Here is a 57,671-nt window from a genome sequence, read left to right on the forward strand (position 1 = left end):
CAGCTTAACTTCAACGCCTAAATGCTCAAGCTCATTAATATAATAGCGAATGGTTTCAAAGAACTCTTCTTTACCAGGGATAACTTTGGCGTAGTTAAACTGTCCACCTAAGATATCTTTGGCTTCAAACAAAGTCACTTTATGACCACGTAGCGCTGCGACATGTGCCGCTGACATACCCGCTACGCCGCCACCAATAACCGCAACTTTTTTAGGCTTCTTAGTCTTCTTATAAACCAATTCAGTCTCATAACAAGCCTGCGGATTGACCAAACAAGTTGAGCGTTTATTTTCAAAGGTATGATCTAGGCAAGCTTGGTTACAAGCAATACAAGTATTAATTCGAGCGGCTTCACCGTTTTTAGCTTTATTAACCCAGTTTGGATCGGCCAAGAACGGACGCGCCATTTGAATCATATCTGCCTGACCACTGGCAACAATTTCTTCAGCAGTATCGGGCATATTGATACGGTTGGCTGCCATCATCGGAATGCTGATGTGTTTTTTAATCTCAGCGCTAAAGTCCACAAAGGCGGCGCGCGGGACACTGGTGACGATAGTTGGCACGCGGGCTTCATGCCAGCCAATACCGGTATTCATTATGGTCACGCCAGCTTCCTCTAGCGCTTTAGCAACGATAATGACTTCATCCATGACGTTGCCGCCTTTGACCAAATCAATGACTGATAAGCGAAATAAGATAATAAAATCTTCGCCAACCGCAGCGCGAACGGCCTTAACCGCATTTACTGCCAGCTTCATACGACCATGAATATCACCGCCATAAATATCTTTACGCTTATTGACGTGGCTGGATAAAAACTGATTGAGCAAATAACCCTCAGAGCCCATAACCTCAACGCCATCATAACCCGCTTGCTTAGCAAGGCGTGCAGCACGAGCAAAGTCTTCGATCGTCTGCTCAATATTTTTGATGCTCATTTTACGCGGTTTAAAGGGGGAAATTGGCGACTTGATTGGGCTTGATGACACCACAAACGGATGATAACCGTAGCGACCACTGTGCAAGATTTGCATGATGATCTTGCTGTCGTGTTTATGCACAGCGCGGGTCACGCGTTGATGGTTGATGACATCCATCTTGCTGTTCATGGTACCGCCTGCCGGTAATAGCCAGCCTTCACGGTTGGGCGAGATACCACCGGTAATCATCATCGCTACGCCGCCTTTAGCACGCTCAGCGAAATACGCGGCAAGCTTGCCATAATTATAAAAGCGATCCTCAAGTCCAGTATGCATCGAGCCCATGACCACACGGTTCTTTAAGGTGGTGAAGCCTAAATCTAACGGTGTGAATAAATGCGGGTAATACTCTGAGGCATTCGAGGCCTCTTGAGTCGCAATACGGTCAGTTTTTTTGGCACTTATGTTTTTTTTGCTTGCTTTTTTTTGGCTAGATTTTGTGGGGCTGGGAGTTTTTTGGCTGGCGGTATCGAGGCGGGCACTCATATCATTATCCTTATGAAACAATGGGAATTATACTGAAAATTATGCTAAAAATAGGGCAATATTTAATAGTCGTTCTATCGTAACACAACGACTTTATCCTCAGCTACGCACACACACGACTGATGAGTGAATACTATTTTAATCTTTTCTCTTGATAACTGCTGCAAAATAATTCGTACGGGCGGTTTGCTATGGTATCGTTTGTACGCTGTAAATATTAAATGTGTGCCACTTATAGTTAATTCAAGTTAGAAACGGCACAGTGCTACTGGGATGAATTTTTTGCAGCATCGAAACACGCTTGTGAACAGCACGCCAGAAAAATTTGTACCAGTGGCACGTCAATAACCCGTTTACCACCCTTGATTAAAAAACTCACGCTGTAAGTAACAACTGTTAAAAAGCTCGCACTTAGACATGATTGCGAGTAACGTATATAGTAGCCATTCAAATAAGCAAACACTGCAAAACAGGCTCGCTTCTTACGCGCTATTGTTTATAATAAACGGTCTCATTTTTAGAATGCAGAACGTCATACAAAGACATGATAAAGGACTATCAACATGACTGACTTTCATACGGGTCTCAATAAAAACCCTGCCAACTATCAACCGCTTACCCCTATTGATTTTATTATTCGTAGTGCGCAGGTTTATCCCGATAAAACCGCCATTGTTTATGATGACCTCAATGTTAATAATCTGACTCAAACCTGGCAGCAAACCTTTATTCGTTGCCGACAACTGGCTGATGGTCTGCGTAAACTGGGTATTGATAAAAACGATACGGTCGCAGTCATGTTGCCCAATATCCCAGCAATGATAGAATGCGCATTTGGCGCACCGATGTCGGGCGGGGTTCTTTGCACCTTAAATACCCGTTTGGATATCAATGTGCTGACCTTTTGTCTGCAACATGCCGAAGCCAAAGTTCTAATCTTAGACAGTGAGTTTGCTGAGCACGCCGAAATTATCACTGAGACCTTTCCCGATTTAATGATCATTCATGTCACCGATGACGCGATAGAGGTGGAACGTTTCGGGCAAATGACCTATGAAGAATTAATTGCTAGCTCAGACCGTTTAGATAATTGGGAGCGACCAGCAGACGAGTGGGATGCGATTGCGCTCAATTATACCTCTGGCACCACCGGTACTCCAAAAGGCGTGGTTTACCATCATCGCGGCGCCGCATTAAACGCGGTTTCAAATATATTAGACTGGGATATGCCCAAGCATCCAATATATCTGTGGACGCTGCCATTATTTCACTGCAATGGCTGGTGCTTTCCGTGGTCTATCGCTGAGCGCGCTGGGGTCAATGTCTGCCTACGTAAGATTGATGCCGATTTGATTTTGCAAATGATTGCTAAATATCAAGTGACTCATTATTGCGCTGCGCCTGTGGTACATAATATGATAGCTGGCGGTAAGCCAGAATATAAAGAGGCGATTAGCCATAAAGTCAAAGGTTGGGTTGCAGGCGCACCGCCATCTGAAACTATGCTCGCACAAATGGAAGAGATGGACTTCGCTATCACCCACACTTACGGCCTTACCGAAGTATATGGACCGGTGACGATTTGCGCGGAACAAGAGGAGTGGGGCCAGCTTACCATTGCCGAACGTGCGCAAAAGAAATCGCGCCAAGGCGTAACCTCGCATTTAATGACCGGTTTTGAGGTCTTTAAACAAGGGACCACTGAACCGGTAAAAGACGATGGTGAAGAGATGGGTGAGCTGGCCCTGCGCGGTAATATGGTAATGAAAGGTTACCTAAAAAGCCGCAAAGCCACTGAAGCCGCCTTTGCTAATGGTTGGTTCCGTACTGGAGATTTAGGGGTCAAATATCCCGATGGTTATATCAAAATCATGGATCGGCTTAAAGATATCATCATCTCCGGTGGTGAAAATATCTCCAGTATTGAAGTCGAAAACGTCTTATATAAAATGGCGGCTATTCAAAGTTGCGCGGTCGTTGCCGCACCGCACGATAAATGGGGTGAAGTACCGATTGCGTTTATCGAAATTCATGAGGGCAGTACCTTACAGCGTGATACGGTGATTGAGCATTGCCGCCAACACCTGCCAAGATTTAAAGTGCCCAAGCATATTATCTTTGCTGAAATTCCAAAAACCAGTACCGGTAAAGTGCAAAAGTTTGAATTGCGCCAAGCAGCAAAATCGTTAGCGCACGAAACCTCTAAAGTGACGCAAAAATCGAACTAAGCAGGATTTAAAGACAAAAAAAGACCCACAAAGGAGATACTGTGGGCTGAGGAAAGCTGATTATGTAGCTGACTACCAATGCAGTGGTTGTTGATTGTTATTATTAGTTTTTCTTTACTAACATCTATAAAACTAAGTGGTTATAAAATCAATTACTTATAAAACTAAGGGTAACAATTGATAATTTAACTGTTCCTGATCTCTACTTACGAATTTCAGTGTACAAGTGTGTTGTTCATATGTCTATCATAGCCGAAGTCATACTGGTTGCGCTATTTTGGTTACATGACATTACGATTATGTGGGTTGTACTACATTGTCACATTTTTAAAGTTTAGTGCAGAGGTTCTTGAAATAGGCTGATTTTTTCTTCTAAATACTGATTTAGATAGCTAGTAGATTTTTATATAGTCGATTCAATTTAAAAACGATATAGTGCTGCTGGTATGAATTTTTTGCAGGCTCGAAGCACGCTTGTGAACAGCACGCAAGAAAAATTTATACCAGTAGCACGTTGATATGAACGACTCTCTTTTATTTTGAACTGACTCTATAGCTTATAAAATAAGGATTGAAATAAATATTATTTTTAATAATATGGTTTGAAATGACTGGCACATTTTTGAAAGCAACCATGGTTTTGAAGGGCTGGCATGGTTCCAAAAGGGATAGGTATTTTATAACATTTCTTTGCTATCAATGAGCATACATAGAACGCATGACGAGAGACGTGAAAAATGCTAAGCTAGCGGCCATTCTTACGTTTACACTAAACTAGGTTTGCCATGACCGAAAGCACGCACTTGCAAGCACAGAATACGAAAAGTATTTTTAATTTGCCTAATAACTTAACCATCGCGCGCATCTTAATGATTCCGCTGTTTGTCGCGATTGCTTATTGGCCACCGGCAATGGGTATTGGGATGCCTGCGATTTCAGATAACGTCATCGCACGAGTAGGGATGAGCGAATTTAGCGATAGTTTACTGCGACATTTATTGTTGACTGCCGTATTTATTATTGCGGCGATTACCGATTGGCTTGATGGTTATTTTGCCCGTAAGCTTAATGTCGTGTCAGCCTTTGGGCGATTTTTGGATCCAGTCGCTGATAAGCTGATGGTAGCAGCGGCACTTATTATTTTGGTCCAGTGGCATCCCAATATTATTATGGCAATTGCTGCGATTGTCATTATCTCGCGTGAAATTGCAGTCTCCGCTCTACGTGAATGGATGGCAGAGCTGGGCAAAAGCACTAGTGTGGCGGTCTCTTATGTCGGTAAACTTAAGACCACCTTTCAGATGATTGCCATCACCGTGCTACTGCTGAACTGGGAGTCGCTTGAGATGATCGGCTATATCTTAATGGTAGCAGCAGTCATCTTAACCTTATGGTCGATGTTCATCTACCTCAGAGCAGCATGGCCTTATTTAAAGCAAAGTGGCTAGCTTTAGAAGGTTAAGAGTAGAATTTTATGGAACTTTAATTTATAGTTAAGATATTATTCTGTCTATTATCAAATACTATTATTGCGCATTTCTATCAAATTCTATCAGAATTTTTACTACGAAACTCTATTCTAAAACGCTATTTCCAAATTGAAGTTATAGCGTTATCAAAAAGTTCTCACCTAAGCTTTTCTCAATAGCACTGTCTGTTACCGCAGCGGCAGTAATTTTGAACACATTAGCAAACGAATTACCGTTGGCCCAATACTCTGCGCCATGTGGCACTACTTTTATCAACTGAACTTTTGGATCTTCTTTACCCTGTTCAAAATAAGCGTTATACATCACTGACCATAGCTCATCCAGCTTTTCTTTGTCTTCGACCAGTTCTGCTTTGCCAGTTATAGACAAGTAGTCTTTATCATCTTGAGTGGTCTAAAGTATTTATGGTTTGAGAATAACTGGTTTATTGACTATAAACTGACTTTATAATGAACAAGTTTTATTGTATGCTCAATCATAATCAGCTATTAATATAGCGAGATAGGTCGATCTAACAATAGAGGCAGTCTGTAATACGCTGTGAAAGTTTGTAAGCTCACTTCTATCGAGCTTATACCTAAAATCTAGCTCATAAAAAGCGCCAATAAGAAATACTCTTACTGACGCTTCAGATTAATATCTTATAATGTCACTTTATAATACTATAGAGAGATATTGAACTGCTCGCCTACATCTTCAGCCGTCTTACCGTCTTGTACCGCTGCTGCTGCCATCTTAAACATATTTACAGTAGAGCTACCGCTAATCCAGCACTCAACTCCATGAGGTACGACTTTAATTAATTGAACATTTTCATCTTCTTTACCGTGTTCAAAAAAAGCACTAGCAATGGGTGACCACAGCTCATCTAGTTTGTCTTTGTCATCTGACAACTCTGCATTACCACTCACAGAAACATAATTCTTCGCATCTTGGGTTGCATAAGACAGACCTACTCTTGGGTTATCTTGAATATCTTTAACGACGTCTGAGGTTTTGTCACCAATAAACCAGATTTCTTTAGCACCGATGCTAGTTTCAGTAGTAGTCATTGGCCAAGCATGTAGATCACCTTTCTTATTTATAGTGGTCATCATGGCAAAATTAACGTCTTTGATAACTTCTTGGATTTTGTCAATTTTTTCTTGGTTGCTCATAATAGGTTCCTATTGGATTAAATTAGCGGATTAAATTAATTTTAGTATGCGTTTTTTAGTAATGGTTTCTTTTATTAGCGTTTTATAGAATAACGACAGATACCCATGCAGTTATATAGGCTGCCAGTAATAGGATGTGAGCGTTTGTAAGGATTACAACAGTTGAGTAAAAAGCGTATTCATTGATATATGAGCTGCTTTAATAAAATCAAAATTTAAGAAAAATAGAATACGAAAGTATTGATTTAACCTCTTCGCTCTATCTGACTACTACTAACTAAGATGAATTTATCGCGCTTTGACCCTGCTTATTTCAGGTCTTCTTGTTATAATACCTCGACCTTTTACTTTGTATGGCAGTGATGCCTATCTTTGCCCATCCTATGGAATATGCCTTTATGATGACCATCGCCGGACAACCGTTCTTAACCGACTTTCAGACGCAGCAACTCATCAGTCAGTTTCAGCAAAAAACCAATCTAAGCATCACCCAAATCAGCACTCAACAAGTCTATGTGCTATCACGGGAATTAGACGGTGATGAGCATAAAAAGGCGTTGGATTTGCTTGGTGTTAATAAAAGAGCTGATGGCAATATTGAAATTACTGCGCCACAAGATAACCAGTTACAAGTGATAGTCAGTCCGCGCTTCGGTACGATATCGCCATGGGCAAGCAAAGCGACCGATATTTTTAATAATTGTGAAATTAAGATCAATCGTGTTGAGCGAGTTATCGTCTATACGCTCACGCTTGCAGACAATACATCTGATAAGACCTTACCGAAAGTGGCCGAGCAGTTATTATTTGACCGTATGACCCAAAGCTTGGTTTATGATTTAAGCGACACCAGCAAATTATTTGATGATCAGCAGCCCGCATCATTGAATCATATCGACGTGATGGGGGAAGGGCGCGAAGCATTAGAATCAGCCAATACAGAATTTGGTTTTGCATTATCTAGCGAAGATATCGACTATTTAATGAATGCCTACGTCAATGAGCTCAAGCGCAATCCGACGGACGTTGAACTGATGATGTTCGCGCAAGCCAACTCTGAGCATTGCCGTCATAAGATATTTAATTCTGAATGGACGATTGATGGCGAAGTCCAAGCTAAGTCATTATTCCAAATGATTAAGAATACTTATAAAGCCAATCCACAAGGTATTTTGTCTGCTTATAAAGACAATGCGGCAGTGATGGCAGGCTCTGAAGGCTGGCGTTTTTATCCGGTTCCTGAAAATGCAACTGACGGTACTGTTAATAATAACCCCGCTCATCCATATAGCTTCCATCAAGAAAACATCGATATCTTAATGAAAGTTGAAACTCACAATCACCCAACGGCGATTGCTCCTTATGCTGGCGCGGCGACTGGTGTGGGTGGCGAGATTCGTGATGAAGGTGCAACCGGTCGTGGCGGTAAGCCAAAAGCTGGCTTGACTGGCTTTCATGTGTCACATCTTCATATTCCTGAGCTAGCAGAAAAATGGGAACAGTCCGGTCAAGTGAGCACGCAAGATTATGGTACGCCAGATCGTATGGCCACCAGCCTTGAGATTATGACCGAGGCTCCTTTAGGCAGTGCCAACTTCTCTAATGAGTTTGGGCGTCCGAACTTGTGCGGTTATTTCCGTAGCTTCCAACTTGACATGTCAGCCGCCAAAGATGGCAGCCAAATGCGCGGTTATCACAAGCCAATCATGCTGGCAGGGGGTTACGGTAATATCAAACGCAACTTAATCGAAAAAAACAGCATTCAGCAAGGTGATCTATTAATCGTCCTTGGTGGCCCTGCCATGCAAATTGGTTTGGGTGGCGGCGCAGCATCATCCGTTGATAGTGGCTCACTAGATGAAGGCTTGGACTTTGCCTCGGTGCAACGTGATAACGCTGAGATGGAACGTCGCTGCCAAGAAGTAATGGATCGCTGCTGGGCCTTAGCTGGTAATGAAGAGCTGGGTAATGAAGAGCCGGGTAATGATGTCGATGTTAGTAACAATGTTAATAAGAAGGGCAAAGATGGCAACCCAATCGTTTCTCTGCATGATGTAGGCGCAGGCGGCTTATCCAATGCTATGCCGGAATTGGTCAATGACCATGAAATGGGTGCGCATCTCAATCTACGTCGCATTCCATCGTTAGAAGCTGGCATGTCGCCAATGGCGATTTGGTCGAATGAAGCGCAAGAGCGTTATGTGTTGGCGATTCACCCAGAAAGTGAAGCGCAGTTCGATGCTATTTGCGCCCGTGAGCGCTGCCCGTATGCCATCTTAGGTACGGCGACTGATGTGCGTCAGCTTATCGTTGATGATGAATTATTAGCGGAACAACCCGTCGATATGCCCATGCAAGTCTTGCTTGGCGGCACGCCGCAGATGAAGCGTCACTTTAGCCGTCAAGAAAGCGTCTTGCCAGCATTAGAGCTGGACGATGTTAATATAGCCGAATCTATCACTGATGTATTACGCCATCCTACCGTTGCTAGTAAGTCATTCTTAATTAGCATTGGTGACCGTTCTATCTCTGGTATGGTAGTGCGTGATCAGTATGTCGGTCGCTATCAAGTGCCGGTTGCTGACTGTGCAATAACCGCTTCTGGTTTGCTTAATCTTGATGGGCAACCGATGAGCGGTGAAGCGATGAGTGTCGGTGAACGTACGCCGGTCGCCTTGATTAGTCCAACCGCCTCTGCGCGATTGGCAGTGGGTGAAGCGATTACCAACATCGCTGGTGCTCGCATTGACCAGTTGTCTGATATCACTATGTCGGCAAACTGGATGGCTGCTTGTGGTGACGATGCAGAAGATGCCGCCTTATTTGATGCGGTTCATGCGATTGGTGAAGAGCTATGCCCTGCGTTAGGTATTGCTATTCCAGTCGGTAAAGACTCGCTATCTATGCGTGCCAACTGGACGGATAGCGATGCCAACAATTCTGAGCATGGTAGTCAGGATAAATCAGTAGTCTCACCAATGAGCCTCGTTATTACTGCTTTTGCGCCAGTGATTGATGTCGCACAAACCCTAACGCCTGAACTCATTAATGGCGATAGCGCGTTTTATCGTATTGATTTATCTAAAGGAAAATTGCGTTTAGGCGGCTCTATCTTGGCGCAAACGCTTAGCCAATTGGGTAATGAATGCCCAGATTTAGCCCAACCTAGCGACTTGGTCGATTTCTTTAACTTTATCCAAGCGGGTAACGCGCAAGACATTATCAGTGCTTATCACGATATCGGTGATGGTGGCTTATTAGCAACTATTGCTGAGATGCAATTTACCAGTCGTCAAGGTATCAAGCTGTCATTGACCGATGATAATCTGCTTGGTCAGTTATTCAGTGAAGAACTAGGCGCGGTCATTCAAGTCATGCCGGAAGACGTGCCAGCATTGATGCAATTGGCAGAAGAATTTAACGTCAGTGATATGCTGAGCTTAGTCGGTCAAAGCTCTGAAGAAGAAAGTTTGCTTATCCAAACCCCGACGCTCATGGGCGATAAGACTCTAAGCTTTAGCCGTGGTAAGTTACAACAAGAATGGAGTCAGGTTAGCTATCAAATCGCCCGCCGCCGTGATAACCCTGCTTGCGTGCAACAAGAATATGACTTGATTACCGATAGCAGCTATCAAGGTCTGATTGCCACGCCAAACTTTGATTTGAGCCAAGCGATTGAAGCACCTTACCTTAATAGCCGTGCCAATAAACCAAAAGTCGCTATCTTACGGGAACAAGGCGTCAATGGTCAGTTAGAAATGGCAGCAGGCTTTACCCAAGCCGGCTTTGAAGCAGTAGACGTCCATATGAGCGACTTGCTAAAAGGCCGTATTAATCTACGCGACTTCGAAGGGTTAGTGACTTGTGGCGGCTTTAGCTACGGTGACGTATTGGGTGCAGGCTCAGGCTGGGCGAACTCTATCTTATTCCATGACGACTTACGCATGCAGTTTGTCCGCTTCTTTGCCCGTCCGGAAACCTTTACCTTGGGTGTCTGTAACGGTTGCCAGATGATGGCGCAGTTGAAAGACTTGATCCCTGGTGCAGAAAACTTCCCACGCTTTATCGCGAATAAATCGGCTCGCTTTGAAGCGCGTACGGTCAACGTCAAAGTTGAGCGCACTAAGTCGGTATTATTCAAAGGTATGCAAGACAGTATCTTACCGATCGCGGTTGCTCACGGTGAAGGCTTTGCCACCCTCAATGCCACAGAAATTGACGGTATGGCCAAACATGGTCAACTCGCCATGCGTTATGTAGACAGTCAAGGTCAGCCAACCGAGACTTATCCGCTCAATCCAAACGGTTCGGTCGGCGGGGTCACGGGTCTATGTAGCACCGATGGTCGGGTCACAATTATGATGCCGCACCCTGAGCGTACGCTACGCGCGTACAATCACAGCTGGAAACCAGCTGTTTGGGACGAAGATGGCGCGTGGATGCGAATGTTCCGTAATGCGCGGGCTTGGGTTCGTTAAAAAATAATTGTTTTAGATAATAAAAAAGGTGGGCTTCGGCTCACCTTTTTTTGTTTGAAGTTTGGGTGTTTTTTAAAAGTAGGGGAGCTAGTCCTGCTTTTCGCTACTATCCTGATTGCTCGCTAGAACGGTGACTATTAGCTAGTAGCGTTCCTGTTATCTCGATAACACTTCTAGCTAAGTCACCGCAATCTAGTGATCAACCAAGTATATCCGCTTCAATCAGGGCTAAACTGCGCCTCCGAATAACTGCTGTGGTTAAAAATTAATGAGATACAAACATTTTTAAGTCTACATCATGACTCGATAGAGTGCTCAACCACGTCTCAACGAGCTGATAAGCTTGCTTGCTTTCGTCTTCAGCATTAGAGATGTTTTTCATTTGTTTAGTGAAATGACTATTTGAGAATGCATTTCCAATGACAAGCCAAACTTCTTTTTTTACCAATACATCTTTACGTCGTTTGTTTATTTCCTCAAAAACCTTATTTAGTGTATCGGGTTGTTGAAATAAGTTTAAATCATATTTTCCATTGTACAATCTAATGCGGCTATCTAGTTCTACTTGATTAGATTTATTAGACGATACCTTCCAGTTGTTTCTTAAATTAGTATCGTTAGCATAACGCTCAAATTTTTGACTAACTAGAGTATGCAGGTTTTTAACAGCTTGGCTGCCAACTTCATATATTGCTCCAGCTGATGATTTTGGGCTTTGCGAAGCTTTTCCACATTTCACATGAACCATAATCAACCTATCTTCTGATGATAAGATAAAATCTGCCGGCTCTGTACCCATGTCTGTACACAAGATAAGGTCTACATTTGGTAAATAACGATAAAAATCACCTAAGCTTTCTAGTGATGGGTTGTTATTCTTGATATTTGATAATTTATCTATTTGATAGAATATTGAGTCTGCTCCAAAATTGCTTGGAGCTGTATTTCTCTCATCTTTTTCTGATAACCCGACTTCTAAAAGGCAATCTAATGAGATAATTTTCGAAATGAGATTCCTATTGAGTACTCCACTATCAGTAGGCATTTGCAGCTCAAAAAACTCTCCTCCTAAGAAAGTTATACCGTTGTTATATAAGAGTTTAATAGTATCTTTATTAAAAGCTTGCTCAGGTTCTAACGACTTATTATTGATATAAAATTTTAACTTATCACTAGTATCTATACAGAGTTTGTTCTCATCATCAAAAGAAAGCCGAACTTTAGTACGTTCAGTATGGGACTTATCTACACAAAGAGTAAAGGTTGATGAAGGAAGAAATTTAGGTGAATATTTACGCACGAAACTTAAGTCACAAATATCTAAAAGACAAAAACCTTGGTCATAAATTTTATAAATGTAATCATTAGCGAGAGGATGTTCTATATTATTATAATAAAAAGATAAATCCTCAAAAATTGTGAAATCTAACATACATGCTGAAGGTTCTTCTTCTGGAGCAGAGTCAGCAGACTTAGCAAACGAGCGTACAAAATTACTTTGTAATGTATTATCTGTCTTAAATTTATTAGATATGTCATCTAGCCAAGCCATAAATTCATGATAGCTAAATCTACGTTTTTTTTGATCAGAAACTCTTCCGGAACCCACACCTAAATAAAATGAATTATCAATCGTATTTTTTACGGTATTAATACTATTAAATACTCCAGTTCTAATCGCATAATTTGAATTAGTTGCCGGATGATTGATAGCCTCTAAATTGCCTATGTACGAAATGCCTTCAGGTCGATGATCACTTTTCTGTAAGGCTCTAGTATTTGCTTGCTTCGTATGAGTTGTATTGTTAGCTTCGGAAATCACCTTAAATAGTGTATCCATGTCTACTGCTCTTCCAATTCCTAGATCCTTATTATCACTAAACTTTCTTCCTTGGCTGTCGAAAATAGCTATATATTCTTGACCTAGCTCTTTTACTACCATTATTTCTAACGATGGTTCAAAAAATAGACTATCTTTTAGAAATCTTGAATTACTAAAAACTATTGAAGTTACTACACCAAATTCAGCGTCATATTTTGATAGAGCACCTTGACGGTTAAATTCCCAATATAATTTATCCAAACAATCGGCTAAATCAAACTCTGGATTTTTCTTGTAAAAGCAAACTGATGCCAATGGGATTTCAAGAGATTCAACAGGGTCAAATCCTTTGAAATCAAATTTTTTCTTAAAGCCAGAGTTATAATAACTATGTTCAGGAAACTCATCGATATAGCTCTCAATTAAAACAGCCGTATCTAGCGTTTTAATAAACTTCTTAGCAGTTTTTTCATTAGATAGATATTCGTCAAACTCTTTAAAATTACTCCATAAATCCAAATTGTTATTATTATCCAGTCCTATAACATAAGGTTGATATTGTTTGTATGTTCTTACCACTCTGCCCACTGTTTGAACTAATTCTCTACCACTACCTACAGGATAAGTGAGGATAAGTATTTTAGCCTGAGGCAAATCAACGCCTTCATCTAATTTCCTTTGATGAATTATTACTTCGTAGTCTTTTTCATGGATATTTGCAGGAACACTCTGTAATGTATTTTCATCATCTGATTTTGCATAACTATCATGGATTGCTACAGTATTGAATTCAGTTTTTAACCATTCGAAATACTGTTGGACATCTGAAAACTTTTTACACTTTACTATGCATACTGATTCAGGTTGTGAGCCTTTTATCTCTCTAATTCTCTCAATTAACCTATCTTCATTAACTACTTCAAAATTCGGCTCTACAATATCGTGCTTCTCAACCGCCTTTTTAAACGTATATATATAATGATGTTTCACATCAATATCGAAACTAAACAAATCGTTTCTATAGGGTGTAGCTGTAATGATTAACTTCTTACATTCAAATTTTCTAACAGCTTTACTCCATTTCGAAGCTGGCTCAGCATGACCTTCATCAAATATTACTAAATCAACCTTATCTTTTATAGAGTCTAATTCAGATTCAGAAAGCTTTGTAATCATTTGGACTGTAGTACAATAAATGCCTTCTTTTTCAAAGTTATCAATATCTTTGAATAATGGCTTAAGGTTTGATATATCAGCTTCGTCACCTAGGATTTTTTTGTAAAAGTCACCTTTTAGTTGTTTTGCAAGCTGGTCGCAGACAGGTCTTCTATGGGTGAGAATTAATACTCGTTTAGATTTAGAGCTATGACTAGCTATACAAATAACGCCACTTTTACCAGCGCCAGTTGGCAAGCTTATTAGACAAGACTTCTTACTTCGTGAACTAAGATATGTAGATACAGTTTTTATGCTTTCCTTTTGACAGTCTCTTAACCTTTCAATAACTTCTTCACTTATATTCATAATAGCCCTTTTAAACTAATGCAATTACATACATTATTCGAATATTTTATTATGAGTAAGTTTACTATAAAAAAAGAGTTAATCTACAAGAAGACTGACTCTTTTGAATGGCTAGGAAAAGTAACTCACTATGTAAGTATAAAATTATCAGATAAATGGCGGGTTACGTCATGCTTTCATTCTCTACGAGAATTTGATAAAGCTAACCCATCCAATGCAACTTGTTGATAAGCCGTGGGGCAGTTGCTCAACTTAAAGAAAATTGATGCGGAACCCTTGTTTCATGTATGTTTTTATACAACTATTCATCTTCTAACGAACGTTCTTTAGCCTCTCTTTGCGATTCAGCTATTAACTCATGTATCTTAGCACTTTCAGCTAAAATACACGTTTCATACGCAGATTTTGGTTTAGGTTGCTGCTCGCTCTCTTGAGCTTGTTTGGCCTTTTCGCTCAAATAGTTTTCAAGATTTTCTTTTTGAGAGTTACTCATAGTTGATTCCTCTTACTATTTAGTTTTAGCTGTCTTTTGCTATGCGATTTAGCATGGCTGCTAACCTTGCGTTGTTGTCTTCAATATACTTATTACCAGCCTCTATTATCTCATCAGCTGATTGTACGGTTTTGGGATAGTTGATAAGTCCACTCTGTATAGCATCATGTCCATTCGCTACCATCTTGACGATACTTTCTTTGGTCACTTCAAAGTGACACTGCCAGCACATAACCCAAGTTCCAAGCTCTTTATGTAGCGGTGTTTGATAAATGAATCCTTGATTGACCTGTAATGGTCAACTAATTTAGGACAGCTGATAAGAGGTTTTTGTTGAAGTAGCGTTTTTCTTTCTCTAGCGGTGTTAAATAATCATTGAAGCTGTGCGGTCTGACGGATTGATAATAGCCCCAGATATAATCACAAATGGCTTGTTTGGCATCAGCGATATCCTCGTAACCACCCTTTGGCATCCATTCGGTTTTAAAACTTCTAAAGAATCTTTCAGTAGGAGCGTTATCCCAACAATTACCTTTTCGGCTCATGCTTTGTATCATACCGTCACAACTCGCCACGGATTCAGCGAATTTCTTACTGGTGTAATGCGTGCCTTGATCTGAATGAAACAGTACGCCGATTGGTTTAAGTCTCGTGTGATACGCCATCTGTAGCGCTTTACTGGTAAGCACGCTATCAGGAGAGTCTGAGACGCTAAAGCCCACCACACGACGGGCATATAGGTCTAAAACAACCGCTAAATAGCACCAACCGCCTTTGATGCGAATATAGGTCACGTCCCCTGTCCAGACTTGATTAGGCGTGCTTGGGCTAAAGTTGCGATCTAAAAGGTTGTCATGCGTTTTATGTTCTTGATCAGCGTACTTATACTTGTGTGTCTTAAACTGACAGCTTTTAAGTCCCATGCTCTTCATAAGCTTACCTGCTTTGTAGCGGGTAAGCCTAACGCCATGCTCATTCATTAGTATGGCAACTATGCTGCGAGCGCCAGCCGATTGCTTTGAGTCATTGAATATTTGGCGTATCAAGGCTTTGAGTTTGACGCGCTTAACATCAATAGATTTAGTTTGTATGCCATAGTAATAACTGCTTCTCACCACGCCAAATAGGTCACATAACTTACGCTTGCTCAATTGTTTGTCCTGCTCTGCAAGCTTGCTTATCAGTAATAGCCTTTTAGACTGTCTGATGCCAACAGAGCTGAAGCCTTTTTTAAGATGTCGCGCTCCATTCTTAGACGCTTATTCTCTTTGCGTAGTTGTTGCAGCTCTCGCTGCTCATCAGTTAAAGCCAAGCCTTGGGTTGGGGAAACGCCTTGTTGCTCTAGTCGATACTTGCGTACCCAGTTGTCTAAGGTCGATGCACCAATCCCTAGCGACTCTGCCACTTCTGCAACCTTGCGCTTATGATCAACGACTAAGCTGATGGCCTCTAGCTTGAATTCTCGGGTGTATTCTCTGCGTTTGTTAGTCATACTAATGTCCTCTTTGAGTTAGTATAACCTCTTATGTACTGTCCAATTTTATTATGCCACTACAACCCATGCTTCCGAAGTGGCAATAGCGGTTGCTCCTTGTGGACAGTCAAAACCATCACCGTGCCAATGGAATACGGTAAAAGCTTGCTTTGGCAAATCTTGTAATAAAGGATGTGACTGACCTTCTTCCATCAACCGAATGGGCAACCAACCGATCTCTTTTACGCTAGACGGCTGGACGGTAGCACCCAAACAATGCGCGATAAGTTGGGCACCCAAACAAACGCCGATAACTGTTTTTCCATTATCAATACTTTGCTTGATCAGACGTTTTTCATCTACCAACCAAGGATATTTTTCATCATCATGGACACTCATTGGCCCACCCATCACTATTAGCCAATCAAAACTGTCATGCTCTGGCAATAGATCATTATTATAAGACCGCGTGCAACTCATTCTATGATTGTGGTTATTCGCCCACTGTTTGATGAAACTAAGGTCTTCATAATCCGTATGGAATAGGGCGTAAATGCGTAGAGTCATAGGATACCTTTGCTTAGAAACCGCTTATGATTAGAAATCGCTTATTAATAGCGTAGAGTAGTTTAGGTCTTGTCTGCATTCTCTACTAGAATTTGGTAAAACTAACACACCTTACGCCACTCAATAAAAATCATCGGTACCAGCATACTTCTTATTCAATGCCTTTAAAACAGCATAGGTTTCTAAATCCATGGTCGCGGTCAAATGCTGCGGACTGAAATGTAGTTGAAACGCATAAATAACATCGTGACTGGCTTTATCCCACTCATCGCTATCATTGATTTGATAACCGTACTCTCTAAATGCTTGTTTTATCTCGGGAATCGTTGCCGCTTCAAACTTATCCTGATTCATAAACAGTTGCTTATCCTGCTGGTTATACCACGCACCAATACCATATTGCTCATACAGCCGTTGCCAAGGGAACTTAGCCCCTGGATCGATTTTTCGAGAGGGCGCCATATCAGCATGACCAATGATATTTTTTGGTGAAATGTCATATCTCAATGCCAAATCTTGTACTAGCTGGGCGACTTTCTTAATCTGTATCTCTTCAAATTCTACATAGTGCTTGTAAGGATGATAGCCTTGGACTTCTGCTTTAAGAGCAGCATTTTTGAGAGCGTTTCTATATTTTGGATCAATCCCGTTATTGACAATTTCTATGCCTATAGAAGTGTCATTTAGGATGGTTCTACCCGCAAACCCGCCATCACCGGCATGCCAAGCGCGTTCACTTTCCGGTACCAAATTATAAATTTTATCGTCGTCTTCATTTAGGATAAGGTAATGGGAGCTTACGTTACCAGTAGTTAATTGCTTTAGTGACCTAGCATTATCTCCGACCGTATAGTGCAAGATGATGGTTTTAATCCGCTCACTTTTACCAGTAGCTTGATAGGTTTGGCTATCAATAATGTAACGCGGCTCTGTGGTTGATACGCAGCCAATCAGTGGTAACGTTAAGCACATTGCTAGTGCAATTGAGGTGATGTTTTTTGCCATAGAACGCTCTATATAAAATAAATAATATAAAATCCGAGATAAGTTTTTAGAGTTCTATACTCAAACCTTACGAATCTTCTTCTTAAGCACCGTCTTCCAACTATCTTCTAAACAACCAATCGCTAACCAAGGCTCGATAAATTCAGAATTAAATTTCTCTTTTGAATTAGAAAGCTGCCAAAGTTTCTCAAGAGTAGCGAACGGATAAGGGCGTTCTATCAAATACACGGGCAAATTAGCAGCAATCATCCCATCACGAACGACTTCGAAATACCAGCCTGCGATACCTTGCGAGGTAATCCATGAAGCTATGTTAGGCACTTTGGTAAATTGGCCGATTTGGTCATTAATTTTGTAGCACGGTCGACGCGGTTGGACAATACGTAATTGCACGCTGTCATCTTTGACAATATCATCTCCATACTGCCCACCATATTGAAAAACGTCTCCAATACAAACCGTGGCCTCAGTCATATCAGGCAGACCAGTAACGGCTTCGGTGGTGAGGTTTTCTCCCAACGTACCGATACGGACATTAAGGTTAAAATCTGAATTAATCTGCTCATAAGTAGCCGTAGGCATTTGATGCACCGCTTTTAGCGGGCCGCCATGATGCTTGCGATCGGCTTGCTCATCTGTCGTTAGCCCCATAAAATCGACGGCAACGGCTGCCTTAATCGGTGCTTTATCAATCGCGCTCATTTGTTCACGAGTGAACGGCATTGCCTTGCCTGCACGGACGTCAATTAAGTTCGCGATATGCAAAGGTAAGGCTTGATTGAAGTCAGCTTTAACCTTTTGGGTGAGTGGTTTTATCGTTTCTGCGCTCATGGGGTGTCCTATAAAGGGTAGCTCTGAAGAATAGCTTTAATGAACAAAGATTATTTAATTAGTGCCGTTATCTTAGCGCAAACATTGGCATTTTTCAGCTTATTTGCCCTATTTAAATTGTCCAACCTATTTATTAAAACGCCAGCACGCTACTATTTAATGTTTCAAAATGCAGGCATAAAAAAAGACCAGATGATTAATCCAGCCTTTTTTGATTTTACATTACTGTCTTAATAAGCTGTTTTAAGAACAGTCTTATTTGTTTTTATTACGGCGACCGGCAGTTTTCTTTTCACGTGGGACCGCAACCAGCTCAGCCAGCTGTTCAGGTGATGACCATAGACCTTCTAGGTCATAGAATTCGCGCGCTTGTGGGGTCATCATATGGACGACTACTGCGCCCAAATCAATCAAAGTCCAGTCAGAATCAACCCCGCCTTCGCGGCCAAGCGGCATAAATTCAGCTTCTTTGGCTTCAGCGCCAACACTATCAGCCATTGCACGTACATGGCGTTTAGAGGTACCGTCAGCGATAACGATACGCTCCATTACGTCAGTTAAGTCTTCTACATTAAGGACGGTGATGTTCTTGGCTTTCATATCTTCTAGGGCAGTTTTGACAACGGCTAAGCATTCTTCTAAGCGTTCGTCAGTCATAGTAGTAATCATAAATACAGGTCTCTTGAATCGTAATTAATAATAAAATGATAAATGGTCATTTAACACGCTAAATGAAAATGACAACAATAAGGCAATTTTAACGGAATTGGGCAGCAGAATATAGCTGATGGGCGATAATATATCGATAAACCGCAGGATTTAGTAAATGAGTGAGATTATTGGGCTTATTACTAACAGTGAGGTCATCTGTTGGGAGTTGCTTAGGTCGTTGTTGACGAAGCTGTTTGCGTGTGTCGGTACTCGATATGGCGAGTACGCAGCGCGAGTCTATATAAGTGCGTCCTTGAGCATTGCTTTTCAAGGGTTTATTGCCTTGGTGAGTAATGTTTTTGGACGAGCTATTTAATGGCTGCATTAAATCTAGCCGTGTTTGGGTGATTTGTGCTTGTAGTTGAATAGGCAGCTCAGTGGATAAAGCATTAAGATGTTGGGCAGAGAGATTTTGTTGGTTTTTGTCTTTATCAGTGAACGCGATTTTTTGTGAGACATCAGAGTTATTAATAAGGTCAGTAGTAAAGTCGCTAGCAAGGTTATTAGTACGGTCATCGCTACGATCAAATATCCATAAGTGCACATAATCGGTCAGCTGTAAACCGTCCTTCCATTTCTCCAAACCACGCGCGCTGTCCATTCCCATAATAAATATCAGACTGTCATCGGGATAGCGTTGGCGTAGCGTACGGACGCTATCGATACTATAAACGGGCGGCGTTTGCCATAGCTCAAGCTCACTGATTTGTAGCGGTGTGTTTTGAATCGCAAGTGTCAGCATAGCAAGGCGATGCGCAGGATCTGTACTTTGCGTTTTAAACGGCGAGCGTGCATTGGGTAATAAAGAAACATGAAGCAGGCGTTGCTGCTGCTTAGCGATAGGGAACAGACTATGATAGACGTACATCGCCATCTGAATATGACCGTTATGGACCGGATCAAATGAGCCGCCCAAATAAGCGCGGATAGCCGGTGCTGTTTTAGAGGTGCTTTTTTTATTAGAATTAGTGTCTGGCATAGGTAAGTGAGCTAAATAAGTCAGAGGATAAAATTGTTGAGTAACGGTTTTAGACAACCATTGTAGAGGGCAGGCATGTGCTTGTCATTAACTGATGGCGGTTTATTAAGCAAACACCCATTAAAAAGCCGACCCTCATAATCATATGAGGGTCGGCCAGCGGTAAGATAAGGTTTCAAGTTAAGCACTTGATAATAAATACGCTTAACGCTTAGGTTTAGTAACCAACTTAATAAATGATGCCCTAAATCTCATCACTGTGCGCCTGGATAGCGGTCAGTGCGATGGTATAAATAATATCATCGACTAGTGCGCCGCGTGATAAATCGTTCACTGGCTTATTCAAACCTTGTAGCATAGGGCCGACACTGATGACGTTGGCGCTACGTTGAACGGCTTTATACGTGGTATTACCCGTATTGAGGTCAGGGAAAATAAACACGTTGGCTTGACCAGCAACTGGCGAGTCTGGTGCTTTTTGTTTGCCCACGCTCATCACTGAGGCGGCGTCATATTGCAATGGACCGTCAACCGCGAGGTTTGGTGCGCGTTCACGAACGATTTCGGTGGCACGGGTAACTTTTTCGACATCCGCGCCCATACCTGACGAGCCCGTTGAATAGCTAATCATGGCAACTTTTGGATCGATACCAAAGGCGGCGGCAGACTGAGCCGACTGAATAGCAATCTCAGCCAATTCTTCAGCGGTCGGGTCAGGATTGATCGCGCAGTCACCATAGACCACCACTTGCTCTGGGAGCAGCATAAAGAAGACAGAAGACACCAAGGAATATTGCGGCGCGGTTTTAATCAACTGAAATGCTGGTCGGACGGTGTTTGCCGTGGTATGTATCGCACCTGAGACTAGTCCATCGACTTCGCCCATCTGTAGCATGATAGTGCCCAAGAAGACGGTATCTTTGAGCTGTTCAGCGGCGACTAGTTCTGTGGTTTTGCCTTTACGGCGATCAACTACAGCCGCGCTGTATTTATTCATATCGAGGGTATCAGGATCAAGAATCTCAAGACCTTCGGGTAAGGTTAAATCGCGATTTTTGGCGACTTGTTCGACGTCAGAACGCTTAGCGAGTAGCACACAATCGGCGATACCACGGCTCTGGCAAATACAGGCAGCTTCTACCGTACGTGGCTCAGAACCTTCTGGTAAAACGATGCGTTTATTGGCATTTTGAGCTCTTTTGACTACTTGATGACGGAATGCCGCTGGCGATAAGCGCGGTTTATGATCGGCGCTGAAGTAGTCTTTAATCCAGCTTAAGTTTAAATGCGCTGCCACATAACGGGTGACTTCTTGCGCCCGCTCAATATCGTCGCTTGGAATTTCAGCACTCATATGCATCAGGCTCTGGACGGTTTCAAAGCTATCCGTCTCAACGCTCATTACTGGAATGCCTGTTTTGAGCGCCGTTTGCCATAATTCTGCCACAGTGGCATTAGGGGACACGCCGCCAGTTAAGACCAGACCAGCTAGTGGAACACCGTTAATACAAGCCAGCGCTGCGGCTAATAATAAATCATCACGGTCACCGGGTACTACGATAAGCGTACCGCGCTTGAACACTTCGTCTACGCGTGCTACCGAACGAGCCGTTAGGCTGATATGATTGATACGGCGCGATTTTGCTTCCCCAACGTTCAGCCATGTGGCATCAAGCTCGGCGGCGATATCCCAGGTACGCGGTACTGATAGCGACTCGCTAAAAGGCACCACGCCAATCAAGCAGAATTGTTCTGTATTAAAATACGGCGACAGACGTTGAACCTCTTGCATAAAGCCTTGGTCTAAGCTAATCACCGCTTCACCTGGAGCAACCGGCTGAGTCTCAAAGGTATTCGGCACATCGTGTACACGCATCAAGATGCACCCTAAGGTGCGATCACTGGCCATGCCACCAAATTCACGAGCGTGCACATCGAGCTTATCTGCTAAGTGCGCCGGATTTTTGGTATCAACAGTGCTAACAAAGATAATTTTGGCATCTAAAGCATGAGCAATGGCGCGGTTAACTTGTGAGGCATAAGACGCTTCTGTGGTGGGTACTAAGCCCTCACAGATGACGATATCGTGGTCGTCACCGATAGTATGGTAGTTGACGACCACTTCTTCCATCAAGTCATCAAGGTTGCCATCACCAATCATGCGCTCAACGCGCTGACGATTGATAGATTTGGGCGGCGTGAGGCCAAAAGCTTGCATGGTGAGCGCGCTTGAGCTGTCTAAGCTGTTCTGCTTATCAAGGGTGTCATCTTGCAAAAATGGCTTCATAAAGCCAGCTTTAATACCGTTATAATCGAACGCCCGAATCAGACCGAGCGCTGCTGAGGTCACACCGATACCGCGACTGATGGGAACAAGTAAAATGGTTTGCATAGCGTATCCTATAATTTATTATAGTTTTAAAGGGCTTTTATTATATCCTTAAAGGACGACCATCTACATAAAGGGTAGCTTATGACAGGCCCAATGCTTGGCGAGTCTCTTTGGCAATTTGGCACTCTTCATCCGTTGGAATAACCCACAGCTCAATGCTGCTGTCTTGATCTTGGAAGCTGCCTTCTGCGCCACCGACCAGCTCATTGTTCTTGTCTACATCAAAATTAATGCCGAAATGACGCATCACATCTAAGATACGTGCACGCGTGGTTGCTGAGTTTTCACCAATACCACCAGTAAAGACAATACCTGTAAACTCAGGTAATGCACAGCTCAGGCTAGCGAGGTATTTGCCCGCACGATAACAGAACATCTCTATAGCAAGCTGCGCGTCTTTATGATCCTCATCCGCTGCTTGCTCGATAGTACGCAAATCATTCGATAGTCCTGAGATACCTAGTAGGCCACTTTCACTATTAAGCATCGTATCAACTTCTTCTAAGCTCATGCCAAGCTTACGCTTTAGATGAATATGCAGGCTAGGATCAACGTCACCACTACGGGTACCCATCATCAAGCCTTCAAGCGGGGTTAGACCCATGCTGGTATCTAAGCTTTTACCATCATAGACGGCAGTCGCTGAACAACCATTACCTAAGTGAGCCGTTAGCCAACCGTGTGGGCCTTTCGCTTCTGTAATCTCACTGGCACGCTCAGATACATAGGCATGAGATGTACCATGGAAACCATAACGACGGATTTTTTCTTCTTCGTATAGCGCTTTTGGAATCGGATAGCGGTAGGCCACTGGAGGCATGGTTTGGTGAAATGCAGTGTCAAAAACCACCACTTGTGGGATATCAGGATAGATGGCTTCGACAGCTTCAATACCTAGTGCGTTGGCAGGATTGTGTAGCGGTGCCAATATTTTTAGGCGCTTCACTTCTTCTAGTACATGCTGATTAACGCGTACGGCTGCTGAATATTCACGGCCCCCATGTACCACACGGTGTCCAACAGCGATAAAGTGATATTGTTCAAGTAGCGCTAATATTTTTTGTAGTGCCAACTCATGACGACCACCAGGGATGGTGATTTCAAGCTTTTCGCCGTTTAAGGTGGTGTGTTTGATACGAGCGGTATCTAGACCTAAGTTTTCAGCCAGTCCAGTGATACGAGTGGATTCATCTTCGCTGATCAGCGCGTATTTGATGGAGGAAGAACCGCAGTTAAGAACCAAAGTAGGATTGATTAGCTTTGATTTACCAGTATTACGGTCGTTAAAGGTGGAATTGCTTACGCTGTCGCTCATGCTCTATCCTTAGATTATTTGTCATTAGACTGTGTGTTATTAGATTGTGCGTTATTAGACTGGGTTTAATACGTGGTGAAGCATAGCGGATTAATACCCGCTGAACAAACGAAAACCAGCAGATATGCGACTAGAATGACCCAAGCGATACCGAGCCTAAAAGCCTACTGATGGCTGATCATTTGTCATTTTGATTGTGTGAATTCTAGTACTCTATCAAAGCAATAGGTTCCCAGTATAATGTAACATGTTTACGACTTTATACTACAATAACTATAAGGTTTAAGATTAGCGCGAATCAAGTGGTTGCTACAACTGTTCACCGAAGGTGGCTACTGATTGTTAGCCATTATGAGCGCAAGGTTTTCAGCAATAAGAATTGTAAGGAAGTTTGTCAAAATATTTTAAATCGCTCTTTGTCCAATCAATCTGCAATCGATTCGCATTAATCAAATGACAATCAACACAAAAAGTGACACCAGCTACCGTAGCTATCTTCTTATCTTCAAACAATAATTATGACATGCAATTTGAGTAAAATTATCGACCAAACAAACTCAAGGCGCGCACAGCTTTACTGAATAATGCTATGATTAAATAAATTGTAATACTCTCAATATTTTAGTCGTAAACTTTTCATTGTTAATAATTCTTTTATCATTTTCACACCCTTGTAAGGTTATCTGCCCTATGTTTACTATACACTGCGCTGCAAATATTGTGGGTAAGAATAACTTATCTGCTAAAACCAGTCGCCAAGCTTTTTACGCACTGATTATTGGTGGCGCTGTTATGCTTGGGATAACTGGCTGTGGGCAAAAAGGCGCGTTATATCTGGCAGATACGAGCAGTCAGACCGTCAAAAATAGCTCAGAGGTGCTTGACAGCACCAGCAATCCGCAAGATGCGGCTTTTGCTGGTATCGATGATGACGATTATGAAAAAACCCGCTACCTTGATCAAGTGCTAGCAGACGTTAATGCGGATCCTAATGATTATTGATTTTTATTAACCTTGAGTTCTCTTAAAGCATCCGCTTTAAATGAGCTACGATATTTGCCCTAAGATTTAATTTTTAACCTTGATAACCTGTTTAAATTAGAGATATAACTATGAGTGATTCTGCAACTGGCCAACACGTAACTACCCAAACTGAGCAAGGATTGTATATCGATCCTGAAGCCTTAACTGCCCATCTATTATCAGCGCTGCATTATAGCGACGATGCGTTATGTATGGAGCAGGTTAGCATTACAGAGTTGGTAAAGTGCTACGATACGCCATGTTACGTCTATTCAAAACAAGCGATATTGGATGTTTATCAAGCCTATAGTGATAGCTTTGCCGCTGTTGATCATCAGATCTGTTACGCGGTCAAAGCGAACTCTAACCTTGCAGTATTGGGTGTGCTTGCGCAAGCGGGGGCGGGTTTTGATATTGTCTCTCGTGGTGAGCTGATGCGAGTCATCGCTGCCGGTGGTGATGTCTCTCGCGTGGTATTTTCAGGCGTGGGTAAAACTCGTGACGATATCGATTATGCGCTAACTCAAGGTATAGGTTGCTTTAATGTTGAGTCGATTAGTGAGCTGACACTGATTAATGAGGTGGCAGTGCAGTTGGATAAGCCCGCACCCATATCACTACGGGTCAATCCAGATGTCGATGCCAATACCCATCCTTATATTTCAACAGGACTGAAAGACAATAAGTTTGGTATCGCACACGAAGATGCGGTAGCTGTCTATGAGCAGGCAGCCGATTTATCACATATTAATATCGTTGGTATTGATTGTCATATTGGCTCGCAGTTAACGGAGGTTGAGCCTTTTATTGCAGCTTTAGATAAGATAGTTGAACTGATTCATAAATTACGCGATAAGGGAATTACTCTACAACATGTTGATTTGGGTGGTGGTTTAGGTGTGCGCTATATTGATGAGACTCCAGTTTCTATAGATGAGTTTGCCGCTGCACTGTTACCGAAACTTAGCGAGCTGGGCTTGACTGTATTCTTTGAGCCAGGTCGTAGTATTGTTGCCAATGCTGGTGTGCTATTAACTCGCGTCGATGTACTAAAACCTACTGAGCATAAGAACTTCGCTATTGTCGATGCGGCGATGAACGATTTAATTCGTCCAGCCCTTTATCAAGCTGAAATGGCAGTAATTCCTAATGTATTGCCTAGTAGTGGTATCGAGACTAACGGTATGCAGCCTTGGGATATTGTTGGCGCGGTCTGTGAGACCGGTGATTTTTTGGCAAAAGATCGCTTATTGTCCTTAGCGACAGGCGATATCTTAGCGATAACGGGTGCTGGCGCTTACGGCTTTACTATGAGTAGTAATTATAATTCGCGTCCACGTGCCAGCGAGGTGATGGTTGCCGATGATCGCCATCAGCTGATTCGTAAACGCGAAACCGTTGAAGCGCTATATGCGGATGAAACCTTGTGGCAGAGCTAAAAGCAGAATAAAAAAACTTGCACAATCACTGATTTTAACGGTTTAGACATAACCCATTGTTATAATGATAATGGGTTTTTTATGGTCGATTTTATCGAAGATAAGTTGACCTTTGGGCATGCTGATAAATATCAATGTGCCAGACAGCGTGCTACTATAACGGGTATATAAAAATAGGATAGGACACAAGGATATGCTAATAGAATTTACTAAAATGCATGGTCTGGGCAATGATTTTATGGTCATCGATTTGGTGACCCAGCGCTTAGACTTGACCAAGGATTTGGTGCAATTATTAGGCGATCGTCATTTGGGGATTGGTTTTGATCAATTGCTGGTGGTTGAACCCCCGATGCGCCCTGATGTGGATTTTAGTTATCGCATTTTTAATACGGATGGTACAGAGGTTGAACAGTGTGGTAATGGTGCGCGTTGTTTCGCCCGTTTTGTACAGGCGCGTAAGCTGTCATTTAAGCAGCGTCTACGAGTTGAAACCGCGAGCGGTATTATTTCCTTGACCACCGATCGCTACGGTTGGGTTGAGGTCGATATGGGCAAACCTAAGTTTGAGCCCAATGAGATTCCATTTACCCCCAAAGCGACTACCAAAATTCAAAATGCCTATCATCTCGACGTTGCCGGCACGCCAGTACAGTTATATGTGGCCAATATGGGCAACCCACACGCCGTGATTAAAGTTGATGATGTCCTTGATGCTAATGTCGAGAAACTGGGCAAAGCTATCGAATCGCATCCGGCATTTCCTAATAAGGTAAACGTTGGTTTTATGCAAGTGATGAACCAGCGTCACATCCGTCTGCGAGTCTACGAGCGTGGTGTCGGCGAGACTCAAGCTTGTGGTACTGGCGCGTGTGCAGCAGTAGCAGTAGGCGTGCGCGAAGGCTGGCTCGATGAAGGGGAAGATGTGCGCGCGCAGTTATATGGCGGCAGCATGGTTGTCCGTTGGCAGCCCGGTTATTCGGTGACGATGACGGGACCAACCGCTTTTGTCTATGAAGGGGTATTTAGTCCGGATGGTCTAATGGCGCAAGCCGGTATCAAGCCCAGTCCAGACAGCTAATAATTCGATAATGATTTGATAATAAGTGGCGAGAGTTTAATGCTAGGTGACTCGTATGTTTGCTCCTGATAAAGAGGCTGAATCAATGTCTGAATTTAAGCCACAAACTAAGCCTCAGGTGTCATGGATATCGGCAGAATTAGCGGCAGTAGTAGAGTTGGATGAGGCACTACGAGAGCTGTTGTTACCCGTACACCGCTGGCTTCACATTTTGGCAGTACGCAATCATTCGGCGCATACTCTAACGGCTTATTTTGCTGGGGTTAATCAGCTGGCGCTATTTTTGCGCGGCAAAAGGTTGATCTGGACACGTTGTGATAAACGTCAATTAGCGCAGCATATCAGTCAGCGTCTTGATGAGGATAAGCTTGCTCTTTCTAGCGTACAGCAAGAATTGTCAGCTATCCGCCATTTTTATGGTTGGCTAATCGAAGAGGATCTTGCGCGTATCAATCCAACCACCGGTTATCAGCTCAAACGCAGTCCCAGACCGTTGCCCTCGATTGCTGATATTGATTTACTCACTCAGCTGCTTGATCAGGCTATCCCTGATACACCGGAGCAGGCACGGTTGTGGTTACGGGATAAAGCAATGTTTGAGCTGCTCTATAGCAGTGGTCTACGTGTCGGCGAGCTGGTAGCGCTGGATATGGTAGATGTCGATCTATCTGACTTACGGGTACGCGTTACCGGTAAAGGCAATAAGACGCGCTTAGTGCCGCTAGGGATGAAGGCTGCTGCGGCTATTACCCGCTATTTACCGCATCGCAATCTATGGGTAGAGCAGCAAGACAGCGCGTTATTTATCAGTGAAAAACTAGGCACACGGCTATCCACGCGCGCGGTTCAGCAACGCTTAAAAGTCGCCGCAACTCGAGCCGGTATTGCTCAGAATATGTATCCGCATTTATTACGCCACTGTTTTGCCTCGCACATGTTGTCTGGCAGCGGTGATCTGCGTGCTGTGCAAGAAATGCTTGGTCATAGTGATATCAGTACCACGCAAATTTATACCCATGTCGATTTTGCTAAACTAACTCAAGTCTACGACCGCGCCCATCCACGAGCGACGCATGCTCAGAACGACAAAGATTAATCGCAAAATTCATTCAGTCCAAACTCAAATACATCTTATTTTAAATTCGATCCTAAGCCAAACGGTGACATTGGAATATAGGCAGTTTTTGCCGCCCTTGCTCTTGTGCTGGTTTATCTAAGGTTGCCATTACTATCGCGTAATTTTTAGTCGCCGCTTGACCTTTAAGCTCACTATCTTCATAGCTATCAACAACAGTCCCATCATAAGCCGTAATTGCCGAATGCCCCCATGTCTGGCGGATATTACCACTTTTATAATTATGGTCGCCGCCTTGAGCTGCCCCAATCACCATACATTGACTGTCTAAAGCACGCGCCTGTAGCAATAGCGACCAATGCGCCTGACCCGTTAGATAAGTAAAAGCAGATGGGGCGCTGAGAATATCAGCTCCGGCTTGCCGTAGACGCTGGGCAAGCGCTGGGAAACGCAAATCAAAGCAGACCATCATACCCAGTTGATACACTGTGTTGTTCGCTTCAAGTGGGGTAACCACGGTTTGTGTGCCTGGCTCAAAGGTCGCCGCTTCGTTATAGCTGCCTTGTTTATCAGCGACCGTGGCAGTAAATAGATGGATTTTGTCGTAGCGTGCTACTCGTTTACCGTCAGGGGCAAATAGCTGGCTGACTTGGCGTAAGCGTCCATCAGGTATTATGACACCATCAGGACGATACGGGCACGGCAGTGAGCCGACAAGAACATAAACACCGTATGTGCTGGCATAATCAGCTAAGGTGGCAGATAACGCCGCAAAGCGCTCTGCTGTCGCAAACTGCTCGCCCATACTACAGCAGTTCTCAGGCAACACGACAAGCTGTGCTCCTTGCACACAGGCGTCGCTAATGGCGGCTTTGATATCAGCAAGGTTAGCCTCAATATCTTGCTGGCTATCGAGCTGTACGGCAGCTACGGTCAGTTGATTGTCGCTGGTGTTGTTAGCCATAATGTTATTCTCAGTTTATTTAGGGATTGACGTTATTTATTATGATACTCATACAAAGTTATTAGCAAACGTTCTGGATGGTCATGACGAGTTTTATTGAGTGTTTGGTCAGAGCTGAACCGTTAAATTAAAACTTAATAAGGACATCGCGTCGCGCAAGATATAAATTATCATAGCAAAAATGCTGTGAAAAATGCTATCGTCATGACCTAATGTATCCAAGCCCATAATTTAGGTGGACTAAACTGATGACGACAACACGGTCTTGACCAAAACTCTTAACCAAAATCGTCAGCAGACCCCTTGCTAAAATAAAAATAATACCGGAGTGCAATAAACTACCCATGAGTATGTCGTTCGGATTGGCGACCACGCTAAGCAACTCGCAAAAGCTTACCCCGCAAATGCAACAAGCTATCAAGCTATTGCAACTCTCTAGTCTTGAGCTCGCGCAGGAGGTTCAGGCCAAGCTGGATAGTAATCCGCTGCTCGAACGAGTCGAGGAGGAGGATGAGCACGCGCATGAGAACAGCAGTGATGGGTCAGGAGACGCGCTAAGCGAATCGTTAACGCTTGAGATGTGGAATAACAATGCGGTAAGTTCATCTACTGATTCATCCAATAACGATGACGATCGTACTAAGGCTACCGATGCTACTGCTGAATATGACGATGCTTTTAGCGATAGCTTGGATAAATTACAGCAAGCAAGTATTGATAGCGATGCTGTAGACAACAGTACCATGGATAACGACTATCAAAACCTGCATGACAGTAACGACTACAACAGCTTCGATACTAGTAATTTTAGTACGGGCAGCGCGTCTACAGCACCTACACGCACAGATTATGATGAACTTGATAGCTATCAGGGCGCTACCTGCGCCACTATTCAAGATCATGTGCGCTGGCAGCTTAATTTCAAACGCCTCTCAGAGACGGATACCTTGATAGCAGGATATTTAATGGACTCTATGGATGATATGGGGTTTGTTCGGCTTGATATTGATGAATTATTACAAAGCTTGGATACCATGGCAAGTTTTTATCAGTGGGAAGCGCCGGTTGAATATGGTGAGATAGCGGTAGTACTGCGAGTCATTCAATCTTGTGATCCGCTCGGCGTCGGCGCACGTAATCTTAGCGAGTGCCTTGCCATTCAATTATCCAAGCTCGACCCTGATACTGAGCATTTAGCGTATGCTCAAGCGCTATTATCCGCAAGTGAGCATCTGGTGAGTAACAATATTAAAGCCTTAACTGAGCTAACTGGACTAGCGCCTGAGCACATCACACCGGCGATAAGCCTACTGCGCACCTTAAACCCTGCACCGGGATTATCCTTTCAAAGCAGCCAGCCTGACTATACTCAACCTCCTGCTAGTTACGATATCCCTGATGTGCTAGTCACGCCAATACGTCGCAATCATGGCACTAAAAAAGCTATGGATAAAAAAGCCGCTGACAACAATGCTGTGGATAATATGGCACAAAAGGAAGGCTGGCACGTTCGGCTTAATCCCGAAACCCTACCGAAATTGCGCGTCAATCAGGAATACGCTAGCTTGGTCAAGCGTGGTGATGACAGTCCGGACAACCAATATCTGCGCGAAAACCTTACTGATGCGCGACTATTCATTCGCAGTATTGAAGAGCGCAATCAAAACTTACTAAAAGTTGCCAGTAGTATTGTACGGCGTCAGCAGGAATTTTTGCTGCACGGTGCCACTGCCATGCAGCCGCTCATTTTAAAGGACGTCGCAGAAGAAGTTGATTTGCACGAGTCTACGGTCTCACGCCTGACCACCAGCAAAGCTATTTTAACTCCGCAAGGCCTGTTTTCGCTAAAATATTTCTTTTCCTCACACGTTAGCAGTAGTGACGGCGACGTCTCCTCAACTGCTATCAGCGCCATGATTAAACAACTCATAAGCAATGAAGATCCTAAAAAACCACTTTCTGATAGCCGTATTCAAGCAACCTTACTTACTGATGGTATTGATATCGCAAGGCGCACCATTGCCAAATACCGTGAAGCCATGAATATTGGCTCATCCACCCAGCGCAAACAAAAATATTAACCCTTAAAAACCGCAATTAAGAATGACACTAATATTTTTAGCATCGCATAGGTATCTTAAGCACTCTACATAGATAAAATAATTTAAAAAATAAAAATTTCTGATTATATAGAAAGAAGAAAGAAACATCAGTTTTTATTACATTTAATTACAATATACCATCTTGCTACTATTTAATTTTCATGACAAATTAGAGGTATATCAATAGCAAAATCAAGCGGCTTATTTATATTAGTAAATGGCAGTAATAAGTGAAAAAGATACGCTACCAATGCTCAATAAGCCCATGACAGTTATTGATAAGGCAAGGTGGTAGAGGCAGGATTGCCGAGTCACCTGTTGGTTATGAGTTATAAATACAAGGACAATACTATGAATGTTTCTATCAGTGGTCACCATATCAGCATTACCGATGCCATGAATACCGCGGTACATGAAAAACTTACCAAAGTAGAGCGTCACTTCGATCAGATACAGAGTATTCAAGTCATACTATCGCTAGACAATAGCGGCGCAAGTGACGGCGGTAAAAAGAGCCATAAAGCCGAAGCAATTTTGCGAGTCTCGGGTCAAGAAATGTTTGTTCAAGCTTTTGATGATGATATGTATAAAGCCATTAATGAGATGGCGGACAAACTTGATAGACAAGTGCGCAAATATAAAACTCGTCAAGAGCGCAAAAAAGTTCGTGGTCCCGGACGTGACGCACGCTATGAAGAAACTATGGTCGCTGATGCTGCTCCAATCATCTAGCGTCATGATTGAAGCTAAGTAGTAATAGAGACAAAGCAGTGAGCAGCTAAGAACTAAAGAGTTCGACCCCTTAATTGGTCTGATAGCGATAATAATTAATGACAATTATAATGATAAAACGCAATTATTGTCCTCTCAGATCAATCATTTCGGTTTGGTTTATTGATTTTAATCTGCTGACTGATACGGGCTGTAATGACTATTAGTAGGTGGTTTTAGATATATGATATTCTCCGTATCTAACATCAATCATTCTTTTATTACTCTATAGTAAAGTAATAAACCATAAAAAAAGACCTCAACGTGCTGTACGTTTGAGGTCTTTTTTTATGGTCATGTTTTTCAGTAATAAAATCAAAGCCAGCTAACCCTACACCTAAACATCAGCCACCACCTACTGCTTGCACCACTTCGATGGTCATGCCTTCAACGATTCTTAGCTGAATAAGCTCGCTCTTAGGAACAAGCTCACCATCAACTTCAACCGCATAGCGACCTTTACTGAGACTGAGCTCATTCACCAGTAGCTGAACGGTTTGATGGGTAGTCTGTAATACTCTGCCATTAATACTGACGGTGCTCATAATGCTTGCTCCCTAATTATTTAAAATGTCCTTTACCAATCGCTTTGGAGTTGTTACTTTTGTTTTTCTTTAGAAGATATTCGTATTTAAAACTTTTGTATTTACAAAAGGCTGTATTTAGAAAATCTTTGTATTTGGCAAAAAATAATATTTAGATCGTAGAATTACCAATTCGAAATGCGGTAACGGCTAGCCACAGCCAACCTGCAATCATTATAACCCCGCCAATGGGCGTAATCGCTCCGAACCAACGTGGTGCACCAAGTGTCATTGCATATAAGCTACCGGCGAAAATAATAACGCCAATCTGTAGCAGCCACGCAGTGGTTTGGGTGGCGTAGTTCAGGCGAATCAATATTCCAACCATCAATAATCCGAGTGCATGAACCAAAAGATAGAGTGTTGCAGTATGCCACCAATCAAGTTGCTGAGTGCTGACCATGTTTTTGAGACCATGCGCGCCGAATGCTCCTAGAGCAACGGCAATAGCGAGATTAATCGCTGCAATAGCTATCCAATTTACCATCATAAAACTCTTAATATTTATTGATTATCTACTGTCTACTGAATGTCATCCGGCAAAATCACACTCTCAATTGTCATGGCATCGCGGATTTTATCCATAGCATTTTTTTCGATTTGGCGTACCCGTTCTGCGGATATCGAATAGACAGCTGCCAACTCGTGCAAGGTAGATTTTTGCTCAGTAAGCCAGCGCTGCTCGACGATATCGCGTGAACGATCATCTAAGGTATCCATAGCGGCAATTAGGGCTGAAGAATTATTCTCCTCCCAATCAGAATCTTCAACCATCTCAGCAGGGTCGATACCGTCTTCTAAAAACAACTGCGGTGCATAACGCCCATCGTCATCATCACTAGATTGGGTCTCAAATGAGGCGTCATAAGAGGTCAGACGCGACTCCATCTCTAGGACTTGCTTACGGGTAACATTAAGATCTTGAGCAATGGCATCTGCTTCTTCTAAAGTTAGCTGATTGTTGGTCTTCTTTAGACTGCGCAGATTAAAAAATAATTTACGATGGGCTTTAGTGGTCGCAACTTTGACAATACGCCAGTTACGAATCACAAACTCATGAATTTCAGCCTTAATCCAATGCACTGCAAAGGATACCAAGCGTACGCCTTTATTGGGATCGAAGCGTTTGACCGCTTTCATTAAGCCCAAATTACCCTCTTGAATCAAATCGGCTTGCGGTAAACCATAGCCTGAATAGCTGCGGGCAATATGGATTACAAAACGCAAATGCGACATGACTAGCAGACGCGCGGCCTCAACGTCGCCTTCGTCATAATAACGATGGGCCAGCTCTTGCTCTTGGGTTGGGGTCAAAATTGGGATTTGATGGACGGTATTAATATAAGCGCCCACATTTACCCCAGGCGCAGACAAATGCGTGGGCATGGCAGGTACTAAATCGCGTGTACTGGTATCTTCGAGCGCGCTGGCATCATAAGGAGGACGCTGTGCTGCTGCTTTCAGCGCTGCTTCACGGGCTGGATTTACTTCAGGAGCTGTCGCTTCAGTAACAGGACTGTTGTCAGCAAGAATCTTGTCATTTTGCAGGTTCTTGTCTTGACTGTCATTATTTTGCGTTGTTATCGCCGAGTCAGTAGCCATATTCTTGACCTTGATTAAAATAGTATAAGTAAGCAAAGTTAAAGATAGAAAATCTTATTACCCTAATTGTAAAGGATAGCGCCGCTTAGTTGCTATCGGTTTTGGTAATGATGAAGTGATATATTGTATCGAACGGCATTTTTGGTGCTGTGTCAGCAAATGCTTGGTCAGAGTTTTTATAAGTGTCCTGATGAGTCGTTTGATTTACCACTAATGACAATCCGTTATCGGCATCCGCTTGCTGAGCTTGGCGACAAAAAGCAGTAATATCAGCTTGAGAGTTAGGATCGGTCGCGACCACATACAAAGAGTCACCGATGGCCACATTGCGTAGAGCCACTTTGGTTTTTAATAATGGCATAGGGCAAGCAAGACCGCGACCGTCCACTATGCCTTTGATATGAATAAAAGATGTTTCTAACACATCATCATCGTTTAGCTGAACATTAGCGACACAAGCTGCTGGCAGTAAGCATAGTAAAGAAGCGCTAGTCTGTTGCTCAGGCTCAGATAATGTCTGCGCCAAACAAACTCGATAAGGAGCATGTAGCATATTGGATGAGCGACAATCAGCGGACATAAACAAAACCTTTAACTTTTGATTCTGAGATTTTAGTATTTGGTCATTTGAGGTAGTAGCGCTATAGGCTGCCTATTATAGCAAATCAGCGCTTAGCAATTGCAGCTGTTTGCAGTCATCACTGGTATGACTGTGTAAGCTAAAACAACAAGTAAGCCAAACAAGGATCAGCAAAACGTCAATACAAGCGAGGAGCATTGCATGGTAATGTTGCACAAAAGTGACGCACCCCTTAGATATTGGTAGTTAAACTCAAAGCAAAATTGACCTCATAGGAACAAGCTCGTATAGTCGAAATCGACGTTATAATTAATCGTATAGGATGCGCCATTGTACTATTTTAATAGTCAGTCCACAAAGAACACCCACTCAAATAGTAAGTGTTTAAGCAATAAGGTATCGCCTTTATATCAACCAGATAATAGGCGGCTATTCGCGTTGCCATTAATTAGACTGCCAGTTAATCTATTAATAACAGGATTGCCAGCAGTGTTATTAGCGGCTGCAGTGTTAACGAGCAATCATAGCCAAGCGGCGCCTTTCCTATCGCAACCGATGTTGTCGAAGCCGATGTCATCGCAACCTTTAACCTTAAAATCGATGCCATCAGCAGTCACACCAACGTATGGCTCATGGCAATCATCAGATTCAGAGGATTTAGCGTTACCTAGTTTGCGCGGGCAGGGGCTGAGCTTCGATGAGCAGTATCAAAACAAGCTAATCGGCGAATGGTCACTACAAAATATCAATGGTCGCGTAAAGATGGAGCATGATCCTTGGATTCAAGAAACGATAAAAGAAATGACTTGGCGACTCAATGCCCAAGTACGGCAGCAAGCACCACTAGCAGTAGTCATTATTGATAATCCTAGCATTAATGCGTTTGCGGCACCGGGCGGAGTCATTGGTATCAACACGGGGACGATATTGGCTGCAAGCAGTATGGATGAGCTGTCAAGCGTAGTGGCGCATGAGGTCGCGCATATCAGCCAACGGCATTATGAAAGTAGTGCCGATGAACGTCGACAGGCCTTATTACTGCAAATAGGCGGCATGCTAGCAGCGATTGCTGCATCAGCAGTTGATGGAGATGCAGCAGCGGCAGTCATGATGGGTAGCCAAACGGCAGCTATGAATAGCAGCATGGCCTTTAGCCGTAATAATGAGCGCGAGGCTGATCGGGTAGGTATGCAAATTATGACCCAAGCTGGCTATGATCCACGGGCGATGCCACGTTTCTTTGCCACGATGAATCAACGGAGTCAGCTTAACCAAGTTGAAAATCGGTTTTTGCCAAGCTTTGTGCGCTCTCATCCCTTGAGTAATGAGCGCTTAAGTGAAGCGCAAAGTCGTGCCCAGCGCTATCCATCGTTGTCATTGAGCGAGCAGCAGCGGTATCAATCGCTTTTTGACTTGCTCTACTGGCGGGTACAAAGTACCGGTAAATATGTCTCGCAAACGGCACTGACCACCGCAGCGAACAATAGCTTAGGTGCCAAAGTGGCGCTAATGCATTGGTATGGCGAGCAACAACGCTTTGACGATGCTAATGATATTATGACCGAGCTCACTGGTTTGCCAAACGCGCAGCGACAGGCGTTAGAGCCGTTATTATCCATCACTCATAGCCAGATACTTAGTGAGCAAGGTAAATGGAAGCAAGCTGCTGAGGTACTAGAGGGACAGCAACGTCTCTATCCTGAACGCCGCGATTTGCGCTTGTATTTAGCAGAGGCGCTAACCAACAGCAATCAGCCGACCCAAGCGCAAGTATTGCTAAAACCATTAACCGAGCAGCAGTCAAGCGACCGTTATGCCTGGCAAAGCTTACAATTAGCCAATGAAAAATTGGCCAAAACGACAACCTCACCGCAACTAGCGAATATCGCCACTATTAATGCGCTACGCTATCGCAGCCATGACCAACTATGGAGTGGGCATTACGATGCTGCGCTCACATCACTTACCCAAGCAAAACAGCTGACTGAACAGATGAAAACTACGGCACAAGCCAATAGCGCTCGTCCGTTGTTAGCAAATATTACCGCAGAAATTAAAGCGGTAAAAACCGCCAAAGATTATAAGCCTTAGGCGGTTATTTTTATATTCTAAGGACTTTTAATTCTAAGAACTTCTATATTCTAAGGACTTTTACATTTCAAGGACTTAAGTTTTCGAGCTATTGAAATTCTACAATTAGATTCCAGTAGCACTGTGTGGTTTTTAATGACTAACTATAGTAAGTCACTAAAATACTTAACCTTGTAGTGCTTGCTTGACCAGCGTGGAGATCAGCGCGGGATCAGCCCGACCAGCGGTTTTGTTTTTTAGCACGCCCATGACACTACCCATATCACGCATTGAGGTTGCCCCTTGTTCTGCAATCTCAGCATTAACCAATGCCGAAAGCTCAGCATCATCCATTTGCTTGGGCATAAACTCATTGATAATATCAATCTCAAACTGCTCTTTTGCAGCCAAATCATCACGGCTATTTTCAGTAAAGATAGTCAATGACTCCTGACGCTGTTTCAACTGTTTTTGTAGTACTTCTAAGACATCAGCATCATCAAGTTCTATGCGACGGTCAATCTCAATCTGTTTGATCACCGCTTGCACGTTACGCAATACTTTAACTCGCTCAAGCTTGCGAGCTTTCATAGACGCTATAATATTGTCTGTTAAGTTTTGTTTGAGTTGGCTCATGATCGTTATTATTCCTTATACAGTGAAATGATTATAATAAAAAAACGGTTGTCTGATAAATTAGCTGATCCAGCGATATATAGTGTAATAGTAGCATTTAACCACGCAAAACTTACTCAAATAAAGCATTAAAATGAAGAGTAATGATAAAAATTGTAGCATAAAAAACGCCACTGATATCAATAGATAGCAGTGGCGCTGGTATATCAGTACAACAAATAACTTATTAGTACATACGAGTTGTACGGATCGTTTCGCGTTGTAATTTCTTTTTATAACGCTTCACGGCAGCGGCTTTTTTACGCTTACGCACTTGCGTTGGTTTTTCATAAAACTCACGCTTACGCACGTCTGATAGGACGCCGGCTTTTTCACAAGCACGCTTAAAACGGCGAATAGCGATATCAACTGGTTCGTTTTCTTTAACCTTAACTGCAGGCATGAAGACTCCTTATGAGGATGAGATACAAAGGCATTAGTTTGGCTGTGTATTAGTATTTAGCCGTAATATCTCAAGATTACAGACATCAGCTCAAACTAGGATGATCTTGCGCTATAGCACAAGGGCGAGTATTTTAATCAAAAATGTGAGTAAAGTCAAAGCCTTTAGGGTATCTATGTAGAATTGTAATGAGTAGAGGTAATGCCTTCCCACTGCTTATTCATTTGTTTCTCTGGCTAGTATTTCTATTTTCTCCAATAACATTCTTAATAAATAGACAATACATGCAGACAAAAAACCCTTACCGGCTATAACGTTTTAGACTGAGTTTGTGCTATGATAATTTCAGCCTCGTAGGAAGCAGTAACACGCTTTTACGTCAATTTTATTGAGGAAATTAGGATGAAGAAAACGGTACTAAACACGTCATTAAAGTCAGCATTAAGTATGGCGCTAATCGTCACTTTGGGCGTCAGTGTTAGCGCCTGCAGCAGTCATGACGAAGAGGAAGTCTATGCAATCGATCGGGTTGAGGATGCCGCTCAGCTTGCCCGTAAAAATGGTCCTGAAGCCTTGAATATCAAATTGCCAGAAACTGCTCCGATGGTAACCGCTGCTGCTGAAGAGGCTACTATCACCGCTGCTGCGGATATGCCAGCTGCAACCGATACTACAGGGGCTGCGACCACAGAGACTGCCGTTGCTGCTACGCCTGAAAATCTTGCTGTTAATGTCGGCGCTCAACTTTACAACAAGCAGTGTACGGCTTGTCATTCTATCGGTCTATTAGGATCACCGAAATACGGTGATGCAGCAGCTTGGGCACCACGCATTGCAAAGGGTAAAGAAACCTTATATACGCATGCAGTAAACGGCTTTAATCAGATGAACGCGCAGGTAAATGCAGAAGTCACTGAAGAGCAAGTTCACGCTGCGGTCGACTATATGGTAGCTGCTGCGAGCTGATACGATTGCAGTCGAGCCTACTATAAGCTGATAAATTATGGTCAAACCCATACAAATCCTTTGTAGCATCAACAAGCAGTCACTAACATAAATTATTAGGTAGAGGTGTGAGCATGACTATCAAGCAATCAGTTACGCATAAAAAGTCAGTAGGTAGCTTATTATTATCTGCCTTAGGTGTTAGTGCCTTACTAACCATTAGCGGCTGTAGTGGTGGTGACAATACGGCCGCTACTGATGAGGCTGTCGATAGCACTGCTCCTGTTACTGAAGTTGAGACTGCAGTCGTCGAAGAAGGAATGCCTGAAGCCGACCCAGTTGAAGAAATGGAACCTGTCGATGAGACTTCCGTACCTACCGAAACACCTGCTGATACTGTAGAAGTAGTTAGTGCTGCTGAACCTGAAATATTAGCTGCCGATACGGGTGTCAAACTGTATGAAGCTCAGTGTAAAGTCTGCCATCAAAATGGACTGCTTAATGCGCCAAAATACGGTGACACGGCCGCGTGGAGTACACGTATTACCAAAGACAGAGAGACGCTATATGTGCACTCTGCCCAAGGTTTTAACAAAATGCCGGCACAAGTCAATGATAATGTTAGCGAAGCCCAAGTTCATGCGGCCGTTGATTATATGCTAGCAGCGGTAAGCTGATAACCGCCAGCTAATATTAGGTATTGAAATTTGTTAAACTAATCGTCATTGTGGTTCATAATGGCGGTTTTTTTATGCGCAAAAACAACTCTGCAAACAATGATAGTAATAACGGTTAAAGGCAATAGCATGAAAGTATTGGGTTTAGAGACCTCCTGTGATGAGACCGGTCTGGCAATTTTTGATAGTGAGCTGATAGATAGCGACAGTGATAATGGGCAGCAAGGTTTACTTGGACAAGTGCTGTATTCACAAATTGAGCTGCACGCTGTTTATGGCGGGGTAGTGCCAGAGCTTGCCAGCCGTGATCATATTCGGAAGCTGGTGCCGTTACTTAATGAACTATTAGATCAATGCGGTATCAGTAAAAACGACATTGACGCTATCGCCTATACCAAAGGCCCGGGGTTGATTGGGGCATTGATGACCGGTGCATTATTCGGGCGTAGTTTAGCGTATGGTTTAGAGGTTCCGGCCATTGGTATTCATCATATGGAAGGGCATTTATTAGCACCACTGATGGGCGCCAATCCGCCAGCTTTTCCCTTCGTGTCCTTGTTAGTTTCAGGCGGCCATACCTTACTTATTGCCGCGCACGGGATTGGACAATACGAAATACTGGGTGAGTCCATCGATGATGCGGCAGGGGAGTGCTTTGATAAAGCAGCTAAAATGTTAGGTTTAGAGTACCCAGGCGGCCCTAATATCGCCAAGCTTGCTGAAACCGGTAACCCAAACGTTTACTCGCTGCCGCGCCCGATGCTGCACCGCGGTTTAGACTTTTCATTTAGTGGTATGAAAACCGCCGTCCATAATCTCATTAAAGACACCCCTGGTTCAGGTATAGGTTCAGGTACGAGCTCAAGTACGGGTTCCGATAGCGACCCACAAGTTCGAGCCGATATAGCGGCAAGTTTTCAGCATGCGATGGTCGATACCTTGGTCAAGAAATGCGTCAAAGCGCTTAAGCAAGTTAATATGAGCCGACTGGTCATTGCTGGCGGTGTCAGTGCCAATAGCCATTTACGTACGACTCTTGAAACTGAGCTGGCGAAAATAAATGCGACCGTGCATTATGCGCCGCCAGCCTTATGTACGGACAACGGTGCAATGATTGCGTATGCAGGTTATCAACGCTTGCAAGCAGGGCAAAGTGACGATTTGGCTGTCAGCTGTGTACCGCGTTGGCCGATGACCGAATTGCCAGCGCTGTAAATGTATCATTAGTTTTGACTGTCAAATTCGTGTTAATTAAGGATAGTTTATGCATTGGCTTGCCATCGGTTTAGGAGCAGCAATCGGCGCTTGCTTGCGGGCATGGCTAGCACGCTTTAATCCGCTGCATAACTGGATACCGCTTGGGACTCTGAGTGCTAATATTTTAGGCGGATTGCTAATAGGGCTAGCGCTAGTATGGTTTGAGCGGGTGGGTAGCGAACTGTCTCCCAACGTCAGATTGTTTGTTATCACCGGTTTTTTGGGTGGGTTGACCACTTTTAGTACCTTTAGCGCTGAGGTTTTTACCCTTATTCATGATGGACGGTTGCTGGCAGGTCTGGGGTTAGTGGGGCTTCATGTGGGACTAACATTATTAGCGACCGCGCTTGGATTTTACTTTTTTAAACTGGTTCTATAATTCAATTTTCTTAAAAATAGAGACAAATCTAAGTAAGGATAGGACTGCAACTACCGATACTGGCGAAAGTTTACTGACTTGTTGTGTCGTTCCAGAGGCTACGTAAATTTCCTCCAACTGCTACGAAAGCCGTATGATATAGTTAGTTCAAAGTAAAAGAGAGTCGTTCGTATCAACGTGCTACTGGTATAAATTTTTCTTGCGTGCTGTTCGCAAGCGGGACAGAGGCTGCAAAAAACTCATACCAGTAGCACTGTATCGTTTTTAAATTGGAACAACTGTAGCTTTGCTTTAAACGAAAACCGTTATAAATTTGAAATAAAAGTTTCAACATTATCGGCTATAACGGCTTAACTATCCCTTCCAATAAACTCGCAAACCCTTGCATATAAGCGGTATCTTGACTAGAGCTACGCGTTGCTGCATAAAGCTGACAATAGACACCATCCCCTAATGGTCGCGAGACCACCCAGCCTTTTTTCTCATATTCTGCAATGACCCAATCGGGTAGTGCTGCCACGCCGCGTTCACTGGCGACCAACTGGATAAGCATCGCCGTCAGCTCAGTGGTACGGATGTTCTTAAAACTCACCTGGGCGGGTGTCATAAAATTAGCGATGATATCAAGACGTTTTGCTTCTACTGGGTAAGCAATTAGGGTTTCATCACATAAGTCATCTGGGCAAATGAAGTGTTGCTCTGCTAGGTTATGTAGCGGCGACAGTACCAAGCGGCTTTCGTACTCAAATAACGGTTGATAGCTGACACCGTCTATTGGCAAGTTGCTAGTAGTGATTAATAAATCAATATCACCTTCCATTAATAAATGATGCGGCTCAGGCTCAAAGCCAGTCGCAAAATCCAATTCCACATCTGACCATTCACGACGATAGTGATTGAGAATCGGCATTAACCAATCAAAGCAGCTATGACATTCAGAGGCCAAGCGCAATCTGCCAGCTTGCCCGTGGGCTAAGCGCTTAAGATTGGCTTTAGTGCGGGTAACTTGTGGCATGATACTGTCTGCCAGAGCCAGTACCGTTTTACCAGCAGGGGTAAAAGTTAGTGGGCGCGTTCGGCGATTGACCAGACTGATATCGTAGTAATTTTCCAGCTCTTTTAACTGGTGCGAGACCGCAGAGGCGGTAACATGTAACTCATCCGCAGCAGCAGCCAGCGAACCATGCGCCCGTAGCGCAGTTAGCGTATTAAGATGACGGAGCTCTAACATAAAACAACCTAACCACTTATTTTAAGTAAATATTGAAGAAAAGTTCAGTATAATTCATGACCTGATGATTTTCATTCAAAACTTATAACCAGTATTTAGCGCCTACGTAATAACAGTTGCGAGATGATAACCAGTATTAGCGACGCGATAAGTAGAATCGTACCGATGGCATTGACTTCAGGCTTGAGTCCCACCCGCACCATAGAATAGATACGTAACGGTAGAATCTCATAGCTGGGACCGGTAACAAAAGTGGACACTACCACATCATCAAGTGATAAGGTAAATGCCAGCAGCCAGCCAGCCATCACTGCGGGAAGTATAACCGGAATGAGGACGGTACGTACCATAGTCGATTCACTCGCGCCTAAATCTCGCGCAGCTTCCATCAAGCGTTCATCTAAACTACTCAAGCGTGCAAATACGGTGATAACCACGAACGGCAAGCAGAAGGTAATGTGTGCTAGTAACAACGACACAAAGCCCAACTGTAGCCCAATTAATAAAAATAGTGCGAGCAAGGATATAGCAAGAACAATCTCAGGTGACATCATCAGCACAAATAATAAACCGTTTAATAAACCTTTACCGCGAAAATCGTAGCGATGTAATGCCAATGCAGTCAGCGTACCTATCAAGGTTGACACGGTTGCTGCCACCAACCCTAAAAAAATCGAATGCCAAAAGGCATCGAGCATCGCTTGGTTGTTAAATAGCGACTCATACCACCTTAAACTAAAGCCGCCCCAATTGTAGCCAATTTTTGATTTATTAAAGGACATGACTACTAAGACGATGATTGGCAAGTACAGTAGGGCGTAGATAAGTCCTAGATAGCTTTTAGCAGCGATACTGCCTAGCTTGATATTTTGCTTATTAGTGGTAGGTCTGTTTTTTTTAGAATGAGGAGAGGTTGTGGTTTTGACAATTTGGCGAGAAGGTTTGTTTTTGATAAGTGAGCTGTCAGACATCAGGCCACCTCGCTGAAGTCAGTCTTGCCAATACGGCGGCTACTAGCGCGATAGGCAAGTAGTAATACCGCCATGGCAAGGGTCAATAAAACGCTGGCTGCTGCCCCAAATGGCCAATCACGCGCATCTAAGAATTGATTTTTGATAATATTACCGACTAATAAATTACGTGAACCGCCTAAAATATCTGCCACATAGAACATACCCATCGCTGGTAAGAGGACCAAGAGTACGCCTGAGATAATACCCGGTGTGGTCAACGGCAACACTACATGCCAAAAGGTCTGGCTTTTTGATGCACCCAAATCCTGCGAGGCCAACAGCATATCATTGCGCAAATCCGTAAACACGGCATATAGCGGCAAGACCATAAAAGGGAATAGCAAATAAGTTAACCCAGCAATGACCGCGCCTTGGGTGTATAAAATATCAATTGGCGTATCAATAACACCTATGGCCAGCAAAAATTTATTAATTAAGCCATTATTGGCAAATAGTAATTTTAGCGCATAGGTACGTACTAAAGAGTTGGTCCAAAACGGCAATATTAGCATCATCATTAATAACGGTTGCCAGCGCGCTTTGGCTTTGGATACTAGCCACGCAAAAGGATAGCCGAGCACTAAGCAAATCACCGTAGTGATTCCTGCCATCCACAATGAATGCATAAATACACCAAAGTATAGCGGATCAATGATACGCAGATAGCTATCGATACTAACCGGCAAGCTAATAAATTCACTGCTATCACGGGTCAAAAAGCTGACGGCAATGACCAATATATTCGGTAATAGCGCAAAGAGGAGCAGCCAGCCCCAAATCAGCCCCAATGTCGCGGTACGAAAAGGGCTTTTATTACTTAAATGAGTGGCGTTTTTACGCGCCATTAGCTTATATCCTTTTGGACAGTCAAGCTAATGGCCTTGCCAATGTTAATGCCACTATTAGACTCATTATCGGTCTTATCATTAACAGAGTTGTCATCCGGCAGTACCCACTCCCAGCCATCAACCCAGGAGACTTTGACCGCTTCATTCAGCTTATAGTCAAAGCTTGGGTCGTCCTCATCAAAAAACTCAGAGGCCTTAATAATATGGCCATTATGCAGCTCAATGATAGAGTCTAAAGTGCTGCCCTTATAGTTACTTTCGATGACGCGACCCAGTAATCCGCTATGGGTATCATCGTCAGCTTCATAAATTCGCAAATCTTCGGGGCGTAGGAGCAGATTAACGATATCGCCCACTTGTACATCACTAGCAAAATCAGGACGGCGCAAGTTGCGTAATGTGGTTGGGCCACTTTGAGCTTGGGCTTCACACACTTCCACTTCAATTCGGCCATTAGTCACTTGTCCATCGCGATCGGGCTGAGTGGGATAGACGCCTTTTACTTCTGCCTTGAAGAGATTGGTCTCACCGATGAATTTGGCGGTAAATAAATTCGCCGGGGTTTCATAAATTTCGATAGGCGACCCAATTTGCTGAAACTTGCCATCTTTCATCACCGCAATACGATCTGACATCGACAGCGCTTCTTCTTGGTCATGAGTGACGAACACAAAGGTAATGCCAAGCTCACGTTGCAACCGTTTCAGCTCAGATTGCATTTGCAAACGCAGTTTGTGATCGAGCGCCGATAGCGGCTCATCCAGTAGCAATAATTTAGGACGGTTGATGACGGCGCGCGCGATAGCGACCCGCTGCTGCTGACCGCCGGATAAATCTTGCGGCTTGCGATTGGCCAAATGCCCAAGTTTTACCATCGCCAGCATATCGCGCACGCGCGTTTGAATTTCATCTTTGGGGACTTTTTTGATTTTAAGACCATACGCCACATTTTGCGCCACGGTCATATGCGGAAATAGCGCATACTGTTGAAACACAGTATTTACCGGCCGCTTATCGGCTGGCAGCCCGGCCATTTGTACGCCTTCTAAATGAATTGCACCCGCTGTCGGCTGCTCAAAGCCTGCAATTAGGCGTAGCAAGGTAGTCTTGCCGCACCCTGATGGCCCAAGCAGGGTCAAAAATTCACCACGCTTAATATTTAGATTGATATCTGTTAATACTTCAGTCTCATCATAGGTTTTTTTTAGCCCCGTCAGTTGTAGTAGCACATCATTAGCCATGGTATCGACGGTATCGACGGTATCGACGGTATCGGTGTTATCAATACCAGAACTGGCCTGAGAGGGCATAGCAGTTGCAGGCGCGTTTTCGGGCGAGTCAGTCATGAGATAAATTCCTAAAATACCAAAGTATCAGTACCGCTTTAATAGGGCTGTCGATAGTGAGCGCGGTATAAAAAGTGCTTTGGTATAAGTGTAAGCGCGGTCTAATAGCTGCGTATTATAACAAACCATCGCTACCTATTAGTGCAAGTTCGTTACCAATTACGCAGGCTATAGCGTTGTCATTTATATGATTTGTATGGCTTCTCATCGAAAGCAAAAGGCGACTGCGCGTATAAAAGATTCTTGGGAAAGTAAATTTTTTAACATTTTCTCGCTTTCAATCCTATACAATCATTTTAGGGCTAAAAATTTTTAGTCAAAATTTAGTCAAAAAGAGTTAGCCTAATAATCATTAAAGCCATTTACTATTTTTATAACTCAGTACCCTCAAGGACACCTTATGACTGCTAATATGCGCCCAAAAACAGGTCAAGAAGCGTTGGAGCTTCTTAAAGAAGGCAATACCCGCTATGTCGACAGTCTTAACAACTCTGATCCGATGATGCAAAAGCGGCCAGAGCTGGTTAAAGACCAAGACCCCTTGGCCATTATCTTAGGCTGCTCTGATGCACGCGTGCCCGTGGAGATTGTTTTTGATCAAGGCTTAGGCGATTTATTCGTCATTCGTGTGGCCGGCAATGTGGTGGCACCATCACAAATCGGCTCAGTCGAATTTGCAGCCGAGAAGTTTGGTACCCAACTGGTCGTGGTGCTGGGTCATTCACATTGCGGCGCGGTAACGGCGTGTGTTGAAGCCTTGATTAATCCTGCACAATTTTATTCGCCTAACTTGCAGTCTATTGTTGATCGCATTCGCCCCAGCGTCTATAACTTGCATGAGCTTGCTACCGCTAACGGTCAAGACGTGGATGCCGATGAGCTGGTCGATCGTTCGATCCGTGCCAACGTGCGCATGTCAGTCAGTCAACTCAAGCATGGTTCACGTGCCTTAGAAGATTTATCAAGTAATGGGCAGCTGTTAATTGTTGGTGCTGAATACGATTTAGAGACTGGCAAGGTACGCTTTTTAGACAGCTAATTGATATAAATAAATTAGAGTTACTCACAAAACCTTTTCAGCCGCTACACACTTTTTTATTATGATGAACTGAGAAGACAGTAGTGTCCCGGATACGCGCGGCATTAGGGTCATTAACACGCCCTAGTATATTTTTAAAATTCTATATTTCTCAAACTTTTATATAAGGACAGTTATGTCTAATTCTTTATCTAACAGCAACCACTCAACCACTGCTCAACCTGATAGTAGCGTAAAGGCGCCCGGTGTTCAGCCTATCGCCGCGCAAACCAGTGGTTTTACCTTCAACCACACCATGCTAAGAGTCAAAGATCCCGCCAAATCATTAGAATTTTATACTGGTGTGCTGGGTATGACCTTACTGGCAATAAAAAAATTCCCTGAGATGGAATTTGATTTGTACTTCTTAGCGAAGCTGACCGATAGCGAGCGTGATAATTTGCCTGCTGGGGAAGACTTGGCGATTTATACCTTCCGCCAACGCGGTATATTGGAGCTAACCCATAATTACGGTACTGAGACCCAAGAGGGCTTTAGTTATCATGATGGTAACCAAGACCCACAAGGCTTTGGGCATATCTGCTTTAGCGTACCTGATCTAGATGCAGCTGTAGCTTGGTTTGACAGTCATGACGTTGCCTTCAAAAAACGCCCTGAAGAAGGTAGTATGAAGAATATCGCCTTTATTAAAGACGTTGATGGTTACTGGATCGAGATTGTACAAGCTGGTTTGATGGGCTAGCTTATTGATGCCGCTGGCATCAATATACCCTTTCCCATACGCACACTGGACTTGAGCGACCCTTCTGTAAAAACGATCGTCAATAAGCTGAATAAGCATGATAGCAATAGTGAAAATAGCACCAACTCACCGTAAGATAATATGAAATCGTCATAACGTTTTTTATGCGCTAAACGATGGTCTGTTTGCCGCGTTATAGGTTCTATTGTTATTAGTAAATAGATAATGCCCAGTTAGATATTAGTCAGCATCTTTTACTTTATAGTCGGTATGGCAAGACTTACAGCTCTTACCAACGGCAACAAAGGCAGGCTTGAAATCTTCAACGCTAGTCGCTGTTTGTGCAGCGTTGTTCAGCTCAGCGGTCGCTTGTTGAAAGTTCTCTGACTTAGTGCGGAAGTCATCAGTATTAGACCAAACGGCTTCGGTAGCATTACCAACGGCTTCTTGGTCTTCAAAATGGCTCCAAGGGTTTTTGGAATCCTCGGCTAAGAAGGCGGCTTGCTCTTTAACTACCGCCGCATCAAAAGTATCCGGAGCTTTCACCATATCACCCATGACACCCGTAGCATCGCCATAGCTTTTCATCATATCTTGACGTGCTTTGACATCAGGGTTAGCAGGGCTACTACAAGCAGTTAGACCCAGTAAGGCGGTCATTAAAGTGATACCAAAAATAGAATTTAACGATTTATTACTGTGAATCCGTGACATGTATAGACTCCTTTATAGGTGGCTATTAATAAGACGCCGTAGCAAATAAATGCTCGCTAACAAATTAAATCACTGCTATTAAATGTTTTAAAATAGAATTTTAAAACGACTGGTTTTCTGAATTTTTTCTTTGTCAGCAGATTTTTAGAAGTATTACGCGACTCTCAACTTAATATGGGCTATCGTAGGCTGGCGCTTTTAGCCCAGTCAATCGTAACCATTTGCCAAAAACGCTGGGCTAAAGCCACAGCCTTGTATCTTGACTAGATGCTAAATTTAATCAAATCTTGATATACTTTATCATCTACTCACGAGCATTGTGAGCGTGACCACAGCCTTAGTGCTTAGACACTGTAACGTAGATTACGCCCAATGCTCATCCTTTCATCTTCACAATCTGAATGGTATCCAAGTGCCTTAGTATAAGTGACACTGAATGAACAAGGGAAGATAATAAGATGACACAGTATATTGGAATAGACATCAGCAAAGCCAAACTTGATCTTGCTTGGCTTAAAGACATCGAAAAACCTAAAGTTAAAACCAAAGTCTTTAAGAACGACAGTACCGACTTCTTAAAGTTGATTGACTGGCTCAAATCCAACGTGACTGAAGATTTGAGCGACATTCATATCATCTTAGAGGCCACTGGCGTCTATCATGAGAACATCGCCTACTACCTGTATGACCAAGGGCTATCCGTTAGTATCGTTAATCCTGCCTTTGTCAGAAGCTATGCGGATAGCTTAGGCTCTCGTCATAAAACAGACAAACAAGACAGTATTCTACTAGCGCGTTACGCCCATAGTGCCAAACCTAATCTATGGACACCGCCGCCGGCTGAAGCCCGTCATTTAAAGTCCCTGCTATCTCGCCTAGATGCTTTGCAACAAGACCTAATGCGTGAGCAGAACCGTCAAGAGAAAGCGGATGCCACGGATACTGCTGTTATCGTTAAAACCTCTATTGAACAGATGATTAGTGCCCTAAAAGAGGCTATAGCTAATCTCAACGATGACATTGATACTCATGTAGAGGATCATCCTAACCTTAAACAAGACCAAGTACTGCTTCAGACAATTAAAGGCGTTGGTCCTGCCACCTCAAGACAGATGCTGTCCTTAATGCACAATAAAAGCTTTACTAAAGCCTCGCAAGCGGCAGCATTCTTAGGACTGATACCCAAGCAAGTGCAGTCCGGTCAGTTTAGAGGTAAAACCCGCTTGGCTAAAAATGGTTCTAGTGCTATTAGAGCTAAGTTGTACATGGCAGCAGTAGTCTCAACCAGATGGAATCCTGATATAAAAGCTCAATATGAGCGCCTCTTAGCTAATGGTAAGTGTAAGATGCAAGCCATTTGTGCTGCCATGCGAAAACTTGTCCATATCTGCTTTGGTGTGTTAAAACACCAGATGCCTTATCAGCCTCAAATAGCCAAAACTGCTGCTTGATTATGATTTGGCAAGATGGTATCTACGCCAAAAATTATGATAGTTGAGAGTGGGGTAAGTATTGCTAATAATGTAACTGTGACAGTTATAAGTAATGTACGTGAGTTACGTACTGCACGTAAACAAATGTAATCCAGAATCCAATGTGAGAATAAGGTTCTACCTACTAAGCTTGTAGTGGTTAAAGCAATTCCTAAAAAATCTACTAAAATTATTTATACATTATGAAAAACTATAAATATAAATGAAGTCTATAGTTGTGAAAATAAGTAGTCTAGTAAAACATTTGTTTGTCTACTTAGTCTTCCATTATGCCAATAAGGACTATAAAGTCAACCAATCACGCGGTTTTAAATAGTAATCGGTCAATTCAAACTCTGGAGTCCCAGGTTCAGGCTCAAAGCGGTAGTGCCAGCTGGCAAGTGGCGGCATACTTACTAAGATAGATTCAATACGGCCATTACTTTGTAGCCCAAATAGCGTTCCGCGGTCATAGACTAGGTTGTATTCAACATAACGACCGCGGCGGTAGAGTTGAAACTCACGTTGTTCGTCAGTATAGGGAGTCTCTTTACGCTGCTCAAAAATGGGGGTAATACCGTCCAAATAACCATTACCGACCGCTTTCATAAACTCAAAACAGGTGTCAAAGTCCCAGCCACGGCCTTCAGTATTGACATCATCATAAAATAACCCACCGATTCCGCGCTGTTCATCACGGTGGCGCAGATGAAAATACTCATCACACCACTGCTTAAAGTCGGGGTAGACGCTATCACCAAAGGGTGCACAGAGGTCGTGACAGACTTGATGCCAGTGTACACAATCTGCTAATACCGGATAAAACGGCGTTAGATCAAAGCCGCCACCGAACCACCAAATAGGATCTTCGCCTACAGCTTCGGCGACAAATAAGCGTACGTTTGCGTGACTGGTCGGGACGTTAGGGTTTTTGGGATGGACAACCAGTGAGACCCCCATAGCTTGCGCTTTGCGTCCTGCAATATCAGGATGGCGCGCGGTCGCTGATGCCGGTAAATTATGGACGTGAATATGGCTGAACATAACGCCAGCTTTTTCGATAACATCACCATCTGCCAAAATACATGAGCGACCACCGCCGCCTTCGGGACGTTCCCAGTCATCAGGGGTAAAAGTTGCACTGCCTCCACCATCAGCTTCTTGCGCTTCCAATGCTCGACAGATACGCGCTTGTAAATCCACTAAAAACTCACGCACACGCAAGATATCATTCGGAGAAGGAGTAACCGTATCCGTTATGCTGTCACAGGTATTGTTCGTCGTCTTGCTATTTATGCTAGGAATGCTCATAGAAATATCTATAATAATGATTTATGTGAATAAAGGCGCTGTTTATCAATGAAGCTGTTTATTAATGAAGCTATTTATTAAGATGGGCTTCGGTATAAAACTCTTTATCGAACAGATGGCCCATGCGGTCACGCTTGGTTGCTAGATAATTGGCATTGATATCATTAACCCCAACGACCAGCGGCACACGTTCAGTCACCTTAATACCATGCTCGTTTAAATAAGCGATTTTATCCGGATTGTTGGTAATAAGGCGCACCTCATTAACGCCAACATGCGCTAGCATCGGCCCGCACATCTCATAGGTACGCGCATCAGCTGGCAAGCCTAACATCAGATTGGCATCTAAGGTATCATGACCTTGATCTTGGAGGGCATAGGCGCGAATCTTATTGGTCAGTCCAATACCACGTCCTTCTTGGCGCAGATATAAAATAGCACCGCAGCCAGCCTCTTGTATTGCCTGCATGGCCGTATTGAGCTGCGCGCCACAATCACATTTTAACGAACTAAAAGCATCTCCCGTTAAGCACTCAGAGTGAATACGTACCAGCGGAGTAGGACGTTCTGCCAGCTTATGATCACTGCTATTAGTGGCTATAGTGGTAGATGCGTCATGATCTACTACCGGTAAACCGACCGTGAGCAACACATGCTCTTGACCGTCTTCATTTTCGAAGATATGTATATCAAACTCGCCGTGACGAGTAGGCAATTTGGCACTGGTGATAAATTGATGTGACATTGATGTCCTGCATAGGCCGATCATCGTGGCGGTAGAGGGGGTTGGCATAGCCATGGTATAATAGCTATGTGGTAATAACCATAGCGTTATAGCTGCGTTGTTATTAGTATAACCTGTTCGTGAGGATAGCACGCTTATCGAATTTGCGAGAAAAACACACAAATTTCACATACCACACACGATGATTAAAGCGATAATTAAAAAAAAATGCTATTATGCCATACTATTTTAACGGATACAGTGACAAGTTTTTGCCCTTACATTACTGTGTCGTCACTAACCTATGATATTGATGCAAAATAACTAGGCATAATAATAGCTAAGCACAATATTAATGATTAGCGGCGCTATAGGAAGCATATTATGATTTATTATTCATTATGACGGCGTATTCAACGTTGTTCATGGTTATATAGAGGGTTATTTAGGTAATATTTATATAAATTGTTATCTAAATAATCATACAAATAGTGATGCAAATCTTATCAATGTAGCCTTATCAATAAGATAACGGCATATAATGATATGTTAAGGTAGCATCTTGTCAGCAGATTGGTAGGTATCGTACGGTTTATGCAGCAGTCACCTCTTTTTCCACAGTCTTGGTCATTACCTACGTCGTCATCTACGCCATCAGCTTCTGATTCTGCTGCACAGCTATCAAGTTTGCAACAGACCTACGCGGTGATTCCACGCGTGCGCCCTCATACACCGCTGCTTGACGATATTGACGCGCCCCTTGACATTAAGACCTTCACAACCGCTCAGCTAATAACCTTGGCTGATGAGCTGCGGCTATTTCTATTGTATTCAGCGGGACAAAGTGGGGGACACTTTGGGGCAAATTTAGGGGTGGTTGAGCTGACTATTGCGCTCCATTATCTGTTGGATACTCCGCAAGATCAGATTGTTTGGGATGTGGGTCACCAAGCTTATGCCCATAAGGTGTTGACGGGTCGCCGTGATCAGCTGAGAACTATCCGCGCTAAAGGGGGCTTGACGGCTTTTCCTGAGCGCATAGAGTCTGTCTATGACACTTTTGGTGTCGGACATTCATCGACCTCAATTTCAGCGGGTCTTGGCATGAGTTTGGCATTGCGTTACCAAGGTCGTGCGCAGACCGTTGCTTGTGTGATTGGCGATGGCGCTATGACGGCTGGTATGGCTTTTGAAGCCATGAATGATGCCGTACAGCAAGACGCTGACTTGTTAGTGATTTTAAATGACAATGATATGTCGATATCGTGCTCCATTGGTGGGTTCTCACGGCATTTAGCGATGCTGTGGGAATCAGGCTATCAGGTCGATATCTCAGAGTCAGGCGTGCCAGTATTACGCCAACGTCCGATTATGCAGGGCTTTGATAGACGTAAGCGTCATAAAGAGCAGCGTGATGTTCCGCAGTTAGAAGACAATTTATTTAAAGCGATTGGCTTCACTTATTTTGGTCCATTTGATGGTCATAACATCCCTGAGCTGCTACGCGTCTTATCCTTGGCCAAGCAGATACCAGGCCCGGTGTTAGTACATATCTATACCACTAAAGGTAAAGGATTTTCCCCAGCTGAAGTAGATCCGGTTGGCTATCACGCCATCGGTAAATTACCTGCTGAAGACAGTGCTACTCGAAATATTGACGACCGTGATTCTGAAAAGAATAATCCTTCTAATAGTGATGAGTTAGAAAGTAACAAGTTAGAAAGCAATAGCGAGCCAGTAACCACGCCGGCCTTAAAATATTCGCAAGTGTTTGGACAGTTCTTATGTGATAAAGCGGCTCAGGACGATAAGCTGCTAGCGATTACTCCCGCGATGGAAGAAGGCTCGGGGATGATTGAGTTTGCCCGCCAGTTTCCAAAGCGCTTTTTTGATGTGGCTATTGCTGAACAACATGCCGTAACGTTGGCTGGTGGTATGGCAACTCAAGGCGTCAAGCCAATCGTAGCGATCTACTCGACATTTTTACAGCGTGGTTATGATCAGCTTATTCATGATATTGCCCTACAAAATCTGGATGTGACGTTTGCCATTGATCGGGCGGGCTTAGTCGGTGAAGATGGAGCGACTCATGCTGGCGTGTTTGATTTTGCGTTTTTGCGTTGTGTGCCCAATGTGTTAATTGCTGCGCCCAAAGATGAAAACGAATGCTATCAGCTGCTCAATACCTGTTATGAATACCAAGGGTGCACGGCGGTACGCTATCCACGCGGTACGGGTACCGGCGCGACTATTAAGCGTCCTGCACAAGCTTATAAAATTGGCCAAGCGGTGGTAGAGTCCGTATTAGGTTCTGAGAATGCGACTGTTAAACTAGCGCTATTAGCGTTTGGTACGATGGTTTCAACGGCCGGGCGAGCAGCTGAATTATTGATGACTGATGATAGCGCTGAGACAGGCTGTCAGGTGCAAGTCGTTAATATGCGTTGGGTAAAGCCTTTAGATACGGAACTATTAGAAACATTACTTACGCAAGGTGTGACCCATATCGCGACTTTAGAGGAGCATATGGTTATGGGCGGTGCGGGTAGTGCGGTAAACGAGTATTTGCTCAATGACTCCTCTGCCTTCAAGAGGAGCCGTCCGGCCATCTGTAATATTGGTATTCCTGATCGTTTCGTTGCGCATGGCTCACAAGTAGAACAATTGGCCGATTGCGGTCTGGACGTGAGCGGTGTGGTTACGCAACTGCATCGGTTATTGTCTTAAAGCTGTTTTAAGTAAGTACACAAGTAAGTACAGAAAATTTTTAAAAGTTCTCAAACAATAGAATTAAGCCAGCTTTAAGTTAGTTTTAATATGATTTTAAGAAAAATTTAATCGAAGTAACGCCTGCTTGCCGTAGGTGCTGATTGTTTTACAACTTGCGCAGTTTGTGACGACGACCAATGATGATGGTTGGTTTGGCGAGCATGACGGTTTTTTTCATTGTTATTGAGTATTTTTAGTATAATGCGGTTAGTATTTTTTAAGATCGCATAGATGTGGTGTGATACAGCGGCTATTGGCATGTTGTGGAAACAAGGTTAGCATTATTTATTGATTAGCATTATTCATTCGTTTTATTCATTCGTTTTATTCATTCGTTTTATTCATTCATTAAGTAGATAGGTTATTTATGGAACCCATGGTCGTCATCGCAGCGCGTACTGCAGAAAAAGTTGGTAAAGAGATTTTATATGCACATGAAAACCGCCACAAAATTGAGCTAGATATCGAGTCAAAAGGGCTTGATGGGCTGGTCACGCGTATCGATCGCTTTAGCGAAGAGTTGACCATTGAGACCCTAAAAGCCAGCTATCCCAATCATTCATTCTTGGGTGAAGAATTTGGTATGCAAGAAGGTCGCGGCGAAGAGGCTGACTGGTGCTGGATTATTGATCCGCTAGATGGCACCAAAAACTTCGTTCACGGTGTCCCGCAGTTCTGTGTATCTATTGCGGTACAGCATAAAGGCGTCACTCAACACGGCGTGGTCTATGATCCTGTTCGTGACGAGATGTTCTCTGCCAGCCGCGGTAAAGGGGCGCGCTTGAACAATCGCCGTATGCAAGTGAGCGAACGCAAAACGATTGATGGTGGTCTATTCACGACCGGTCATCCGCTTGAACGCATGCGCAATGGTGAAGTTATCTCTTATGCTAAAGAGCATTTTGAAAGTTTACTAAAGGTAAGTGAAGCCGGTGGTCAAATTCGCCGTTTAGGCTCTGCTGCGCTTGATTTATGCTACGTTGCTGCGGGTCGTTTCGATGGTTACTTTGAGATGTCTATTAAGCCGTGGGATATCGCTGCTGGTGAGTTGATTGTTACCGAAGCGCGCGGTGTGGTGGTTGATCATAAAGGTACCCATGACTCGATGACGTCCGGTTCTATTTTTGCCTGTAATGTAAAATTATTAAAACCACTAATGCAAATTGTCGTACCGACATGGGGTGATGCGGTTTAAGCATCAACTTCATAAAAGCACGGTTGTTAAAACCTGGTTATTAAAAAAAGCTGATTCCATTATGGGATCAGCTTTTTTATTGAGCTTTTATTAAGGCTACTGGTAACCGTTAAGCGGTCGCAACTGAACTTATTCACGCAAGCCTAAGCGCTTCTGTTCGCTGATATTTTCCAGTATGCTCAACTCTTCATCAATTAATGTCAGCATGTCTTGCACATGGGGGAGCAGCTTACTACAAGCAGTGATACAAAATTCAACCTTATCTAAATAGCTGGCAAGCGTGATGTTCATGCCCTGTCCATTGAATATAATGGACGCTGGATATAAGGCTTTGAGCGGTGCCCCATTCCAATACAACGGCTTTTTGGCACCGGGTACGTTAGAGATAATCAAGTTAAAGGCCTGTTTTTTAGGAAATAAACCAGTCAATAAGTTCAAACCTTCCCACGCATAGGCGACAGCGCTGTAGTTAATAACCTGTGCTTGATTCATCCGGCCAAAGCGGCGTTTACCACTATTCATACTATGGTGAATCAGTTGTAGCCTACGCATTGGATCGTGTGAATGGGTGCCTAAATTGGCCAATAAAAATGAGATTTGGTTGCCTGTGGCGCTGTCATCGCTACGCAATGAGATTGGCACAAACGCAATCAGTGGCTTACTTGGTAAAGCGTCCATTTCCATTAAATAACGACGAATAGCGCCTGAACAGACCGCAAGAATCACATCATTGATGCTGACATTAAGCCTATCTGCAACATCACGAAAGCGCTGCATGTCATAAGATTGCGCGGCTATCCGCCGTGAAGCTGAGATGCGCTGATTAAAAATAGTCATCGGTGCATCAAAAGTACCGACATAATCATCATCGCTGCGATTCTTAATATTGTCTAATAGCTCGGTTACGACTGGTTTAATAGTCGCCATCTGCTCTTTTATGATGCGCCTCACCGAGCGACCAGCGGGTAGCAAGGCATCGACTTGGTTACGATGGCGTGCCATTAGAGACCATACGGGCAACGTCATCGGCTCAATTGGCGACTGTGATAGAGATTTTTGGACAAGGCGCATGGCAGCAATACCGTCGACCAAAGAGTGATGAATTTTAAAATATAACGCAAAACGTTCAGGACTGTTTTCAGTTTCTGGAAGAATGCCTTCAATGACTTGACATTCCCATAATGGCATGGCCCGATCTAGCAGGAGGCTGTGTTCTTTTGAAATATACATGAGCAGCTCGCGGACGCGTGCTGGCTTAGGTAGGGCGACATGACGAAAATGATGCTCAACATCAAAGTCCTCATCCTGTTTCCAAAATAGTAAATGCTCAAGTACTTGATTAAAGGGAAAGCTGGGCGGCACCGTAGATGTTTGCATTTGTTGAACCAACTGATAGACAAAATCGCTATTCGCGCCTTGTGCCTCTTTTGGTAGCTCAAATAAAAATAAACCACCAACGTGCATGGGCTGCTTACGCGACTCAAGAAGTAAAAATAATTGATCGACTGCCGTCAACAATCGCATGGCGTGTCCTTTAAGGTCAGTGGGCTGCGTGCTATAAGTCGCCATAATGACGGCGCATCAATATAAACAGCGGTTTAGGTTAGATTCGTTTTATTATTTCACTATTAGCTTTTGATTGTTAGCTTTTTGCTAAAAATATCAGTGTAGAAACTTATCTAAAATTCGTTTTACTGAAAAAAG

General features: G+C 43.4%; 49 protein-coding genes and 1 pseudogene (2 of these 50 cut by a window edge). 20 read left to right on the plus strand and 30 right to left on the minus strand.

Features of this window, described 5'->3' with window-relative positions; genetic code table 11:
• Positions 1–1,470, minus strand: partial view of an NADPH-dependent 2,4-dienoyl-CoA reductase gene (locus tag U1P77_RS12590; protein WP_321155307.1) — the 5' portion only. 753 nt of this gene lie to the left of the window's left edge; only the first 1,470 of its 2,223 coding nucleotides appear in the window; it begins with the start codon at positions 1,468–1,470; its stop codon lies beyond the left edge, outside the window.
• Positions 1,471–2,033: 563 nt separating this feature from the next.
• On the opposite strand from U1P77_RS12590, the gene U1P77_RS12595 reads away from it, so the two are divergent.
• Positions 2,034–3,698, plus strand: coding sequence for an AMP-binding protein (locus U1P77_RS12595; protein WP_321155308.1), 1,665 nt, complete (start codon positions 2,034–2,036; stop codon positions 3,696–3,698).
• Positions 3,699–4,483: 785 nt separating this feature from the next.
• A complete protein-coding gene (pgsA, locus tag U1P77_RS12600; protein WP_321155309.1) occupies positions 4,484–5,146 on the plus strand; it encodes a CDP-diacylglycerol--glycerol-3-phosphate 3-phosphatidyltransferase in 663 nt (220 codons plus the stop codon).
• A 156-nt stretch (positions 5,147–5,302) separates the two neighbouring features.
• Here pgsA and U1P77_RS12605 read toward each other — a convergent pair.
• Positions 5,303–5,563: pseudogene (locus U1P77_RS12605) on the minus strand (pyridoxamine 5'-phosphate oxidase family protein); the annotation flags it as partial.
• A gap of 287 nt (positions 5,564–5,850) precedes the next feature.
• Positions 5,851–6,345 carry a pyridoxamine 5'-phosphate oxidase family protein gene (locus U1P77_RS12610; RefSeq protein ID WP_321155310.1) on the minus strand — a complete coding sequence of 165 codons (495 nt, stop codon included), beginning with the start codon at positions 6,343–6,345 and terminating at the stop codon, positions 5,851–5,853.
• Positions 6,346–6,743: 398 nt separating this feature from the next.
• On the opposite strand from U1P77_RS12610, the gene purL reads away from it, so the two are divergent.
• Entirely contained in the window at positions 6,744–10,823 is a 4,080-nt protein-coding gene (purL, locus tag U1P77_RS12615) for a phosphoribosylformylglycinamidine synthase (RefSeq protein WP_321156700.1), read from the plus strand.
• A 265-nt stretch (positions 10,824–11,088) separates the two neighbouring features.
• Here the strand turns inward: purL and U1P77_RS12620 are convergent, their stop codons facing one another.
• The 7 genes from U1P77_RS12620 to U1P77_RS12650 form a co-directional block, all read right to left on the minus strand.
• The gene (locus tag U1P77_RS12620; protein ID WP_321155311.1) at positions 11,089–14,169 is read right to left on the minus strand and encodes a DEAD/DEAH box helicase; all 3,081 of its coding nucleotides are present in this window, start codon (positions 14,167–14,169) and stop codon (positions 11,089–11,091) included.
• A gap of 301 nt (positions 14,170–14,470) precedes the next feature.
• Entirely contained in the window at positions 14,471–14,662 is a 192-nt protein-coding gene (locus U1P77_RS12625) for a hypothetical protein (RefSeq protein ID WP_321155312.1), read from the minus strand.
• A gap of 25 nt (positions 14,663–14,687) precedes the next feature.
• A complete protein-coding gene (locus tag U1P77_RS12630) occupies positions 14,688–14,894 on the minus strand; it encodes a hypothetical protein (protein WP_321155313.1) in 207 nt (68 codons plus the stop codon).
• Positions 14,895–14,964: 70 nt separating this feature from the next.
• Positions 14,965–16,154 (minus strand): IS3 family transposase gene (locus tag U1P77_RS12635; RefSeq protein WP_321155314.1). Its coding sequence is split into 2 segments (ribosomal slippage): positions 14,965–15,899 and positions 15,899–16,154, totalling 1,191 coding nucleotides; the frame shifts between segments, so codons are not numbered across the junction.
• Between the two features lie 51 nt (positions 16,155–16,205).
• A complete protein-coding gene (locus tag U1P77_RS12640) occupies positions 16,206–16,703 on the minus strand; it encodes a type 1 glutamine amidotransferase (RefSeq protein WP_321155315.1) in 498 nt (165 codons plus the stop codon).
• Positions 16,704–16,823: 120 nt separating this feature from the next.
• The gene (locus U1P77_RS12645) at positions 16,824–17,708 is read right to left on the minus strand and encodes an N-acetylmuramoyl-L-alanine amidase (protein WP_321155316.1); all 885 of its coding nucleotides are present in this window, start codon (positions 17,706–17,708) and stop codon (positions 16,824–16,826) included.
• Positions 17,709–17,768: 60 nt separating this feature from the next.
• Positions 17,769–18,539 carry an MOSC domain-containing protein gene (locus tag U1P77_RS12650; RefSeq protein ID WP_321155317.1) on the minus strand — a complete coding sequence of 257 codons (771 nt, stop codon included), beginning with the start codon at positions 18,537–18,539 and terminating at the stop codon, positions 17,769–17,771.
• Positions 18,540–18,578: 39 nt separating this feature from the next.
• On the opposite strand from U1P77_RS12650, the gene U1P77_RS12655 reads away from it, so the two are divergent.
• Positions 18,579–18,773, plus strand: coding sequence for a hypothetical protein (locus tag U1P77_RS12655; protein ID WP_321155318.1), 195 nt, complete (start codon positions 18,579–18,581; stop codon positions 18,771–18,773).
• Between the two features lie 21 nt (positions 18,774–18,794).
• Here U1P77_RS12655 and rsfS read toward each other — a convergent pair whose 3' ends face one another.
• The 4 genes from rsfS to U1P77_RS12675 all read right to left on the minus strand — a co-directional run bounded on the left by rsfS (position 18,795) and on the right by U1P77_RS12675 (position 23,936).
• Positions 18,795–19,208 carry a ribosome silencing factor gene (gene rsfS, locus U1P77_RS12660; protein ID WP_201554749.1) on the minus strand — a complete coding sequence of 138 codons (414 nt, stop codon included), beginning with the start codon at positions 19,206–19,208 and terminating at the stop codon, positions 18,795–18,797.
• Between the two features lie 88 nt (positions 19,209–19,296).
• The gene (locus U1P77_RS12665; RefSeq protein ID WP_321155319.1) at positions 19,297–20,229 is read right to left on the minus strand and encodes a nicotinate-nicotinamide nucleotide adenylyltransferase; all 933 of its coding nucleotides are present in this window, start codon (positions 20,227–20,229) and stop codon (positions 19,297–19,299) included.
• A 244-nt stretch (positions 20,230–20,473) separates the two neighbouring features.
• Positions 20,474–22,621: a phosphate acetyltransferase gene (gene pta, locus U1P77_RS12670; protein ID WP_321155320.1), complete on the minus strand. Its 2,148-nt coding sequence runs from the start codon at positions 22,619–22,621 to the stop codon at positions 20,474–20,476.
• 79 nt (positions 22,622–22,700) lie between these two features.
• Positions 22,701–23,936 (minus strand): acetate/propionate family kinase, encoded by a 1,236-nt coding sequence (locus U1P77_RS12675; protein WP_321155321.1) that lies wholly within the window; start codon positions 23,934–23,936, stop codon positions 22,701–22,703.
• A gap of 690 nt (positions 23,937–24,626) precedes the next feature.
• Between U1P77_RS12675 and lptM the strand changes: the two genes are divergently transcribed.
• From lptM to U1P77_RS12695, 4 genes are all read left to right on the plus strand, one after another.
• Positions 24,627–24,938, plus strand: coding sequence for an LPS translocon maturation chaperone LptM (gene lptM / locus U1P77_RS12680; RefSeq protein ID WP_321155322.1), 312 nt, complete (start codon positions 24,627–24,629; stop codon positions 24,936–24,938).
• A gap of 110 nt (positions 24,939–25,048) precedes the next feature.
• Complete coding sequence (gene lysA / locus U1P77_RS12685) at positions 25,049–26,398, plus strand: diaminopimelate decarboxylase (RefSeq protein ID WP_321155323.1); 1,350 nt, start codon at positions 25,049–25,051, stop codon at positions 26,396–26,398.
• Between the two features lie 193 nt (positions 26,399–26,591).
• Positions 26,592–27,479 carry a diaminopimelate epimerase gene (dapF, locus tag U1P77_RS12690; RefSeq protein ID WP_321155324.1) on the plus strand — a complete coding sequence of 296 codons (888 nt, stop codon included), beginning with the start codon at positions 26,592–26,594 and terminating at the stop codon, positions 27,477–27,479.
• Between the two features lie 85 nt (positions 27,480–27,564).
• Positions 27,565–28,575 (plus strand): tyrosine recombinase XerC, encoded by a 1,011-nt coding sequence (locus U1P77_RS12695; RefSeq protein ID WP_321156701.1) that lies wholly within the window; start codon positions 27,565–27,567, stop codon positions 28,573–28,575.
• Between the two features lie 52 nt (positions 28,576–28,627).
• Here the strand turns inward: U1P77_RS12695 and U1P77_RS12700 are convergent, their stop codons facing one another.
• Complete coding sequence (locus U1P77_RS12700; RefSeq protein ID WP_321155325.1) at positions 28,628–29,518, minus strand: nitrilase-related carbon-nitrogen hydrolase; 891 nt, start codon at positions 29,516–29,518, stop codon at positions 28,628–28,630.
• Between the two features lie 344 nt (positions 29,519–29,862).
• On the opposite strand from U1P77_RS12700, the gene U1P77_RS12705 reads away from it, so the two are divergent.
• Positions 29,863–31,599 (plus strand): RNA polymerase factor sigma-54, encoded by a 1,737-nt coding sequence (locus U1P77_RS12705; RefSeq protein WP_321155326.1) that lies wholly within the window; start codon positions 29,863–29,865, stop codon positions 31,597–31,599.
• A gap of 372 nt (positions 31,600–31,971) precedes the next feature.
• A complete protein-coding gene (gene hpf / locus U1P77_RS12710) occupies positions 31,972–32,352 on the plus strand; it encodes a ribosome hibernation-promoting factor, HPF/YfiA family (protein WP_321155327.1) in 381 nt (126 codons plus the stop codon).
• A 383-nt stretch (positions 32,353–32,735) separates the two neighbouring features.
• Here hpf and thiS read toward each other — a convergent pair whose 3' ends face one another.
• From thiS to U1P77_RS12730, 4 genes are all read right to left on the minus strand, one after another.
• A complete protein-coding gene (thiS, locus tag U1P77_RS12715; RefSeq protein ID WP_321155328.1) occupies positions 32,736–32,936 on the minus strand; it encodes a sulfur carrier protein ThiS in 201 nt (66 codons plus the stop codon).
• Between the two features lie 151 nt (positions 32,937–33,087).
• Entirely contained in the window at positions 33,088–33,462 is a 375-nt protein-coding gene (locus U1P77_RS12720; protein WP_321156702.1) for a DUF423 domain-containing protein, read from the minus strand.
• A gap of 35 nt (positions 33,463–33,497) precedes the next feature.
• Positions 33,498–34,361 (minus strand): RNA polymerase sigma factor RpoH, encoded by an 864-nt coding sequence (gene rpoH / locus U1P77_RS12725; protein WP_201554935.1) that lies wholly within the window; start codon positions 34,359–34,361, stop codon positions 33,498–33,500.
• A gap of 301 nt (positions 34,362–34,662) precedes the next feature.
• Positions 34,663–35,157 (minus strand): sulfurtransferase TusA family protein, encoded by a 495-nt coding sequence (locus tag U1P77_RS12730; protein WP_321155329.1) that lies wholly within the window; start codon positions 35,155–35,157, stop codon positions 34,663–34,665.
• A 438-nt stretch (positions 35,158–35,595) separates the two neighbouring features.
• On the opposite strand from U1P77_RS12730, the gene U1P77_RS12735 reads away from it, so the two are divergent.
• A complete protein-coding gene (locus U1P77_RS12735) occupies positions 35,596–37,248 on the plus strand; it encodes a M48 family metalloprotease (protein WP_321155330.1) in 1,653 nt (550 codons plus the stop codon).
• 165 nt (positions 37,249–37,413) lie between these two features.
• On the opposite strand, the gene U1P77_RS12740 is transcribed toward U1P77_RS12735, so the two are convergent.
• Both U1P77_RS12740 and rpsU read right to left on the minus strand, forming a co-directional pair.
• Positions 37,414–37,863, minus strand: a complete 450-nt coding sequence (locus U1P77_RS12740) for a GatB/YqeY domain-containing protein (protein WP_321155331.1) — start codon at positions 37,861–37,863, stop codon at positions 37,414–37,416.
• Between the two features lie 226 nt (positions 37,864–38,089).
• On the minus strand, positions 38,090–38,305 hold the full coding sequence (gene rpsU / locus U1P77_RS12745) for a 30S ribosomal protein S21 (protein ID WP_010195908.1): 216 nt from the start codon (positions 38,303–38,305) through the stop codon (positions 38,090–38,092).
• Between the two features lie 402 nt (positions 38,306–38,707).
• On the opposite strand from rpsU, the gene U1P77_RS12750 reads away from it, so the two are divergent.
• From U1P77_RS12750 to crcB, 4 genes are all read left to right on the plus strand, one after another.
• The gene (locus tag U1P77_RS12750; protein WP_321155332.1) at positions 38,708–39,271 is read left to right on the plus strand and encodes a c-type cytochrome; all 564 of its coding nucleotides are present in this window, start codon (positions 38,708–38,710) and stop codon (positions 39,269–39,271) included.
• A 113-nt stretch (positions 39,272–39,384) separates the two neighbouring features.
• A complete protein-coding gene (locus U1P77_RS12755) occupies positions 39,385–39,927 on the plus strand; it encodes a c-type cytochrome (protein WP_321155333.1) in 543 nt (180 codons plus the stop codon).
• A gap of 129 nt (positions 39,928–40,056) precedes the next feature.
• Positions 40,057–41,142 (plus strand): tRNA (adenosine(37)-N6)-threonylcarbamoyltransferase complex transferase subunit TsaD, encoded by a 1,086-nt coding sequence (gene tsaD / locus U1P77_RS12760; RefSeq protein WP_321155334.1) that lies wholly within the window; start codon positions 40,057–40,059, stop codon positions 41,140–41,142.
• A 49-nt stretch (positions 41,143–41,191) separates the two neighbouring features.
• Complete coding sequence (gene crcB / locus U1P77_RS12765) at positions 41,192–41,563, plus strand: fluoride efflux transporter CrcB (RefSeq protein WP_321155335.1); 372 nt, start codon at positions 41,192–41,194, stop codon at positions 41,561–41,563.
• Between the two features lie 340 nt (positions 41,564–41,903).
• On the opposite strand, the gene U1P77_RS12770 is transcribed toward crcB, so the two are convergent.
• From U1P77_RS12770 to potA, 4 genes are all read right to left on the minus strand, one after another.
• Complete coding sequence (locus tag U1P77_RS12770; protein WP_321155336.1) at positions 41,904–42,794, minus strand: LysR family transcriptional regulator; 891 nt, start codon at positions 42,792–42,794, stop codon at positions 41,904–41,906.
• Positions 42,795–42,889: 95 nt separating this feature from the next.
• On the minus strand, positions 42,890–43,765 hold the full coding sequence (potC, locus tag U1P77_RS12775; RefSeq protein ID WP_321155337.1) for a spermidine/putrescine ABC transporter permease PotC: 876 nt from the start codon (positions 43,763–43,765) through the stop codon (positions 42,890–42,892).
• Entirely contained in the window at positions 43,765–44,652 is an 888-nt protein-coding gene (gene potB / locus U1P77_RS12780) for a spermidine/putrescine ABC transporter permease PotB (protein ID WP_321155338.1), read from the minus strand. Before potB ends, potC begins: the two co-directional genes overlap by 1 nt.
• A complete protein-coding gene (potA, locus tag U1P77_RS12785) occupies positions 44,652–45,896 on the minus strand; it encodes a spermidine/putrescine ABC transporter ATP-binding protein PotA (protein ID WP_414479096.1) in 1,245 nt (414 codons plus the stop codon). The genes potB and potA overlap by 1 nt, the downstream gene beginning before the upstream one ends.
• A gap of 505 nt (positions 45,897–46,401) precedes the next feature.
• Here potA and U1P77_RS12790 point away from each other — a divergent pair.
• Both U1P77_RS12790 and gloA read left to right on the plus strand, forming a co-directional pair.
• On the plus strand, positions 46,402–47,040 hold the full coding sequence (locus tag U1P77_RS12790; protein ID WP_414479017.1) for a carbonic anhydrase: 639 nt from the start codon (positions 46,402–46,404) through the stop codon (positions 47,038–47,040).
• A 175-nt stretch (positions 47,041–47,215) separates the two neighbouring features.
• Positions 47,216–47,782: a lactoylglutathione lyase gene (gloA, locus tag U1P77_RS12795; RefSeq protein ID WP_321155340.1), complete on the plus strand. Its 567-nt coding sequence runs from the start codon at positions 47,216–47,218 to the stop codon at positions 47,780–47,782.
• A 240-nt stretch (positions 47,783–48,022) separates the two neighbouring features.
• Here the strand turns inward: gloA and U1P77_RS12800 are convergent, their stop codons facing one another.
• Positions 48,023–48,496: a c-type cytochrome gene (locus tag U1P77_RS12800; RefSeq protein WP_321155341.1), complete on the minus strand. Its 474-nt coding sequence runs from the start codon at positions 48,494–48,496 to the stop codon at positions 48,023–48,025.
• Positions 48,497–48,954: 458 nt separating this feature from the next.
• On the opposite strand from U1P77_RS12800, the gene U1P77_RS12805 reads away from it, so the two are divergent.
• Positions 48,955–49,947: an IS110 family RNA-guided transposase gene (locus U1P77_RS12805; RefSeq protein ID WP_321155342.1), complete on the plus strand. Its 993-nt coding sequence runs from the start codon at positions 48,955–48,957 to the stop codon at positions 49,945–49,947.
• A 324-nt stretch (positions 49,948–50,271) separates the two neighbouring features.
• Here the strand turns inward: U1P77_RS12805 and hemF are convergent, their stop codons facing one another.
• A complete protein-coding gene (gene hemF, locus U1P77_RS12810; protein ID WP_321155343.1) occupies positions 50,272–51,279 on the minus strand; it encodes an oxygen-dependent coproporphyrinogen oxidase in 1,008 nt (335 codons plus the stop codon).
• A gap of 70 nt (positions 51,280–51,349) precedes the next feature.
• Entirely contained in the window at positions 51,350–52,024 is a 675-nt protein-coding gene (gene ribA / locus U1P77_RS12815) for a GTP cyclohydrolase II (RefSeq protein WP_321155344.1), read from the minus strand.
• Positions 52,025–52,597: 573 nt separating this feature from the next.
• Here ribA and U1P77_RS12820 point away from each other — a divergent pair.
• Together U1P77_RS12820 and U1P77_RS12825 are read left to right on the plus strand one after the other, a co-directional pair.
• On the plus strand, positions 52,598–54,730 hold the full coding sequence (locus U1P77_RS12820) for a 1-deoxy-D-xylulose-5-phosphate synthase (RefSeq protein ID WP_321155345.1): 2,133 nt from the start codon (positions 52,598–52,600) through the stop codon (positions 54,728–54,730).
• Positions 54,731–55,139: 409 nt separating this feature from the next.
• Positions 55,140–55,967: an inositol monophosphatase family protein gene (locus U1P77_RS12825; RefSeq protein WP_321155346.1), complete on the plus strand. Its 828-nt coding sequence runs from the start codon at positions 55,140–55,142 to the stop codon at positions 55,965–55,967.
• A 129-nt stretch (positions 55,968–56,096) separates the two neighbouring features.
• On the opposite strand, the gene U1P77_RS12830 is transcribed toward U1P77_RS12825, so the two are convergent.
• Both U1P77_RS12830 and U1P77_RS12835 read right to left on the minus strand, forming a co-directional pair.
• On the minus strand, positions 56,097–57,491 hold the full coding sequence (locus U1P77_RS12830; RefSeq protein ID WP_321155347.1) for a WS/DGAT/MGAT family O-acyltransferase: 1,395 nt from the start codon (positions 57,489–57,491) through the stop codon (positions 56,097–56,099).
• A 167-nt stretch (positions 57,492–57,658) separates the two neighbouring features.
• Positions 57,659–57,671, minus strand: partial view of a thiazole synthase gene (locus U1P77_RS12835; protein WP_321156704.1) — the 3' portion only. 812 nt of this gene lie beyond the right edge of the window; the window shows 13 of its 825 coding nt (coding positions 813–825); its start codon lies beyond the right edge, outside the window — the gene reads right to left on this strand; its stop codon occupies positions 57,659–57,661.

The sequence above is a fragment of the Psychrobacter sp. LV10R520-6 genome, assembly GCF_900182925.1.
In the GTDB taxonomy this organism is placed as follows: Bacteria; Pseudomonadota; Gammaproteobacteria; order Pseudomonadales; family Moraxellaceae; genus Psychrobacter.

What these genes read in the sequence shown, in the direction of transcription:
- U1P77_RS12720 (WP_321156702.1), bottom strand. Translation starts at nt 33,462, where the DNA reads ATGGTAAATTGGATAGCTATTGCAGCGATTAATCTCGCTATTGCCGTT.
- U1P77_RS12655 (WP_321155318.1), top strand. Translation starts at nt 18,579, where the DNA reads ATGAACAAAGATTATTTAATTAGTGCCGTTATCTTAGCGCAAACATTG.
- potC (WP_321155337.1), bottom strand. Translation starts at nt 43,765, where the DNA reads ATGTCTGACAGCTCACTTATCAAAAACAAACCTTCTCGCCAAATTGTC.
- lptM (WP_321155322.1), top strand. Translation starts at nt 24,627, where the DNA reads ATGTTTACTATACACTGCGCTGCAAATATTGTGGGTAAGAATAACTTA.
- U1P77_RS12620 (WP_321155311.1), bottom strand. Translation starts at nt 14,169, where the DNA reads ATGAATATAAGTGAAGAAGTTATTGAAAGGTTAAGAGACTGTCAAAAG.
- U1P77_RS12640 (WP_321155315.1), bottom strand. Translation starts at nt 16,703, where the DNA reads ATGACTCTACGCATTTACGCCCTATTCCATACGGATTATGAAGACCTT.
- gloA (WP_321155340.1), top strand. Translation starts at nt 47,216, where the DNA reads ATGTCTAATTCTTTATCTAACAGCAACCACTCAACCACTGCTCAACCT.
- U1P77_RS12805 (WP_321155342.1), top strand. Translation starts at nt 48,955, where the DNA reads ATGACACAGTATATTGGAATAGACATCAGCAAAGCCAAACTTGATCTT.
- U1P77_RS12595 (WP_321155308.1), top strand. Translation starts at nt 2,034, where the DNA reads ATGACTGACTTTCATACGGGTCTCAATAAAAACCCTGCCAACTATCAA.
- U1P77_RS12625 (WP_321155312.1), bottom strand. Translation starts at nt 14,662, where the DNA reads ATGAGTAACTCTCAAAAAGAAAATCTTGAAAACTATTTGAGCGAAAAG.
- rsfS (WP_201554749.1), bottom strand. Translation starts at nt 19,208, where the DNA reads ATGATTACTACTATGACTGACGAACGCTTAGAAGAATGCTTAGCCGTT.
- U1P77_RS12700 (WP_321155325.1), bottom strand. Translation starts at nt 29,518, where the DNA reads ATGGCTAACAACACCAGCGACAATCAACTGACCGTAGCTGCCGTACAG.
- U1P77_RS12830 (WP_321155347.1), bottom strand. Translation starts at nt 57,491, where the DNA reads ATGCGATTGTTGACGGCAGTCGATCAATTATTTTTACTTCTTGAGTCG.
- purL (WP_321156700.1), top strand. Translation starts at nt 6,744, where the DNA reads ATGATGACCATCGCCGGACAACCGTTCTTAACCGACTTTCAGACGCAG.
- crcB (WP_321155335.1), top strand. Translation starts at nt 41,192, where the DNA reads ATGCATTGGCTTGCCATCGGTTTAGGAGCAGCAATCGGCGCTTGCTTG.
- U1P77_RS12705 (WP_321155326.1), top strand. Translation starts at nt 29,863, where the DNA reads ATGAGTATGTCGTTCGGATTGGCGACCACGCTAAGCAACTCGCAAAAG.
- pgsA (WP_321155309.1), top strand. Translation starts at nt 4,484, where the DNA reads ATGACCGAAAGCACGCACTTGCAAGCACAGAATACGAAAAGTATTTTT.
- U1P77_RS12750 (WP_321155332.1), top strand. Translation starts at nt 38,708, where the DNA reads ATGAAGAAAACGGTACTAAACACGTCATTAAAGTCAGCATTAAGTATG.
- U1P77_RS12665 (WP_321155319.1), bottom strand. Translation starts at nt 20,229, where the DNA reads ATGCCAGACACTAATTCTAATAAAAAAAGCACCTCTAAAACAGCACCG.
- U1P77_RS12610 (WP_321155310.1), bottom strand. Translation starts at nt 6,345, where the DNA reads ATGAGCAACCAAGAAAAAATTGACAAAATCCAAGAAGTTATCAAAGAC.
- dapF (WP_321155324.1), top strand. Translation starts at nt 26,592, where the DNA reads ATGCTAATAGAATTTACTAAAATGCATGGTCTGGGCAATGATTTTATG.
- U1P77_RS12675 (WP_321155321.1), bottom strand. Translation starts at nt 23,936, where the DNA reads ATGAGCGACAGCGTAAGCAATTCCACCTTTAACGACCGTAATACTGGT.
- U1P77_RS12695 (WP_321156701.1), top strand. Translation starts at nt 27,565, where the DNA reads ATGTCTGAATTTAAGCCACAAACTAAGCCTCAGGTGTCATGGATATCG.
- tsaD (WP_321155334.1), top strand. Translation starts at nt 40,057, where the DNA reads ATGAAAGTATTGGGTTTAGAGACCTCCTGTGATGAGACCGGTCTGGCA.
- U1P77_RS12820 (WP_321155345.1), top strand. Translation starts at nt 52,598, where the DNA reads ATGCAGCAGTCACCTCTTTTTCCACAGTCTTGGTCATTACCTACGTCG.
- U1P77_RS12825 (WP_321155346.1), top strand. Translation starts at nt 55,140, where the DNA reads ATGGAACCCATGGTCGTCATCGCAGCGCGTACTGCAGAAAAAGTTGGT.
- U1P77_RS12790 (WP_414479017.1), top strand. Translation starts at nt 46,402, where the DNA reads ATGACTGCTAATATGCGCCCAAAAACAGGTCAAGAAGCGTTGGAGCTT.
- U1P77_RS12770 (WP_321155336.1), bottom strand. Translation starts at nt 42,794, where the DNA reads ATGTTAGAGCTCCGTCATCTTAATACGCTAACTGCGCTACGGGCGCAT.
- pta (WP_321155320.1), bottom strand. Translation starts at nt 22,621, where the DNA reads ATGCAAACCATTTTACTTGTTCCCATCAGTCGCGGTATCGGTGTGACC.
- rpsU (WP_010195908.1), bottom strand. Translation starts at nt 38,305, where the DNA reads ATGCCTGCAGTTAAGGTTAAAGAAAACGAACCAGTTGATATCGCTATT.
- rpoH (WP_201554935.1), bottom strand. Translation starts at nt 34,361, where the DNA reads ATGCCCACGCATTTGTCTGCGCCTGGGGTAAATGTGGGCGCTTATATT.
- ribA (WP_321155344.1), bottom strand. Translation starts at nt 52,024, where the DNA reads ATGTCACATCAATTTATCACCAGTGCCAAATTGCCTACTCGTCACGGC.
- lysA (WP_321155323.1), top strand. Translation starts at nt 25,049, where the DNA reads ATGAGTGATTCTGCAACTGGCCAACACGTAACTACCCAAACTGAGCAA.
- potA (WP_414479096.1), bottom strand. Translation starts at nt 45,896, where the DNA reads ATGGCTAATGATGTGCTACTACAACTGACGGGGCTAAAAAAAACCTAT.
- hemF (WP_321155343.1), bottom strand. Translation starts at nt 51,279, where the DNA reads ATGAGCATTCCTAGCATAAATAGCAAGACGACGAACAATACCTGTGAC.
- U1P77_RS12630 (WP_321155313.1), bottom strand. Translation starts at nt 14,894, where the DNA reads ATGTGCTGGCAGTGTCACTTTGAAGTGACCAAAGAAAGTATCGTCAAG.
- U1P77_RS12755 (WP_321155333.1), top strand. Translation starts at nt 39,385, where the DNA reads ATGACTATCAAGCAATCAGTTACGCATAAAAAGTCAGTAGGTAGCTTA.
- U1P77_RS12800 (WP_321155341.1), bottom strand. Translation starts at nt 48,496, where the DNA reads ATGTCACGGATTCACAGTAATAAATCGTTAAATTCTATTTTTGGTATC.
- thiS (WP_321155328.1), bottom strand. Translation starts at nt 32,936, where the DNA reads ATGAGCACCGTCAGTATTAATGGCAGAGTATTACAGACTACCCATCAA.
- U1P77_RS12740 (WP_321155331.1), bottom strand. Translation starts at nt 37,863, where the DNA reads ATGAGCCAACTCAAACAAAACTTAACAGACAATATTATAGCGTCTATG.
- potB (WP_321155338.1), bottom strand. Translation starts at nt 44,652, where the DNA reads ATGGCGCGTAAAAACGCCACTCATTTAAGTAATAAAAGCCCTTTTCGT.
- U1P77_RS12650 (WP_321155317.1), bottom strand. Translation starts at nt 18,539, where the DNA reads ATGAGCGCAGAAACGATAAAACCACTCACCCAAAAGGTTAAAGCTGAC.
- U1P77_RS12645 (WP_321155316.1), bottom strand. Translation starts at nt 17,708, where the DNA reads ATGGCAAAAAACATCACCTCAATTGCACTAGCAATGTGCTTAACGTTA.
- U1P77_RS12730 (WP_321155329.1), bottom strand. Translation starts at nt 35,157, where the DNA reads ATGTCCGCTGATTGTCGCTCATCCAATATGCTACATGCTCCTTATCGA.
- hpf (WP_321155327.1), top strand. Translation starts at nt 31,972, where the DNA reads ATGAATGTTTCTATCAGTGGTCACCATATCAGCATTACCGATGCCATG.